Raw genomic sequence first — 57,671 nt, 5'->3', positions numbered from 1 at the left:
GCATGTTCCGCAACCTTGGAATTGCCGCCGTCGGCGCCGACCAGATATTTCGAGCGGACGGTAAGTTCCTTGCCGGTCAATCGGTCGAGACAGGTGGTCGTGACCCCGTCTTCATCCTGTACATGGCTCAGATATTCCGTCGACATGCGCGACTGGCTGCCGCGCGAACAGGCCGTCTTGAAGAGCAGCGGCTCCATGAAGGTCTGCGGCAGGTCGTTCATATGGGTCGGCGACGACAGTTGATGCTCGGCGCGTGACAGCGGATGTTTGCCCCAGCTCTTCAACCGGCCGATCTCTTCGCCGGTGAGCGAGGTGCAGAAGACGTTCTCACCCATCAGGTCCTGCTCGGCCGCGAACATATAGGCCTCATCCTCCACGTCGCGGCCGAGATCGCGCAGCACTTCCATTGTGCGTTGGTTGGTGATGTGGGCGCGCGGCGTGCTGGCGAGCCAGCGGTAACGGTTGATCACCAGGTTCTCGACCCCGTAGGACGAAAGCAGCGCCGCGGTGGCGGAGCCGGCCGGGCCGGTGCCGATGATGAGTACGTCGGTGGTAATGTCAGCCATGAGGCCCTCCCTTATGCGTGAGACTGAGCGGCCCGCCCTTCAAGACGCGGCGGACCGGGAAAAGCTGGATGCCGGTGCGGTCGGAGAACAGCCCCCAGAGGCCGCGCGGCGCGAAAAGCATGATGGCGATGCCAAGAAGACCCAGCATCAGCAGGTACCAGGAGCCGTAATCGGCGAGGAGGTTCTGCAGCAGAAAGAAGATGATGACGCCGAGGATCGGTCCCTCGATCGTGCCGATGCCGCCGATCACCACGATAAAGATGACATAGGCCGTCCAGTCAGTGACCGAGAAGGCGGCATCCGGCGAGATCCGCGCTTTCTGCACATAGATCAGCGCCCCGGCGATGCCGGTGATGAAGGCGGTGGCGAGATAGACCAGCGTCTTCATCAGCCGCGCATCGACGCCGACGGCGCCGGCCGCTTGCTCGTTGTCACGGACGGCAGCAAGCCCAAGGCCCTGCTTGCTGCGCAGCAGCCCATAGATGAAGCCGATGGTCGCGACGACGAGGATCAGCGCCAGCCAGTAGGTCAGCGCGTCACCTGCCTCGGAGGCCTTCATGCCGAAGAGATCGCGCATTGCGCCGACGCCCATCATGTCGCGGGTCGCATCCCGGGGCAGCGAGGTGCCGGTGCCGCCGCCGAGCGCCTTCCACTGGGCGAGCAGCAGCCGCACAACCTCGGCCACGACCCAGGTGCCGATGGCGAAATAGGGGCCGTAGAGCCGGAAGGTGAAGAAGGCTGTCGGAATAGCGAGAGCGACAGAAAGCAGCCCGGCAATCAGGATGGCAACGACCGGGTCGATGCCGAACAGGATGACGCAGCCGAACATGGTATAGGCGCCAAAGCCGACGAAGACCTGCTGGCCGACCGAGATCAGCCCGGCATAACCGGCAAGCAGGTTCCAGTTCTGCGCCAGCACCAGCATGGTGAGGATGAAGAACAGGTCCTGGATGACGCCGCGCGAGACAATGAAGGGTGCGGCGAAGGCAAGCAGCAAGAGAGCAATCACTGCTGCGGCGGATAATGTCGATGCCCGGGTGCGTGTCTCGACGATGAAGGATGGAATGGCCATGGTCATCGATGCACCTCAATCGACCGCGCGCGGGAAAAGACCGCGCGGCTTGAACAGGAGAACGGCAAGGAATGCCAGATGGCCGGCAAGGATCTGCCATTCCGGATTGATTGCTGCACCCACCGTCTGGGCAACGCCTAAGATGATGCCGCCGGCAAGCGTGCCCCAGAGCGAGCCGAGCCCGCCGATGATCACCGCCTCGAAGGCGTAGATCAGCCGCGATGGCCCTGACGTCGGATCGAAATTGGCGCGCGTCCCGAGATAGAGGGCGGCGATCGTCACCACGACCATGGCAAGCCCCGTCGCCAGCGCGAAGATGCGGTGTGGCCGGATGCCCATCAACCCCGCGGTCACCGGATCGTCCGAGGTCGCCCGGAAGGCGCGGCCGACGGATGTACGATAGATCAGCTGGTTGAGACAGACGATGACGGCGACGGCCGAAAAGAAGGTCATCAGCGGCATGATGCCGGCAGTGGCCGGGCCGAGATTGACGGAGGCGCTCTCGAGACTGCCGGCAAAGACGCGGCGGCTATCGGCGGAGAAGCCTTCGAGCAGGCCATTCTGGATGACGATCGACAGGCCGAAGGTGACGAGCAGCGGCGGCAGAATGTCCTTGCCGAGCGTGCGGTTGAGCAGGAAATATTGCAGGCCCCAACCGATGGCGAACATCAAGGGCATCGCGATCACCGCGGCAACGAACGGGTCGAGCCCGAGTGTCGTCACCAGCACCAGGATCAGGAAGGCGGCAAGCACGATCAGGTCGCCATGGGCGAGGTTGACCAGCCGCATGATGCCGAAGACGAGGCTGAGCCCCGCCGCAAACAGCGCATAGAGCCCGCCGAGCAGCACGCCCTGGAGAATGGTATCAAGCCAGTTCATGGTGATCCGTCCCGAAATAGGCCTTGTGGATGTCGTCGCGGCTAACATCGGCGGCGCGGCCGGAGAGCGTCACCCGCCCTTCCATCATGCAGTAGACGCGGTCGGCCACCTTCAGCGCCTGGGCGATGTCCTGCTCGACGATGACGATCGAAGCGCCGGTCTCGCGGATTCGCGGAAAAGCGGCGTAGATATCGCGAACCACGACAGGCGCGAGTCCAAGGCTGATCTCGTCGAAGAGCAGCACCGCTGGATTGGACATCAGCCCGCGGCCGATCGCCACCATCTGCTGCTGCCCACCGGAAAGTGCTGTGGCCGCATTGTTGCGCCGCTCCTTGAGGATCGGGAACAGCGAAAAAACGCTTTCGAGCGTCCACGGCCCGTCGACCTTGCGGCCATAGTTGCCGATCAGTAGGTTCTCCTCGACGCTCAGCGACGGAAAGAGTTTTCGCCCCTCCGGCACCATAGAGATGCCGCGCGCCAGGATGTCGGGCGCCGGCAGCGCGCCGATCGGTTCGTCGCGATAAAGGATCGATGCCGGCGCATTGGTGAGCACGCCTGAAATCGAGCGCATCAGCGTCGTCTTGCCGGCACCGTTGGCGCCGATGATGGCGATGGTCTCGCCGGCGCCGACCGCAATATCGACACCGAACAGCGCCTGGAAATCACCGTAGGAGGCAGTCAAGCCTCTGGTTTCAAGCAGCGCCATCAGATCTCGATCCCCAGATAGATTTCACGCACATCGCGCGAGGCCATAATGTCCTCCGGCTTGCCGATCCCGATGACCGTGCCGAAATGCAGCACCAGCAGCCGCTCGACGACGGAATTCAGCGCATGCAGCACATGCTCGATCCAGATGACGGCAACGCCGCGCGCGTGAATGGCGCGGATGGTGGCAACCAGCGATCGGCATTCGCCCTCGGTCAATCCGCCGGCGATTTCATCGAGCAGCAGCAGCTTCGGTTCCGTCGCCAGCGCTCGCGCCAGTTCCAGCCGCTTGCGCTGCAGCAGCGACAGGCTTCCGGCCAGCACATTCGCCTTGTCGATCAGCCCTGTATCCACCAGGATTTCGGCGCAGCGGTCCGACACCTCGGCCTCGCGGCGCCGCGAGCCGAAAGCGCCGGCGACGAGGAGATTTTCGAAGACCGTCAGCTTCTCGAACGGCTGCGGGATCTGGAAGGTGCGGCCCATGCCCGACAGGCAGCGCGCCATCGGCGGTGTGCGCGTCACATCGCTACCGAGAAAGCGGATGCTGCCGCTATCGGCGGCGATATTGCCGGTGATCAGATTGAAGAGGGTCGACTTGCCGGCCCCATTCGGCCCGATAATGCCCAGCGCCTCGCCTTCGCCAACGGCAAAGGAAATCTGCTCGGCGACGGTCAGGGCGCCGAATTTCTTCGAAACACCATCGAGTTCGAGAATTGCCAAACCCATTCCTCCCAGAACAGGCGGGGCCTCAGGCCCCGCGCCAAAAATCAGGCGCCAAAAATCAGGCGATCGCTTCCATCTTGCCGCCGGCCGGAATGCTCGGCGCCGTCTTATTGTCGGTGATGACGAGATCGTAGCCGCCGCCGTCCTTCAACCGCCACTGGCCGCCGACGAGCGGCGTCTTGGCAATGTTCTTGGCGGCAAATGGCGGCAGGCCTTTGCCGTCCCAGGCGATCGGACCGACCAGCGTATCGAGCTTGGTGGCGGCAATCGCCTCTGCGACGGCATCACCATCCTTGGGGTCCCCGGCCCGCTTCATCGCATCCACCGCCAGCTCGAACAGCGCATGGGCAAAACCGATCGGCTGTGTCCAGGGCCTGTTGGTCGCCTTGGTGAAGGCCGCTGCCACCTCAGCCGCACTTTCCCCAGTCAAGGACGACTTGAACGGATGGCTTGGCGTCCACCAGACTTCCGACGACAGATTATGCCCGGCATTGCCGAGCGCCTCCACGGTCTGCGGGAAGAGCAGCGCCTTGCCGATCGAGGCGATCTTCGGGGCGAAACCCTGCTGCTTGGCCTGGTTCCAGAAGGTGGTGAAGTCAGGCGGGATCACCACGCCGGTGATGATTTCGCACTGGCCGGATTTGAAGGCGTTGATCTGCGCTGAGAAATCATCCGTCATGTTCTGGTAGCGGCCGGGGTCAATCAGGCCGTAGCCCATTCTCTCCAACACCGGCGGGAAGCCGACGACCTTGTCGCCCCAGGCATTGCCGTCGCCGTCATTGGGGAACAGGCCGCCAACCTTTTTATTGGTCTCGATCTGCGCCCACATATTGGTGAAGACGGAGATGACGTCCTCCAGACCCCAGAAGAAATGATAGGCATAGTTGAACGGTTTCCAGGACGTGGGGTCACCGGGATTGCCCTGCTGGCCGATGAACCAGGGCTGCCAGGGCGCGACCGTCGAAATGCAGGGCATTTCCTCGGCCTCGCAGGTGGTCGCCACCGGATTGGTGGTCTCCGGCGTCGAGGCGACGAGGATCAGGTTCACCTCGTCGGTGACGATCAGTTCCTTGGCGACTTCGGCTGCCCGGTTCGGATTGGACTGGCTGTCCTTGACGACGATCTCATAGTTGAGACCCATCGACTTGGTGGTTGCCAAGAAGCTGTCGATGACAAATTTGTCGGCCTCGCCGAAGGCGGCAAGCGGCCCGGTCTGCGGGCTGACATAGCCGAGCTTGATCGCAGCATCCTGTGCGATTGCGGGGGCGGTAAGCCCGGATGTAGCCGCCAGTGCCCCGGTGGCGGCCGTGGTCTTCAGAAAATCTCGCCTCGTAAACATGTTTCCTCCTCCCATTTTTCTCTCCTCCCAGAGAGCGTGGTGTCTGTCGTCAGCTCATGCCGGCCGCTTGCCCTCCCAAGCATCCTGCAGCAGGGCGCGAATGGATTCGCGGTCGATCGGTCTTGGATTCCAATAGGGATTTTCGGTGGCAATATCAGCGGCGCGGTCCAGATCGGCTTCGCTCAGACCCAGATCCTTCAGCGCCAGCGGCGAGCCGATTTGCCTGGCGAAATCCCAAAGCCCGCCGCCGACCGAACCGCCGAAGATATCAGCGACCGGCGCCAGAAGCTCCGGCACGGCGGCGGCATTGTAGGCGGCGGTGTGCGGCAGCATGATCGCATGCGTATCGGCATGCGGCGTATCGAAGGTGCCGCCCAACGTGTGGCAGATCTTGTGGTGCAGCGCCATGCCGACCGTGCCGAGCACCGTGCCGCAGAGCCAGGCACCGTAGAGCGCATCGGCGCGGGCCTCGGGAGCCCAAGGCCTGGCGATGATGTCAGCCAGGCTGGTCTTGAAGGCCCGCAGCCCCTCAGCCGCCATCAGCGTCGAAATCGGGTTGCGATCCCGAGCATAGAGCGCCTCGACCGCGTGAGCCATGGCATTCAGCCCAGAGGTGACGCTCATGCCGATCGGCAGGCCAAACGTCAGTGCCGGATCGTAGATCACCACCTCAGGCAGGATGCTCGCATGGCGCACGGTTGTCTTTCGCCCACCCTCCGTCTGGCCGAGGATCGGCGTCACCTCAGATCCGGCATAGGTCGTGGGAATGACGATCTGCGGCAGATCGGTGCGATAGGCGATGGCCTTGCCAAGCCCGGTGGTCGAGCCGCCGCCGAGCGAGACGATGCAATCGGCCTTCGTCTCGCGAACCACCTCCATAGCTTTTTCGGTGACATCAACAGGCGTGTGCATGACAGCGCCCGTAAAGACGCCGACGGCGCGCGAGCCCAGCCGCTCCGCCAGGGCCTCCGCATCCGACTTCTGATGCGGCGTCGAGAGGACGAGCGCCCCGGTGCATCCGAGCTTTTCCACCCATTCACAGGCGGCAGCGCTCTTGCCTTGGCCGAAGACGATATGGGCGGGGCTGCCGCTATAGATGAAGTCGCGGCTCATGTGTCGGCTCCCTGTCTGGCGCGGACCATGACGAAGGCGAGGTCGAGCCGCCACGTCGTTGCGCACTTGCCTTGCCGCTCGCCCTGGCGCTCAAAGCTTCGCACCAGATCCGGCTTGACGCTGAAGATCGCGTCTTCGGCCAGATGCGGATCGCTGCTGTCATAGATATGCGTGGTGATCGTCTCGAAGCCCGGCGCTTTGATGATGAAATGAAGATGCGCGGGGCGGCGCAGCGGATAGCCCGCCTGTCGCAGGAGCTTTCCCACCGGACCATCGTCCGGCACGCCATAGCCGCAGGGCTTGATGGTGCGATAATGGAAATGTCCATCCGTATCCGTGCGGAAGCTGCCGCGCAGATTGAACTCCGGCTGCAGGTCCGGCTGCTGGTTTTCGTAAAAGCCTTGAGCATTGGCCTGCCAGGTGATGATCTCGGCATTTGCGATGGGATCGCCATCGAGATCCTGCACGCGGCCAGACACATCGACCGTCTCGCCGATGCCATCGAGAGAGATATTGCTGCCGAGCGCCAGTTGCGGAACGTCCGCGCGGAAGAACGGTCCGCGCACGGTGTTGGGGGTGGCCGCCTTCGGACGGCGCGAATTGATTTCCTCGACCAGTGCCGAAACACCGAGCAGATCCGACAGCAGCACCCACTCCTGGCGCCGCTCGTCGCTGGCATGGCCGACATCGGTCAGAAATTCGATCGCCTTGCGCCAGTCCGCCTGGGTCGGCCGCAATTCCCGGATGAGGGCATGAAGATGCGTCACCGCAGCCGCCAGAATCTGCGGCAGACTGTCGTCCTTCGAATGCGGAAGTCGTTGCGCGAACATGTCATGCGAGGTGGCCTCGCTGAAATGCAGCGCCGTCGGTCCCGGCGTCATGCGTCTCCTCCAGGGCATTGGCTGGTAGAGATAAATTAGCGCGAGATCAGGTTGCCCATGATGATTTTATTCCAGTTTAATATATCATATCGTTATGAAAATAGATGAACGACATCTTGTCCAACTGGCTGCGGTCGTCAAAACCGGCGGCGTCACCGAGGGCGCGGCCCTGCTCGGCCTTTCCCAGCCGGCGGTGTCGCGCACGCTTTCCATGCTGGAAGCGCGGATCGGCGAACCGCTTTTCATCAAGGGCCGCCGTCCGCTGCAGCCGACGCCGCTCGGCCGAGCCTTAGCCGACCACGGTCAGACCATGCTCTCGGCATCGCGCAAGGCGTCCGATGTCGTCGAGAGTTTTCGGGTCGGCAAGAGCGGCGTCGTGCGCGTCGGGGGCACGCCCTTCTTCATGGATGCGCTAATCGCCGGCATGATCGCCGAGTTCCAGAACCAGCATTCCGATGTACGTATCGACCAGACCTACGGCTATTTCCCGGACCTGCGCGCAGCACTTCACGCCGACCAGATCGATCTGGCCATCTGTCCGATCGATATTCTCGACGAAGGGTCCGGCCTGGAATTCCAGCACATCCTGCCTGGCCGCAACGTCGTTGCCTGTCGGGTCACCCATCCGCTGCTCATGAAGCGACGTCCACAGCCTGCGCATCTGCTCGACTTTCCCTGGGTCGCGCCGCCGCCGGGTAGCCCGCTTCTCGCCGACTTGCGCAGCATGCTCCTGTCGTTCGGCGCAACCGAAGTCAAGATCCGCTATTCGGGCGGCTCCCTCATGAGCGTCATCCACTATATGAAGGCGGCTGATGCGCTTACCATTATGCCGCACAGTGTCGTCTTCGCATTGCGCAACGACAAATCCATCACCGCCCTGCCCGTCCCCATCCCCCATCCGGAACGCGCGCTCGGTTTGCTGAAGCGCTCGGACGCACCCCGCACGCCCGCCGTCGATCACTTCGCTCGTCACATCCGCACGGGCTTCGATAACCTCAAGCACCTGATAAAGCGGCATGAGCAGTCAGTGGTCTGGGGCTCATGAACAATATGCAAGCACCGGCAGCAGGCAGGGCACTTCGGCAAGCTGAGACGACAAAATTCTCCAGCCGCTTATATGGAGCTAACGTTGCCGTTCGCGGTGAGAGCCCCAATGGTAGCTATCCCGTCAGGGATGCCTGACTTGATTGGAGCCGTGAACTGATAACCGCCATTTCGGATCGTCCGGAAAAGCGGGCCACTTTGGGTTTGACCAAGCTTGCGACGCAGCCTGCTCATCAGGACGTCTATTGATCTGTCCACAGGCTCGCTCCTGCGTCCGTGTGACAGATCAAGCAGCCGGTCACGTGTTAACGGTCGGCCCGGCCTCTCAAGAAAGGCCACCAGAAGGTCAAATCCGGCCCCGGTCAACTCGATTTCCGGGCCAAGGAACTTGCAAACCCGCCGGGTACTTGTGTCAGCGATAAGTTCTGCGAAGTTGAAGACCTTGTGGGTGTCGGCGTCCTCGGCGTTAGCGGCTCGTCGCAGGACTGCCCTGATCCTTGCTACAAGTTCTCGCGAATTGAACAGCTTGCCGAGGTAATCGTCTGATCCGAATTCCAGAGCACAGATCGTATCTCTGCTAGTGCGGTCCCGGACGTCGGGTGCGAGAGAGATCAAATTGGAAGGAGTTGGCTTGGAAGGATGGTGAGCGTCCCGCTTGTCCAGCAATATCAGTCGTCAGCTCGCCGCGCCAGCTGTTTACTGGTATCAGCGACATTGGCCCATTGCATCGGCCTTCCAAATTGAGGTTACAGGGATAACGAGCAATGCGCTTCGGCCGGTCGATGCCGCCGACCAAAATAGCAATGGCAAGCACTGTTGCCAAAATCGGGACGTAGGGCCGGTACATTTTATCGGTCACTTTGGTTTGGCCTGACGTTGGGTCAGAAACGGATACCGCTTGCAATCTGAACAATAGAATAGCCGCGCGAATGCTAAGTGACGCAAAGCTCGAGTAAAGTTCGGTAAATTTGGATCTCGAATGTGACTGAAGTCGCGCGGCTTAAACTAATCTGGAGGCCAGCGTCGACGTATTGACGTGTGATAACGGCATTTTGGCGCTGGGAGCGATGGATGTCATCCGTAGCGAGTTCGGCCTAGGAATTCCGCATGAGCTGGCGATCATCGGCTTCGCCAATATCGGGCTCGAGAGACCGAGTGCCAACAAGGCGTGACTGTAATTTGGCATCTCGTATGGCCGCAGCAATGGAAGTGACGGAATGTTTCGCGCTTCCCTTCTTGCTGTTCTTGCCCCGCAAGCGGGGCAAGAACATTGTCGCTAGATAGCTGGTTCTTCTCCGCCGATCAGGCAACTTCCTCTGATAGCCGTTCAAAGATCGGTTTCAGCCGGCGATGGCGTCCGACCGGCGGATGCTCTATTTCGACGAGGCGCCCTGATTTCTTCTCGCGCTTCAACCAGTCGCGCAGGGTCTCGGCGCTGGTATGATCAAGATAATGCAAGCGGGCACCCGCGATCCTGATCTTACGACCCTCGGGAAGCGCTTCCAGCGTGTTGAGCAGTACAGGAACGTCCTTGCAAGTCGCCGCGCCGACGAGGTCGAGGTGGATGGTTTCCTCATCCTCCAACCTGTCGATGGCAAGTTTGCGACGGAGGTGCGGTAGGATTTCCAGTATGGACAGCGCAAGGCCGAGCGCCACGCCGACGAGCAGGTCCTGAAGCACCACCATCGCCACCGTCGCGGTCCAGATTCCCACGGGAACCCAGCCGTGATGATCGAAGAGGTGCCGGACGTGATGGAGACTGATCAGCCGCCATCCTGTCACAAGCAGCACCGCGGCAAGTGCGGTCAGCGGCACCATCGCGAGCAGTTGCGGCAGAAATGCCACCAGCCCAAGGATCCAAACGCCGTGCAGAACGGCCGACGCCCGTGTCCGTGCGCCGGCCTGAATGTTGGCGGACGATCTGACGATGACACCGGTAATCGGCAAGGCACCAAGCAGACCACAAAGTCCGTTGCCGATGCCCTGGGCAAACAACTCCTTGTTGAAGCGGGTCCGCACGCCATCATGCATTCGATCAACGGCGGCGGATGACAGCAGCGTTTCCGCACTGGCGATCACCGCAATGACCAGCGTCGCCACTATGATACCGGGCTCGACCATCCTGGCGAAGCCATCGAGCGTCGGCAATGCAATGCTTTCGACGAGAGAGGACGGCACCTCCACTCTTGCGATCGGCAGTTGCATCCCGACGGTCAATATCGTACCGGCCGCGACCCCCACCAGGGCACCAGGTACCAGCATCAGGGACTTCGGCCTGAACTTCTCCCAGGCGATCATGGCAAGCAAGGAAATCAACCCCACGAGGAGGGCGACCGCTTCACGCGTCAGCCCCGCGCCCCATACGCGAGCGAAGGTCTGCTCCATGGCAGTGACGTTCTCAATGCCTCCGGCAGCGGGTCTTGCCCCCATCAGCACATGGATCTGGCCAAGAATGATGAGAATGCCGATCCCGGCGAGCATGCCGTGGACGACCGCAGGCGAAATCGCCCGAAACCATGAGCCGATCCGTAGGAAACCCGCGAGGACCTGCAGCAATCCGGCCACGATGAGAACCGGCCCGAGCATGGCAGCGCCATATTGCTCGACGAAGCCGAAGACGATCACGGCTAAACCCGCCGCCGGCCCCGACACCTGAAGTGGGGATCCGGCCAAGAGGCCGACAACGAGGCCGCCGACAATGCCGGATATGAGGCCCATGGCCACAGGAACTCCTGAGGCCACCGCAATCCCGAGGCAAAGCGGTATGGCGACCAGGAACACGACTAGGGACGACGCGAGGTCGCGCGAAAGAACAGAGCTGGAAATCATCGGCCTACTCCGCGGCTTGCGGAATCACATGCGGACGACCACGACCCTTAACCGCGACGGGCAAGGGCCTGTTCTCAAGGATTTCCGTGAAGCGAGCGGCCGCACCGTCATAGACGAGCACCTCCCCCGTCTCGATATCGAAGAACCACCCGTGCAGGGTAATGTCGTTGGTCGCCAGCTTGGCGGCGACGGAAGGATGCGTGCGCAAGTGGTCGAGCTGGACGACGACGTTTTCCATCGCGATGGCGCGAATTCTTTGACGCTCGGACAGGTCGACGGGGTAGGCTTCGCAAACAATCGAATGGGCAGCATGACTATGCTTCAGCCAGGCAGCGACATTCGGCATCGGCTTCAGAAGATCGGGATGGCAAAGCCCTTTCATCGCACCGCAATCGGAATGCCCGCACACGATGATATCACGAACGCCGAGTGCTACGACCGCGTATTCTATCGCCGATGATACACCGCCATTTGCCGTGGAAAAGGGAGGAACGATATTTCCGGCATTGCGGCAGACGAAGAGTTCGCCGGGGCCGGACTGCGTGATTGTTTCGGGCATCACCCTGCTGTCGGCGCAGGAAATCATCAGCGCCTGCGGCTGCTGTCCCTCCTCCGCTAGCTTGCGATAAAGTGCCTGATGGTCTGGAAAGACGGCACCGCGAAAGCTGGAGATCCCTTTAAGCAAATCACCCATTGTCGAGTCCTTGTGTTGGGCCGGACGGCAGGCAGGGGGCGTACCCAGCCCGGCGGGTTGGCATGCGCGATATTTCGCAAGTGCGAGATAGGGGAAGTTGCCGGCGAGAAAATAGCCGACACGGAATGATTGCAATCTCATCTATAAAAATCTTGTGAGTGGATTGTGAAATGATTTTAGTCGACGCCTGCCTATCGTGACGGACGTTGAAATCTCAAATTCGTTTCGGTGAAAGCGTCTCAGGGTGAGATCCAGAGAAGCGGCAATCGTCTGCTCTCGAAAGCACCCGAACATCGACCCGCAGATCGTAAAACGCCTGATTTAATGGGATAGGCTGCACAAACCCATCAGCGCGCTGTAGTTCTGGATGGAAGTAGGCGGCCATCCGCGGACCCGGGCCATTCGCGCGCCTGACGACCGCGTGCTCGAGCCCGCCGCAATTGTACGACTTCTTTGCCGTCGGGGCTGATCCCGCGTTCGACGTCGTCATCGGAAATCCTCCCTATATCCGATACCAGGACTTTACCGGGGAAGCCCACGCCCGTGCCCGGGAGGCGGTCATCAGGGGCAGCATTTCTCCGACGGGCCTCGCCTCGAGTTGGGCAGCATTTACGGTGCACTCTGCATTGTTCCTGAGGAAAGGCGGTCGCCTAGTCTTCGTCTTGCCCGCCGAATGGGATCGAACCGGCGTTGGCTAATCGTGAAGCACCTGATAGACCATAGACTGCCGAGTATGAGGTGGCACCATCTTCAGAGAGAACCGCGGACCGACCGGAGAGCTTTAATGGGCTGGAAAACACCGAAGATCGAATACGTGAATGGCTACAAGATCGTTGAAGTTGAAGGGCCTTCATTCAAAGTCTACGATGGCGACCGTCAGCTCGGGGACGATTTCCCCTATCCTGGCGAGGCTGCTGCCTACGCAACCTCTTTGCCAAAGCGGGATCATCCACGCAGCTAAGCGAGAAGCCGCGGAAGATCATTGAAAAACTCTCTATGGCAGGCCTTACCGAATGCGGACCAAGATTTGACCAGCTCCCAACTTTCTTCACCGCTGGAACTACTTGGGTGGTCCGAATTCTTCGCGGACCAAGTCCAGGCCAGCGAAGCGGACTTGATCCCCAGACGCATCGCTTCAGTTCACCGAGCCCGCATCCAGGCGATCGATGTCACCGGGCCGGTTGGACTGGAGTTTCCATCCAATACCAATACCGGTGACTACGCGGTGGGCGACTGGGTTCTTGCCGATTCACTCACTGACATGCTTATCAGACGTCTCGACCGAAAAAGCGTCCTTCAACGACCTCCGGAAGGCGGACGTGGCCTGCAACTTGTTGCCGCCAACGTCGACACCCTGTTGATCGTGACCTCGTGCAACGCCGATTTCAATCTTGCTCGGCTGGAACGTTACCTGATCATGGCCACTCAGGCCGGGATCAATCCGGTGATTGTCCTGACGAAGGCTGACACCGCGGACGATGCCGACATTTTCCAGGCGCAAGCCGAGGCTTTGCAGCGCGACCTGCCTGTCATTGCCTTGAATGGGCGCTCGGCGGATGCCGTTTCCCTGTTGAGGCCTTGGTGCGGCATTGGCCAGACGGTCGCGCTGGTGGGATCCTCTGGTGTTGGAAAATCAACGCTGGTTAACACCATGACTGGGCCTGAATCTGACACAAAGCAAAAAACAGGCACCATCCGGGAATACGACGCGCAGGGCCGACACACGACCACGGCGCGATCCCTACATGCAGTTCCAGGCGGCGGGTGGGTTGTCGATACGCCGGGAATAAGAACGCTTTACGTGAGTGATGTTGCCGACGGTATCGACACCCTCTTTGCTGAGATAACCGAACTGGCGCCGCTTTGCCGCTTTCGCGATTGCACCCATGCCCATGAGCCGGGGTGCGCGGTGCAGGCAGCTGTCGCAAGCGGTGCCCTAGTCGCCGATCGCCTGGAACGCTGGCGGAACCTGCTTGCAGAAAACCGCGACCGAACACCGGTCGTCAGTGGACCCCGCGGCAACAAGATCGTTCGCAAGAAGAAATATTGAAAGTGCTGACGTTTGCGACGGTGCTCACCGTCGTCAACCACGATCCGCCATCAGAATTGCTAGGCTTTGGGATAGCGTCAGCGCTCAATGAATGGGATTGCGGTCAAGAAGAACACCCTGCAAGCGGCCGCTCCCGCTCGTGAGGGATAAGTCTTTGAACAACCAAGATATAAGGCGCGGTCGCAATCCTTGCCTCTCATCGATGAGGAGGAATGAGATCCTCTTTATCTCGATCGTGATCACACCCGCAGTGTCGTGGCGACGATAACTCCCCGAATCGATTGCATGGAATCCATTTTCCACCGCCCAGGCGGCTATCATGTCCGCGTTCATTAAAGTCCTGCTTTAGAAGATGCGGACTTGCTTTCCTTAACAGTCCGCTCGCGCAAATCGGTTTGCAGTCCCACGGATACAGCAACTGAAATGCGCTAGACCAGACAAATCCGTCCAAGATTCCAGTTGCCGCTTAGGTGTTGCGAGAAAGACTCAGAGCAATTCATTGCGAATCAGTACGACAGAGCCGGGCCCCGCCCGCGTAGCAAGCGCTCCTGAACGGACTCGAAGTGAACACCCACTCGTTCGAGAGCGCCTGCCCATCTGATTAACCGTATATGGCTTCAGACCGGAGACCACCTGCGTTTGCTCCGTTCTGGAAAGTTCAGGGGCTGGCCAAGGTGCCAGGACTGCGAATATTGCCACTTCCGGCGGTGAGATCACTGAGCCGGGGAGATCAACACGACAGTTGGAAGTATCACCGGCAATACTGCGTGAAGGCCTTTCCGGCAAGAAAGAGCGGCGCCCGCGGAAACGGCGCGCCCCGCCTCGTCGATGGCGCAGCGAGTTCTTCGATGCGGTCATAGCGCACCGCAAGTTCGGCATAAACGACATCGTTGATCAGCGGCGGGGCGGCGAGAGTGGCCGCTTCGAGTTGCTCAATCGACCAGTCAGCCCAGGTTCCATCATTGGTCACGAGATCGAGCAGGACATTCGTGTCGATGAGCGTCAGACGTCACCACGTGTGAGCGCCATGATCGCGTCGGTAGTGAGCCCCTCTCCGGCGTATCAGCTTTTGAAAGCGGCTGAGGGCTGCTTCCTGTCGGCTCTTGTCAGTACCACACTACCATCTGCGGTCCGATGAAAATCGACCTCGCTTCCGGGCACAATCCCGAGCAATTCTCGAACGGCTTTGGGGATAATGACCTGCCCCTTTGCTGTGACTGTCGTCGTCACGCCGAAACCTCGTAATCCCGATTTGGCGTTAGGTATTACCTTCCGGTTTCGATTTCAATATCCCTAAGTGAGCCTCTGGCATCGGATGCTCCGTGAGCGCCGTGGTGTTCGACGATGTCAGAGGCATCAGATGATGTGCTCAACACAACGTGATTTCGTCGAGGGCGCCGGCTTGCATTGTCACCGCCGCTCGTCGAGTTTCCTGACGGGCTGGGAATGAAGCGTCGCAACGGCCATCATTCCGGTTACCTTTTCACCAGGTCTTCCATCACCTCGGGGCCGAGGACCTTCTCCAGGGCTTTCACCCCGTTTTTCGGCAGTCTCGATAGGCCGCTGACGATGCCCTCTTTCCACGCATCCCCACGATTCCATGCTTCCTCCCAAGCATCCGCCAGCTCGCTGTCGTGGCGCGTCTCGACGAGGGCTTGGAAGAGCAGGGATGCCTGGGTCAGGTCTTTGTCCGACTTAATGCGTCCTAGAGTGTCTGTGCGCCTTCTTGAGGACACGATGAGCTTGTGAACTGCATACCTTTCGGGAGCGGGGACGAGGACGTTCACGCCTTCGCGGAAGAGAAGCACCGTGCGGACAGGTTCATAGATCAGGAAATCCAAGAACCGCAGATTTTCCGCCGACGCGCCACCGAGGGCGGGCATAGGAGACGGCTTGCCCGTGTATTCGTCCGATCCCCGATTTCCCGTGAGAAACTCCACCCGGTAGCCCTTGGCGTTTTGGAATGCCGCCACCTTCGCTTTGTCAGCATGGTGCGGAACCGGCCGAAACTCGGGATCAACCGACTGGAGGACTTCCAGCACGGGAGGCAAACTGTCTTCGACCCCGGCTGAGATCGCAAAGTCCTGCGCGAAATCGGCATCGCCGGTCTGCATTGCCGACGAGGGCAATCGGACCCCTAGCATCCCCGCATATGTGCTGAAAGCCACCGACCCGATCAGGACTGCACGAAGACGGAACAATCCGGCGTCAGCAAGCGCCTTCGTGACGTCGCCCGCGAAGGTGTCGGGACCCGGAAGGCCAGCGCGGCGCAGAGTGCTAACCATGCGCCTCCGCTCACGCATGTCGTCTCTGATTTCCTTGTGAGCCTTCACCCTCGCCGTGATTGCCTCGTCGCTGTGTGGACCGACATAGCGTCGCTTGTCCTTTCCCTCGGTAGTAGGGAGATCGAAATACCAGTAATCGCGGCCCTTCACGGTGACCGTTACAAACCACCCCTCCAGAGGGAAGTCTGCCGCAAATTGCGCATCAAGCGTCCGCTGCGTTAGCTCCGCGAACATCGTCCGGTAGCTGATGTCGATCTCTTTCATCATTGGCGTTTCCCCTCCAGGCGTGCGGGGGCCCTCTCGGCCCACAAACTAAGGCCCGCGCCTTGCCCATGCGCTCTTGCCCTCTTTTAAAAAGTCGCCCTGTCTTGCGCCGTTATAAGTCTCTGCCAAGACCTTATAACTCCCCGTTCTATAGTCAAGTTATAAGTCTCTGCCAAAACCTTATAACCAAAGCCGCGCTAATGCCTGTGGCACAAACAAAATCCGGCTCCCCGGGGTTAAAGCCGCATGTGATGTCAGTTCGGCAGCACCGGCACTTGGCGCCAAGATTCTTCGAGAGATCTGATCTCTTATCATCGCGCCCAACTCGCCAAAAGTTCGAAACCCATATGCAAGTCGGCGAACCGCCGTTTCAGAAATCTTGCAATTGCGCGCAACCTCAGCAGCACTTTCGAATGCAATAATTTCGCACTGACCTATAGTTTGCCTCGCGACCAGTTGGAGACTGTCGGGAAAGACACTCGGCCGCTTGGCGATTAGGCACCTCAGTTTCCTGGAGTGTTGCGGGGGGACGATGTCGCCGAAACAACTGCTGCGAGTAAAGGCGCCAGGGAGCCGTAGAGCAGCGAGACGCAGCCGAGGCAATCGGCATCTGCACATGCTGGGCTCAGTACGCCATCCCCGAGATCAAATGGATGCAGCAGCGTTTCTTGGACTCAGGACGCGCGCTTCGATGCGAAGCGGAGGGCTGTGGCATCAAGGAAGGCAGCAACTCAGTGAACGACGGTGATCACCGGAATTCCAGCTTCATCGGCGGCACGGATCAGCGCTTCTCGCGCGTCCTCGGCCAATATGTCCCCATGGATAGCATCCCGGCATGCCCTGACCGCGATAAGATATTCCTCTCCATCGTCGATGGGCCAGCAAGCCGTCAACATATTTGCCGCCTCCCAAAGGCTCGCGACAAGCTTGTATTTTTCCGGCCCATTTACAACGAGCATCAGCGGGGTAAACTCTCCGGTTGTGTGCCACTTCATGACGTTACGCCTTCCCACGGTAAACATATTGGTAACCGTGCAAGAACCGTTCCGGGTGGGGGGCGGCATGATCCAGATTCTCACTTCAAACGAAGCGACCTTAACTTTGACGAAGGATGCCGGCCTCCTTCGCCGCAGCCTCAAACGCAGATCGCGCTTCCGCGTCGGGAACAACGCCACTCGCCGCGTCCAGGCATACCTTCCACGCTGTCGCATAGCTGGCGCTTCTGTTCTCGGGCCAGTATTTCTTCAAGAATGCGACCGCCTCTCTAGCGTTCCTGATGACGTGAACCCGATCATCTATCTTCAATTCGACGTTCGCGTCCCAGATGCTGATCATGGCGTCCTCCGTGGGGCAGGCTTCCCACAAACGTATATTAGGAAGATCTGTTCCAAGCGGACGATCCTGCCGAAATTTTGGAGGGCGGCAGCCCAAGAGCGAATTGGAAGGGCTTCGTGCATCGCTCCTGGCGTGAACCGAAACCGGACTGACTTCGGGCGTGCACATGCCAGCATTCGGTTGAAAATCGCGCAGCCGATGGCAACTTCGGTCTGTTACGCGCGGAATGAGCGTGCTCGCTGCCGGTGTCGGATGATCGAGTTGTAGCGGCCGATCGCGGCCTCGACCAAGGACCGCTTCCCTATCATCGAGGCATAATTCTCTATAATGGAAGCGTGGCCGTGGGTGAGAACATATGCGAAATGGATTCGCGTCAGCTGTCCGCAGGAATGCCCCCGGCCGCGATGATGGCCTCATGCGTGTCGACGTCGATCAGCGCCGCGTCGCCAATCTCAACCTCAATCACCGGCAGCCCGGAGGCTTTGATCAGGTCGCGGGCGCCGATGTCGCCCTTCAGCCGCAGAACGGCATCGTTCAGCGACCGCGGCAGGATAACGGGATTTCCGTGCTTGCCCTGCGAGACGGCACGAACGATCGATGCGCCCTTGCCATGTTGAAAGGCCGTAATCAGCCGGTTGAGATCGCTGCTGGTCACATCCGGCATGTCCGCGAGCATGACCAGGACACCGTCAACACCATTCGCCCCGGCAGCAACAAAGCCTGTCACCAGGGAGCTTGCCATCCCGGACGCGTAATCCGGATTTGCGACGATGTTCAATTGCATATCGGAGAGTGCCTTGCGGATGTCGTCTTGGCGATGGCCAACGACCACAGTGACGGATTCAGCATGGCTATTAATCGCAATCAACGCCGAACGGCGGACGAGCGGCATCCCGTCAAAATCGGCCAGCAGCTTGTGGCCGCCGTTCGGGCCCATGCGCGTCGCCATACCGGCACCCAGAAGTACGATCGCCACCACTATTGGCTTCACCGCGACTTCTCCTCCAAGGGCATGGCATCGGCCGCGTCTGGATCTCCGGGCGCCCGCCACCCATTTGAATATATCATCTTCATCGGGACTCTCACCCGCCAGAATGCGCAGGCTCATCGATCTTCGAAGGATGAACCGCTTGCGGAATGAATCTGAACGTCGCGATCATCGTACCGATGCCAACCCCTGCATGGTCGGCTAGGCAGGCGAAGGCAATCGCCGGCTCGATGGCATTGAGCCCGTCGGCCGCTGCTTTGTCGATCGCGAATATACCCTTGACGCTCGAGTGGACGTTGACCCGGTCCGTCGTCACCTTGGACAACCTAATATCTTCAATCGCGATTGATTGTCCCAGCATCCAGGCGCCCTGGTCTTCTCCCACATCATCCATGTTCATGCGCGCATCCGTTACGTGGCGAAGCTCAACCTGCTTCGGCCGTGCGAGGTCGCAGTCTTTCAGAACATGGCCTTTCGAGAAAGTGCCTTCGGGCAACCTCAGCGAACGAGCAAGCACATGCCAGTTAGCGTCGTCGATGGATAACTGACCGAATTTCACCGTGCTCCATCCCCAGATAACGAAAGAGGGCGCGACCGCAGTGCTTGAATGACTTCGCCCAGTATCGCCACGGCGATCTCCGCCGGATTGGAAGCCCCGATATCGAGCCCGATCGGAGCATGAATGGCTGAAAGCGCATCGGGGGTGAAACCTTCCAACGCAAGCCTGTCGGTCCTCGCAGCATGCGTCTTTCTGCTGCCGAGCGCGCCGATGTAGAAGCAGCCCGTCCGCAACGCCTCCGCCAGCGCAAGATCATCGATCGTCGGATCATGGGTGAGTGCAACCAACGCGGTGTAACGGTCGAGCGGATCGAGCAGAAAAGCATCGGCGGGCCAGTCGGTGGAGAGCGGCACACCAGGGAAGCGCTCGCTAGTCGCAAAGGCCGTCCGGGGATCAATGATGCGCACATCGAAACCGGCAAGCCCTGCTAACTGCGTCAGATACTGGCCAATGTGCACGGCGCCGATAATGGCGATACGCGGCGCAGGGAGATAGACGTTCAAGAATCCTCTGCCCTCGGCTGCATCGAAGGCCATCGAGCGGCCGGAGCGAAAAGCATCTTCGATCAAATCTGCGATCGGCCCGTCAAGCGGATCACCCTCTAGAACGATGCGTTCGGTATGACTGTCAAGATCAGCCAGCAGAATCGCAGCGATCCGTTTGCGTCGCGCAGCGTTTAGACGTTGCAGGCTGGCACGCTGCATCAGTCGAGCCTTTCGACATAAACGCGGATACGCCCGCCACAGGAAAGTCCAACGCGCCAGGCGGTCTCGTCAGTGACGCCGAACTCTAGCATCTGCGCCGTGCCACCGGCAATCACATCGAGCGCGGCCGTGACGACCGCACCTTCGACGCAGCCGCCGGAAACCGAGCCTTCGAAATTGCCATCTGCGTCGACGACCAGATGGCTGCCGACCGGACGTGGAGCCGAGCCCCAGGTTTCGATGACCGTTGCGATGGCAACGGCGCGACTTTCATCTATCCATATCTCGGCCGTCAATAGCGGATCGTTTGGATGTGATGCAGTTGTCATTCCAGCGAATCTTCCACGCAAGTGTCGTTCAAGCTCGCGAAGACCAGGGCGATATCCGCCTCCCTGACGCTATCGCCGACGTACCAGCTCAGAGTGTCATAAAAGCCGAGGAAAGAGCCCTTTGTCTTCGCGAGAAGCGCCGTGGCTTCCGCACTGGAGATCGAAAGCGTGGCGACAATGAAGTCAATCAGAGCGGCCTCGGCCTTCGGATGGGCAAATATCAGCGCCGGTGGAGAGTTGGGCAAAATTACGGGCAGTCCTGGACGTTCCGGCCGGCATGGTAGAAAGGCCTCCAGAAGGATCTCACGTGATGATGCACCCACTTCTATGACGAAAGCCTCCGCATCCAGCACCCATCCGGAGCGGACGGCGTCGAAGTACTGGAAGTCCCGCTCAACGAGGGTAAGGGGCACCGTCTTCGCCTCGCCGGGCTCCAGATACAGTTTGCAGAAGGCTTTGAGTTCACGGATCGGCCGTTTTAAGCCGGGTTTCACCGGGCGAACGTAGAGCTGAACGGTCTCCTTGCCCGCGACAGATCCAGTGTTGCGGATAGTAACGCTCGCAGTACAGGCCACGCCCGGAGCGACTTCCTGTATGTCGATCCTGAGATTCTCATAGCTGAAGGTCGTGTAGCTGAGACCGTGCCCGAAGGGAAACGCCGGGGCGATTGCCTTGAGATCGTAGAAGCGATAGCCGACGAAAACACCCTCGCTATAGAGATGGCGCCCATGCTCACCGGGATAGGTGTGCCAGCCGGGAATGTCCTGCATCCGCACGGGCATGCTGGCAGAGAGTTTGCCGCAGGGGTTCTGCTCGCCAAACAGAACGCGGGCAATCGCTTCGCCGCCGCCCTGCCCGGCGTAGAACGCAGCGAGCACGGAATCGACATCATTGAGCCACGGCATTTCGACGGCATCCGGCATCGAGAGCACCACGATTACCTTGCAACCGGATGCAGCCAGCGCATGAAGGAGGGCGTCGTGGGTGGCGGCCAGCTTCAATGTGTCGCGGTCGTTGCCCTCGCCGTGCCGGCTCTTCTCGTTTTCCGCAAACACCACTGTGAAATCGGCAGAAGACGCCGCCACGACGGTCGCCTCGATCAACGCCTGCATATTGACCTCTGCGGCAGAGGGGAATGGCAGATGCTGCACCTCGAAGTCGGCGCCTGCCCGCGCGGCAATCTGAACGAAGGGGCTGTCGACGCGATAGGGATTGGTCGTGGCCGAACCAGAACCTTGGATCACGGGAATGGTAGCGCCGTCACCAACGACGAGGAGCCGGCCGGTGCTATTCGGATCAAGCGGCAATGTCCTGCCTTCGTTGCGCAGCAAGACGATCGATTCCGCTGCAATCTCCCGCGACAGAGCGTGGTGCCGGTCGAGATCGATGACCGTGTCGCGCCGCTCATGCATCTTGCATTTGCGCACGAACGCCAGAACCTTAGCGCAGGCGGCATCGACCACCTCGGGCGCCAGATCACCAGCCTCGATCGCCGCCCGCAGGCGGGCCTTGCGTGGCTGGCTTTCCGGCATGTCGAGATCGGTCCCGGCAGCGAGCGCCGCACCACGGTCCCTAATTGCGTGCCAATCGGAGACGACCAGCCCGTCATAGCCCCATTCCTCGCGCAACACGGTGCTGAGCAACCATTGATTTTCTGCTGCTTGAATGCCGTTCAGCCGGTTGTAAGCGCTCATCACTGTCCAGGGGGCGCTCTTTCCGATCACTCGTTCGAAGCCCGCCAGATAGATTTCGCGAAGAGCCCGTTCGTCCACATCTGAGCTGGTCGTTGTCCGGTCGATCTCGGAATTGTTGCAGGCAAAATGCTTCAACGAGGCGCCGACGCCATTGTCTTGTAGGCCCGAGATGACGGCTGCGGCAATGTCCCCGCTGATGAGGGGGTCCTCGGAGTAGTATTCATAGGCGCGGCCGGCAAGCGGCGTGCGGCGGATATTGATGCCGGGCCCAAGTAGGAGATGAACGCCAAATTCCTGGCATTCCGCCGCCAGCGCCTCCCCCATGCGGTAGGCCAGATCGACATCCCAGGAACAGCCAAGCAGATTGCCGTTTGGAAAGCAGGTCGCAGGACGTGTCGCGCCGAACATGCCGCCTGATGCATCGGCCTGTTGGCCGACAACCGCCAGAAACGCCCGTAGGCTGTCTTCGTCATTGTCGCCGGCGTCGATCTGGGTTGTGGAGTAGCGAACGCCATGGGCACCATCGGTCATGACAATCGATGGAATGCCGAGCCGTGGGATCGATGCGGTTTTCCACAGCCCGCGTCCGCTCAGAAGATCAACCTTTTCGGCAACCGTCATCTGGCCGACAAGCGACTTGATTTCGTCTTCGCTGGGCTGAAACATGCTACTCTCTCGATTTCTAGAGACAATCGTGGTCTCTTATCAACAGATCTTCTGCAGGAGCTCCATCAGCATCATCCGCTCAGCAAGCGTCAGCGTGCTCAGCGTTTCCTGCGAGATTTGCAGTGCGACCGACAGGTTGCGGGCCACTGTCGCCTCGCCTTCCGGCGTCAGCGTCAGCACCAGCCGGCGTGCGTCGGTGGCGTCGGGTGCGGTGTGCACCAGCCCACGTTTTACAAGACGGTCGACGACGCCCTTGATGGTCGCCATATCCATGGCGGTCTCGCGGCCCAGGTTGCCCTGCGAGCAGGGCTGCAGGTCCTTCAGCCTGACGAGCGCCGCCCACTGGGTGGTGGTCAGTTTTTCAGCCATCAGGCTCGCAAAGATCGCCACGTGCCGCTGGTTGGCCTGGCGCAGGTAGAAGCCGATCTGCTCACCAAGCGTATACTGTACCTGCTGGCCCTGCGCCTCCGTCGCTACGGTCTTTTGTCGGCCGGCTTTTTCTTTGAACGGAACGTCCATCGGATCTCTCAAATCTGCCTGTTCCTCGTGATGCCCGGCAATGGCGCTGTCGAATTCACTCTCGCCGTAAATTTAGAATGACTTCTGTCGTCAGGATTTCAATCTGCTCAGAAAGCCTTGGCGCCAGGATCTCGATGACCATGGCATGAGCCTCCATGTCGCCGCTTGCCACCGCATCCTTGGCCAGAATGACCCGGTAGCCGGCGTCGACCGCATCGAGAAGGCTGGCGTAGACGCAGACGTCGGTCTCGACGCCCGAGAAAATCAGTGTGTCTGTTGCCGATCCTTGCAACCGGTTCAAAAAACCAGGCGCCCCAAAGACCGAGTAGGTCCTCTTGTCCACGATAGACCCTGGACCGGCGATCGCCGAAAGCGGCGCCACCAGATCCAGCATGGCGGCATCGAGCTCATCCAGCGTTACCGATGACCAGCGACGATAGTAGGTCTTCCAGCGACCCGTGGCATTTTCGGCACTTTGGGGCACCATGAAGCGCGCGAAGACAGTCTCAGCGGGCTGCGCTTTGCTGAGTGCCACCACATTGGGAAGAATGCCGGCAATGGCTGGCGTATACCACGCCGTCTCCTCGGCGAAGAGGCGCTGCATGTCGATGACGACATGCAGCGTATTCTTGGAGAGTGGCGCGGGTGTCATCATCAGTCGGCCACCGGGACGGTGTGTTCCGCGGCCCAAGTTAGGGAGATGGTGTCGCCATCGCTCAGGACCTTGCCATCGCGGTTCTGTGCAAACAGCTTCAGCGGCAGACCGTCTGCCGTCTCCAGCAGATAGGACAGCACGGGACCTGCGTAGATGACGGTGGTGATGCGCGCCGTCAGGCTGTTGCCATCCGTCGGACCCGATGCGATCGACATCTTCTCCGGGCGCACCGCGAGCGTAACGTTCGAGCCGCCTGATGGCAACGTGCCTGTTGTCCTGACCATCGTTCCATCGGCGAGACGAACGGCGCCGTTCTCCACCGTCCCGGTGAGGAAGTTGGAATCGCCGAGGAATTCGGCGGCAAAGCGCGTCAGCGGCCGTTCGTAGACGGTTTCCGGCTCGCCGATCTGAACAATACGGCCCTTGTCGAGGATCGCAACCTTGTCAGACAGCGTCAACGCCTCCTCCTGGTCGTGGGTGACGAAGATCGTCGTCAGCCCGCTTTCGCGCTGGATGCGCAACAGTTCGACCTGCATTTCCTGGCGAAGGCGGCGATCGAGCGCCGACAGCGGCTCGTCGAGGAGCAGCACGCTCGGCTTGATGACCATGGCGCGGGCCAGCGCGACGCGCTGCTGCTGGCCACCCGACAGCTGCTTGGGCATGCGATCGGCAAAGCCAGGCAAATGCACCATCTCAAGAGCGCGATCGACTTCCTTGCGGGCGGCGGCGCCCTTGATGCCCCGGCGTTCGAGACCGAAGGCGACGTTCTGGGCAATCGTCATATGCGGGAACAGTGCATAGGACTGGAACATCATGCCGATATTACGACCCCAGACCGGGATGCCGGTGACATCGTTGTTGCCGATCGTGATGACGCCCTGGTCGGGCTTGATGAAGCCCGCGATGATGCGCAGCAGCGTGGTCTTGCCGGAACCGGATGGGCCGAGAAGGCTGGTGAAGGAGCCTTCGGGGAACTCGGTGGTGATATCGGACAGGACCGGCGTCGTGCCGTAGGTCTTTGCGACGGAATTGACTTTAACGTTTGTCACTTGTGTCTCCGGGCTTGGCGAAGCGCGCAAAAATCAGGATGATCGTCATCGAGCCGAGCAGAAGCACCGTCGAGATCGCATTGATTTCAGGTGTAAAGCCCTTGCGGATTGAGGAGTAGATCTGCACCGGCAGCGTGGTGTAGCCGGGCGTTGCGAGGAAATAGGAAATCACGAACTGGTCGAGTGACACGGCGAAGGCGAAGAGCGCGGCGCCAAGGATACTCGGATAAAGCAAAGGCAGCGTCACCGAGAAGAAGGCGTGAACCGGTGTCGAACCAAGGCTCATGGCGGCTTCTTCGAGGTCGGCGCGGATCGTCTTGAAGCCCGTGCCGACGACCAGAACAACGTAGGGGATGGCAAGCGCGACGTGGCCGATCAACAGGGCATGCATACCGCGCCCGATACCGGTCCAATAGAAGAAGATCAGCATGGCTGTGCCGGTGATTAGCCAGGGAATGGCGATCGGCGGCAGCAGCATGAGTTGCAGGAGACTTCTGCCGCGAAAGGTCCGGCGCGACAGCGCGACGGACGCCATGGTCCCCAAAGCCGTCGCCAGAACCGCGGTGATACCGGCGATCACCAGGCTGTTAAGACCCGCCGTCAGAAGGATGCTGTTGTCCCAGAGCGCGTCGTACCATTGCAGCGAGAAATGGAATGGCAGCTCGTAAAGTGGCGAAGCGTTGAACCCCATCGCCATCATCACGAGAATGGGCGTGTAGAGGAAGATGAGGATGGCGATGAGATAGATTGGGCCGAGCGTTTTCATGATCCCTTCCTCAAGCGACCGTCCCACGGCGCAGGACACCAGAGAAGGTTGCGAAAATTGCGAGCACGACAGCCAGCAGCGTAAAGGACAACGACGCGCCCAAAGGCCAGTTGAAGGCCTGGGTGAACTGATCCTCGATCACCGTTCCCATGGTCACGCCGACACGACCGCCCAGAATGCGCGGTTCCATGAACGAACCGATGACTGGAATGAAGATCAAAACGGCGCCGGAGATCAGCCCGGGAGCCGCAAGCGGCACCAAAATCTTGACCAGGATGGTCCACCAGCGCGCGCCGAGGCTTGAAGCTGCCTCGATGATCGCGTCGTCGATGGCCACCAGCGCGATGTAGCAGGTCAGGATCATGTACGGCAGGTAGCCGTGAACAAGACCAACCACCACGGCATAGCGCGTGTAGAGAAAGCCAATAGAACCTGCGTCCGGAGCAATCATATGCAGCAGACTGTCGAGAAAGCCGTTTTCGCGAAGGACCATGGTCCACGAAAAGACACGCACGAGGCCATTGGTCCAGAACGGTAAGAGAATGAGGATCAACAACATCTCGCGGGTCTTGCCGAAGGTCGAGCGAACCAAAGCCACGGCCGCCAGAAAACCCAGAACCGCACAGAACAGCGTGGTCCAGAAGCCGATCAGCAGCGACGTGATGCCAATCCCGACCAGATAGGGCTGATCGATGAACGCGCGGTACTGCTTGAGCGTAAAAATGATCGGGGCTTTGCCCATCGGCGTCGCGGACATGAAGCTGAACACGAACATGGTCAGCAACGGCAGGAAAACGGCGAGCGTCAGCCACCCATAGGTCGGCAGCAGTAGCGCCGTGGTCGATATCCATGACGGGAGCGGGCGCCGGCTGCGCGGACCCGAAGGTCCGCGCTCTGACGCTGATATCAGGCGATCATTCTGCATAGAAGGCTTTCACTTCCTGCCAGACATTGTTGAAGGCTTCGCGGCGGTCGTCGGGAATGCCCGATACAAAGGACGTCGTCTTCAAGTATTCGGTCTTGTGCACCAGGCGGGTGAGATCGTCGGCGGGGAGTGCTGAAAGGGCTGCCGAATTCGACGAGGCGGGCGCCCCGATCTTGGTTGCCCATTCGACATAAAATGTCGGATCGATCATCCAGTTCACGAAAGCAAGAGCACCTTCTGGATTCGGAGCCGATGCCGGAACACCGAGACCATCGACCCAACCGACGCCGCCTTCCTTAGGCACTACGAACTGAACCGGAAGTTTGGAAACCCGCTTGGAGCGAACCGAACCGCCCGACCAGAACAGCGACAGGTCGAACTCCTTGGCGGCAAACGACTTGTTCCACTGGTCTTCCGTGGACCACAGCAACTTGACGTTCGGCTTGATCGACTTCAGCGCGGCCGTAACAGCAGCCAGATCCTTGGGATCGTTGATGTCTTGCCCGCTCATTAATGCGCCGACCCCGACGTTGATGATGGCGTCGTCGTCCATGGCAACGCGGCCCTTATAAGCCGGATCGGCGAGGGCGGCGTAGCTGTCGGGAACCGTCATGCCCTCGCGGATGGCAAGTGAGGTCATGCCCCAGACCCACGGGACGGCATAGCCTTTGCCGTCCTTGCTGAAGTTCGGGTTGGCGCGAAGGGTCTCGTCGACTGTTGAAGCGTTTGGAACCTTGCTGAAATCGATCGGCTGCAGGAGGTCTTCGGCAACTGCCTGGGCGCAACGCGCGGCGTTGAGGATAACAAGATCATAAGCACCCGGATTGGTCCGCAACTTGGTCAACATTTCCGATTCCGAGCTGTAGTAGTCGTGAACGACTGTGATGCCCGTCTTTTCGGTGAAAGCCTTCAGCGACCAGGCTTCGTCGGTGCCGTAACCCTGCCAGTTGAGGACCGTGATGGATCCGGCCGAAAAGGCTTTGCGCGGCAAGGTGGAGATGCTGACGCCAGCAATCAGTGCTGCGGACATCAACTTCATTGTATTGCGTCTGGTGAGTTCAGTCATTGTGGCACCCCTCTTGAAGATACACGGTTATGGACCATCGTGACCCGCGGTCGTCGACCTCAACGGATCGGCTAGCTTGACAACAAACAACGTGCCTAAGCGCGTTTATCGTTTGTATGCATACTAAAAACAGATGAGCACTGTCCGTGGGTGCTGACCTCTGAGCAAGGGTGAAGTGCGCGCTGCGACGCAGCGCATATCCCTTCCTTAAGCAGATCGCATCACTTCAAGGAGCGGCCGGCATGAATCCGCGGATCTCCTGCAGACTGTTCGTTCAACCCTCTGACTTTAGCATCAGTCTTTTGCTTTTATTTGTACACAAACTATTAGTGAGGAATCGAGGCCTGTCAAGCACTGGCTTGCTTAGTGAGCACGTGGCGATGAAAAATAGACGTCCAGCCAGAGGTCCTGAGCGTGTCCAGCAATCATGACGCGTATTCCGTCTTCGCCCGACAAATAGTTGATGTCCTGGCCATTGATACGGACGGCAAGAACATCGCCCAATGCCAAGCCTGGCAACTCGATGTAACCAGCCTCAGAGACGGGTGCAATCGTGCAGGCCACGCGCCCGTTGGCGAAGACGATGCGCGACAGCGTTGTCTGCAGATCTGTCTTCAAGGCTGCGTGACCGTTCAATGTCATCACTAGGGTTCCGGACTTGACCGTCAGCCCGAGCGCTCCAGACGGCGAGACCACTGGCCCGAGCACCAAATCCTGGCCAGCGTTGCGCACCGTCCAGCCCGTCCAGGGATCAAAGTCGACAATCTCGCCGGTAGCCATCAACGGCAGCATCGCAGCCCAGATGTAGAATGGGTCCGTGTCGCCCTGATCCATCGCCTCACCGGTCACTGCATTGTAGTTTTCAGACGCGACGCGATCATCGCGCCAGTTCTTCATGAACAGATCGTAGCTCTGGCTGGCGAGCTTGCTGGCTTCGGCAACAAAGCCGTAGCGGCGCAGGCCGAGCCAGACCATGTAGTTCACGTTCGGCCAGATGCGTCCGCGCCAGTAGACATTATCGGCGAAGGCAGGATCGTCGCGTGTTGCATTCGGAAGCACATAGTCGCCGCCGAAGGTGCTCTCGTCGCTAAGATGATGGAGCAGCCGAGCCGCCTGCGCGGGCGTCGCCGCACCGCAAAGAAGCGGATAGAAGCTGGTCGGAGATAGCGACTGCACGAAGCCACCGCGGCGCTGGCGATTGGCGAAGATGCCGCGGCTTTCGTCCCATAACGTTTGCGAGATGAGCGTACGGCTACGCTCGGCAAGGGCGGCGAATTCGCCCGCATCGTCACGCTTGCCGAGCACGGTGGCCATTTTCGACAGCATTTCGGCGTCGAGAGCCGCAGCGCAGTTGAGCCCCAGATCGAAGGTCGAGAGCGTACGGGTGATCGGATCGTAGAGCGCCTCGTCATGGGTCGCGGAGTTGTCCATGCCGGTTTCGTTGCGCGCGCCAAAGGCTGTGCCCTTGTAGAGGCCCTCGCCCACATCCGACGTTCCGCACGAGAGCAGACCGAAACGGTCCGGATCGCGATTCTCCTGCCACCAACGCCGATTGCGCACCAGCGCATCGTAGCTTGCCTGGATCATCGAACGTTCGCCGGTGCGCTGGTAGAGCTGCCAGACAACGAGCGCGCCAAACGGCAGTTGGCTGCGATCGACCCATGCATCGTTGGAAGTGACGATACAAGCGATATTGCCCTGCGGCGTCGCACCCGCCATTGCCGTTGCCATGTTTTCGCGCGCCAGGTCGGCGTCGAAACCGCCGGCGAGAAGCGCCGCAAAAATCTGGTCGTTGAACCAGACGGCAAATTTCCCGAGGTTCCAAATCCGCGTTACCGCCGTGTACGGACGCGCGTTGGTTTCGTCCCAAATGGTGTTCCATGCGACCACATCGCGCACGGCGTCGAGTGCACCATCGAATACGCCGGTATGCGCATTGGCAAAATCGGCGGATGCTCCAGCGGCCAGACACGCCTGCGCCTTGGCAATCGCAAGCTCCGCGCTGTCTGCGACGCCCGCAGCATAGGCCCCCTTGCGCATCATCTCGAGATTGAAGCGCAAGGCGATCACCGGCGCCTCGTTCTTGCGGCTGGCAGTGTAGAAGTAGCCGTTTTCCTCGAAGTCCGCCCGCAGCGCGTCGATCGTGTCGTGACCGGTCACGTGCACCGGCGACTCCGCTGTCGCGACCGCCACGTATCGCGTGCCGACCTTTAGCAGCGTGATGTTACGGCCCGCATCATGGACCGCCACTTCGCCGCCCTCGGACGAGATCGCCAGCGTCAGCCAGAAGCGCAGCCCCCACTCGCCCGACACCTTGCCGTTCCAGCTGCCGCGTATGGCGAAGGGATCAGTCTTCGTCGTCGAAAAGGCGACCGTCGAACCGCTGTGATCGGTCTCCAGCTCGATCAGCGAGCCGTCGATTGCGTGACGGCCAAGGCGAACTGTGTCACGCCGCGGCTCGATCGCGGAAGTCGTCTTGCTGCGGGTCGAGTACAGCACCGGCGTGATCCGCACGCCGAGCGGCAGGAAGACCATCTCGGCCGGCCGATTGGACCAGCTGTTCCAGGCTCGCATCAAGGGAATTGTCGAATGTTGTGGCATGATTCTGGGCTTCCGGTCAGGTTTTAAGCGGGATGAGTGTCGGAGCTGCGGTCAGCCCGCTCTTGTCGAGGGTCTCGCCAAGATAGGGGGTATTGTTGTAGTAACGATTTGCCGCCGTGTTCGCGACGTGAAGTTCCAGCGAATGGACCCCGGGGATCAGCCGCCCCAAAGCAAAACGGTAAAGCCGCCAGCCCCTCCGGTCGATCTGCCGGCCATCGAGGTGGGCGACGACCACGGTCGCGACCTCCGGCAATTCGAGAAACCACTCGCCCTCGTCGCCGATCTCGAGCGCCAGCCGGTAGATACCGGTGCCTGAGAAACCGGCAAATCCCTGCGTCTCCCATCCGCTCTCGACCGAGATCGGCACAAATGCCGCATCGACGCCTGGCGCGAAACTCCAGCCGACGACAAGCGGTACGGCGCGCGCGGCATCGAGCGACGGCTGGGCCGTGAGAAGGCCCTCTCTTGCTGTCCCATGCGCCGTCTCGCGCAGCCGCATGCAGCGCACTTCCTGCGGGTCGAGCCTGACCGTCAGGTGGCTGAAGGTACCGGCCTCCTCCACCTTGCCTGTCGTGGCGGACCAGATCTCGGCGTCGAAGCTGTCACCGAAGGAAATTACACTCACCAGCGGCGTTGCGCCTTCGTTGAAGAGAACAATCCGCCACCAGCCATCGGCCTCGTTTCCGACCCATTGCCAAGGACGATCCAGCGAATGGCAAACCACCGCCGGACCTGATAACGGCAGCAACGACAGGAGCGCAGTGATATCTTGACTTCCAGGCATGTGATCGATGTGCGTGGAAGCTATCGGGCTCGGCGGAGCGCCGCCATCGCAAACGGTAGACAAGCGATCTCCTGACGCCCAGACAACTCCGCCGGCAGCCTTGAAGGCGTCGAGCGCGCGCAACGTTTTTGCCGTCTCGAACACCGTGACCGATGGTAGGACCACGGCATCGAAGGAGAGCCCGCATGCCAGTAGGCGGCCGTTCACGATCCTTGCCGTCACGAGATCGGCTTCGCTGACGAACATGAAGTCGCAGCCTTCGGCCAGAAGGCCTCTGCACCATGCACCGGTGTGGGTGGCATGATTGTGGTGTGGGCCTTCTGCAAAGGCAGTATGAAGCGGATACAGGATCGCAACCGGCGTGCGTGGGCTGGCCGGTTCGATGAAGGCAGAAATGCGCGCGGTCTCCTGCGCGAACAGATCATGGTAGCTCCACCACGGCTCGAAATTGATGCCCGGCCCAAAATCGAAACGTGGATTGGCAAAGGGCGTCGGATCGTCGTCATGACCGTCAGTTTGGTATACGCCGTGCCACAGAAACTGCCGGGTGCCGAGGCAATAGAGCCGGATTGCCTGCGCCCGCATTGTCTCCAGCGTCAATTCCCATTGCCCCGCAGCGCGCACCGGCGTTCGCTCGGCACTGGCATATGTTTCGACGACGCAGCGGCTGCGGCCATTCGATCGGGCGACGGAATCGCCTAGTTTCGGCGCAAGCTGAGCGACGAAGTTGTTGGAATCCACTGCCGTTTCATGCCTCAATGCGTCGATGCCGAAGAAATCCACCGCAAGCGCCACCCTGGGGTCGATGCTGGTGAAGCCGCCGTTGAGCGACCACGAACTGATATGCGGCAGGATCTCGTGCCCGGTGAGCACAATTCCCCTGCCCTCGGCCCATCTGCGCAAAGTGCCGGAAAAGGCCTCGTTCATCAGCGCCGAATAGACGGCATAGAACCGCGCCCGTAACCGCAAGGTCCCGGGCCCGACGTCACGCAGTAATGCCAGCAGCGTTTTGGCGAAAGGTTCCAAAGTGCCGCCCGAAACGGCATCCGGCAGGCTTGGCGCGAATAGCAGGCTGTTGCCGAGGCAACCGGAGATCTGATCCCATTTGTAAAAACCCGCCGCCGGTTGGTCGTAGAACACGAAGCCGACGGGATCGGGCACGAGGTCGCCAAGCGTCTCGACTAGCGGATCAAGCCCGACCTCGATGAACCGCTCGGCGGCCTCCGGCAGCAGGTAATTGATCAGCCGCGAAGTGGTCGACCGGGCGCTGACGAACACCGTCAGCATCTGGCCGTCCCCGGCCGCGCCGTCGAAAGCGTAGGTGCAGGACACGCCGTCGCTGTCGACGATCGATGTCCGCGCCGTAACATCGACGATCTGATCGAGGCCGTCGATGCCGGCCGACGAATGCAGCAACGCCGCTTCAACCGTCCACTCACACCATTCGACCACGCTTTCTTCATACTGCCACTCGACGATATCGGCGCCCATTGTCCGGGTGAACGGCGGTTGGATGCCGCTGATCTGGCCTCGCCCATGCCCTGATGACCAGAACAGGTGACGCTCGCGCAAGTCGTCGCGGCCCGCGACAGTACGGCCGCCGGCATGGCCGCTGATCCAGTTGTAATCGTCGTAGATCCCAATCTTCAGCCCCAGCTTGCCGGCGATCCCGGCCGCGACGCGATAGGCTTCGAGATAGGCCGGCGACAGGTAGTCGTCGCGCGACATCGCAAGCCGGGCCTGGATCAGGATCGTGCCGATCCCCTTCAGCTTGAAATCGCTGAGCTGGCTGTGACAAACCTCCTGCGTCGGGATCGAATGCCAGAACCAGTAAGCCGACGGGCGAAACGCGGCTGTCGGGTTCTCGAACAAGTCGCAGGGGTCGATATCCTGTCCGGTTCGGATCTGGTCCAATCGTCTGCTCCCTAGTGGCTTGCCGCCGTCACCCGTTGCATGGCTTTCGTCGTTTCCGTCCAGGCCGGCTTGTCGGGCGCGAAACGCGCTCTCAGATAATCGGCGAGGTCTTTGATCTGGTTCTCGTTCAGTGTCTGGCGGAACGCGGGCATCGACATCACCTCGGGGGCGTTTCGGCCGGTGGTCTGCGCAAGGATCGCCGGCGCCTCGACACCGTTCAGGATCGCCTGGATGAGATTATCAGGCGTCGCGGCATGCAGGTTGCTGTTGAGCGCCAGCGACGACAAAATCGAATTGCCGGTATGACAAGTCGCGCATGCACCATTGAAAATACGCTCGCCCTTCGGCGAAATCAGCGCGGCAGAAGCCTTGGCCGCTTCACTCGCGACAACGGCCGCCTCGCTCTGTGCCTTGGTCCCGGCGGGCGCCTCGTTGAGGCTTGCGAGATAGGTCGCCATGGCGCGGATATCGCTATCCGGCAGCGGCTGCATGACCTCGACGACATGCGCCATCGGACCGGCGGCACTGCCATGATCGCGCGAGTGTCCGGTGCGCAGATAGTCGTAGAAGGCATCGGCCGTCCAGGCGACCGGACCCCTGGCGAACGCATTCAGGGCCGGCGCCTCCCAGCCGTCGGCAAAGCCGCCGGAAAGCCGGGCGCTGCCGCTCTTTTCCGCGCCGAGCACATTGCGGTCCGTGTGGCAGGCCGAACAGTGACCGAGGGTCTCGACGAGATAGGCGCCCCTGTTCCACCGCGCATCGCGGGTCTCCACATATTTGAACGGCTGCACTTTTAGGAACAGCGCGTTCCAGCCCGCCATCATCGCGCGGATGCTGTAGGGAAAATTGAGCTTCGTCTCCGGCGCCTTTTCCGCGGCCGGCGCCTGCGTCATCATGTAGGCGTAAAGCGCCTGAAGATCGGCGTCCTCAGCGCCCGCGAACGAGGTGTAGGGATGGGCGGGATAGAGGTGATGGCCATCGCGGCTCACGCCCTCGCGCATGGCGCGCTCGAAGGCCGGGTAGGACCAGGCACCGATGCCACTTTGCGCGTCCGGGGTGATGTTGGTGGCATAGATGGCGCCGAACGGCGTGTCGAAGCGCCGTCCACCGGCAAAGGGTGTGCCATCATTGCCAACATGACAGACATTGCAGGCGCCCGCCGCCGCCGCCAGCCGGCCGCGCTCGATGGTGGCGGCACTGTAGACGTTCGCGTCCGGGCGCTGGATGGTGCCGATCGACGGGCGCCATGGCGAGGCCATGGTGACGATACCGGACAAAGCCGCGACGGCACCGACGGCCGAAAGACCTATGCTCCGCCAGTTCCGCTTCTTCGCGACCGGGGCAGCCGGCGTCTCGTCCGTCTTGCCGTTCAGCGCGGTGAGCACCAGTTCCGGCGTCAGCGGCAGTTCGCGGAAGCGAATACCGGTAGCGTCATAGACGGCGTTGGCAATGGCAGATGCGCTGGGAACGGAGGCGGACTCTCCGACGCCGAGCGGCGGTTCGTCCTGCCGCGGCACCATCAGCACGTCGATGGCGGGGACCTCGGGGAAGGTGATCAGCGGATAGCCACCCCACTCCTTCGACTGCACGGCGGTCGACGAGAATTCGACCTTTTCCTTCAGCACCCGGCTGGTGGATTGAATGATATTGCCGTGGATCTGGTGGCGCACGCCATCGGGATTGATCATCATCCCGGAATCCTGCGCGCACGTCACCTTGGTGACCGCGATCTCGCCGGACTTCTTATTGACTGCGACATCGGCGACCCAGGCGGCCCAGGCGGCGGCTTTGCCAGGAAACGGGCCATGGATGTAGACGGCATAGGCGAACCCTCGCCCATAGAGCAGGTCGCCCTCGCCGCCGAGCGTGCCCCATGTCGTATGCGGTACCCAGTTTGCCCGTTCGGCCAGTGCACGCACCAGATCGACGGCGCGCGGATCGTGGAGGTAGCGAAGCCTGTACTCGACCGGATCGACGGCGGCGGCGGCTGCCAGTTCATCGACATAGCATTCGTGCGCAAACGTGTTGGGCATCGCCGAGACGCCGCGGAACCAGGAGGCGCGAGCGATCGGCGGCATGTCGTGCACGGTGACGCGGAGGTTCCCGTAGGCATAGGGCGGGATGGCGGTGCGATCTCCCATCTGCACGACGTCGGAGACCGGTGGCACCTTGCCGGTGAGGATCAAGGGAAGGGTCGGCGCCAGATTGGAGGGATAGCGGGTTTCGAAATCATAGGCGGACGGACCGCCCTCCAGATCGAGACCGCCGCGCACGTCCATGATCTGGGCGGCGCCCTTCGGCTCCCAGGCATGCTCCTGTTCGCGCGTCAGTTGGACACGGACGGGCGCCTTGACGGCGCGCGACAGCAGGGCGGCATCCGCAGTGACGTCATCGGCGCAATTGCGGCCGTAGCAGCCGGCGGCTTCCAGCCGCTCGACCCGAATCAGCTCTTCCGGCATGTCGAGAAGCAGCGCCAGATCGCGCCGTATCGGGAACGGGTTCTGCGTTCCCGACCACACCGTCAACCCACCTTCGTTGTAATCGGCCACCGCGCAGGATGGACCGATCGAGCCGTGCATCTGGTAGGGCCAGACATAGGTCCGGTTCATCGGCCGGGCGCTGCCGGCCAGAGCCATATCGACATTGCCGAGATCGGCAAGCTTGCGCGCGGTCGACGGATTGGCGCGTAGCGCCTTTTCTGGTGCGTTGAGATCCGGCCACTCGGGCGGCGCCCGCCACACGACCTTCAGGCTCTTCGCCGCCTCGATGGCGATTTCCTCGCGGGTCGCGACCACGCCGACGAAATCGCCGATGGCGACGACGCCGACAAGCCCGCGAATATGCGCGACCGATGCCTCGTCGATCGAAATCAAGCTTTTTCCGACATGGTCGCCGTGATCGAAACCGGCATAGGGCGGCCGTACGACGCGGCCATGCAGCATGCCCGGCACGCGGACATCATGCACGTAGGTCCAGCGCCCCGTCGCCTTATCGGGAATATCGACGCGCGGATGCGACGAACCGACCAGCTTGTAGTCCGAGGCCGGTTTCAGGGCCGCGTACTCGTCGATCGACAGCCTGGCATGCCCGCCGGCGACGATGTCGCCGAAGCTCAACTGCCAGTTCTCGCCGCCGTCGGCACGGATGATACCGTCTTCCAGCCTCAGCCGATCAAGCGGCACGCCGACCTTCTCGGCTGCCTTGGCAAGCAGATGATGCCGGGCGGTGGCGGCGGCCTGCCGCAGCGGCACCGCGGTGATCTGGATCGTTTCGCTGGCGATGGTCGCGCCCTGGTTGGGTGCGGCGGAGGTGGTGCCGAGCACCATGTCCACTTGCTCGAAGGGCACGCTGAGTTCCTCGGCGACGATTTGCGCCAGGGAAGTGCGGATGCCCGTCCCGAGATCGACGTGGCCGTTGAACGCGGTCACGCGGCTATCGACGCCCACCGCGATATAGAGTTCCGCGGCATCGCCGAGCACTGCATCGTTGACGATCAGCAACGTGTCGGCGGCCGACATATAGGCCGATTTCGGCATTTCGCGGTGGTCGGTCATGGGGAGACCTCCTTTGCGCCTTTTGGCGAGACATCGTCCGGCGTGGATCGGCGCGTCCGCTCGGCCTTGGCATAGGCGACGGCCCGCCTGGCCGCGGCGAGTATTTCCATATGCGTTCCGCAACGGCAGAGGTGATGGCGCAGCGCCTCGCGAATCGTGTCCTCGTCGGGATCGGTATTGGAATTGAGCAAGGCTGCGGTGGCGATGATCATGCCGTTCAGGCAATATCCGCATTGAGCCGCGGCCTCGTCGATAAAGGCCGCCTGGACCGGATGCAGATGCTCGGGTGTCCCAAGGCCTTCAAGCGTAGTTACGCGACGCGCGCCAACCGCACCGAGGGGAACCGTGCAGGATCGGACGGCACGACCGTCCATGAGAACGGCGCACGCACCGCATTCCCCGAGCCCACAGCCGTATTTCGGGCTATTGAGAGACAGATCGTTTCTGAGGATGTAGAGGAGTGGGGTTTCCGGGCTTGCTTCGACGCTCTCGACGGCGTCGTTCACATTCAAACTGAAGCAAACTGGCAGTGTCAAAGCAGGCCCTCCGCCCCGGAGAACCAAACACAGACCACGCCTTTTCCCATCGGCCGAACCGCTACGCAGCAGACATCGCGCCGACGCCCACAAACCATAACGATGCGACAGCCACGGACACTTCGCATCTATTGCCCCTTTTATTTTATTAAGAAGCGTATACGCTTTATAGTGACGAATGACAAGTCGGATTTCGCCGTTGCGATTTTGCTAGCATATTCAATTGCGGGCAAATTTCTGCGCATTTTTGATGAAAATCAAAGCCTCGCTATTGCTATTTAGAGCGTATGCGCTAGACTTTTAGCAAGCCTCCAATCGTGGGAACAATGCGTCGAAAGACAGCTAAGAAGGGTCGCTATGTCTAACGGAAAAGAAAAGATCGCGATTATCGGCGCCGGCCTTGGTGGCACCGTCGCGGGTGCGCTGCTCCAGCACGCGGGTTTTGACGTCAACGTCTATGAACAAGCGCCGAGCTTCTCGCGCCTGGGCGCCGGCATCCATATGGGGCCGAACGTCCTGAAGATTTTCGAGCGCATCGGCATCGACAAGAAGGTCATCAGCATCAGCAGCACGCCGAGCCATTGGTTCAGCCGCGACGGCATTACCGGCGAATACACCGCGCGGGTTCCGCTCGTGGGTTACGGCCAGACCTATTGCACCGTTCACCGTGGCGACTTGCAGGCAATTCAGTGCGATGCGCTGCAGCCGGGCACCTTGCATTTCGGCAAGAAGCTGGCTCGCCTCGACGACAGCGGCACCGATGTACTGATCGCGTTCGAAGATGGAACCTCGGTGCGCGCCGATATCGTGATCGGCGCCGACGGGATCAATTCGCGCGTTCGCGAAACGCTGCTCGGCGAGGAGCGGCCGAATTACAGCGGCTGGGTCGGCCATCGTGCCTTGATTTCGTCGGACAAGTTGAAGAAATACGACCTGACCTTCGAGGACTGCGTCAAGTGGTGGGGGCCGGACCGTCACATGATGGTCTATTACACGACCGCGCGCCGCGACGAATATTACTATGTCACCGGCGTTCCGCATCCTGCGTGGGAATTCGATTCCGCCTTCGTCGACAGCAGCCGTGACGAGATGGCAGCCTCGTTCAAGGGCTACCATCCGATCATCCAGGCGCTGATCGACAGCACCGATGAAGTGACCAAGTGGCCGTTGTTCAACCGTAACCCGCTGCCGCTCTGGAGCAAGGGCCGCCTCGTGCTGCTGGGTGATGCCTGCCATCCGATGAAGCCGCATATGGCCCAGGGCGCCGCCATGGCGATCGAAGACGCCGCCATGCTGACCCGCTGCCTGACGGAAACCGGCATAACCGATTTCCGCAGCGCCTTCGGACTGTATGAGGCCAATCGCCGCGACCGCGCGACGCGTGTTCAGAACGTATCGAACGCCAACACCTTCCTGCTCGAACAGGAAGATCCGGCGTGGGTCTACGGCTACGACATTTACGCCGAGCCCCTGAAGAGCGAGACCGCGGCATGAGCGGCGGCGCGCTGTACGGAGCGAATGTCTTCGCCAACGGCATCCGCCAACATTACCTGCGCTACGGCGGCAAAGGCCCGTCCGTCATCCTGATCCCGGGCATCACCAGCCCGGCGATCACCTGGGGTTTCGTCGCCGAGCGGCTGGCAGAACGCTACGACGTCTACGTAATCGACGTGCGCGGCCGGGGGCTGTCTTCGACGGGGCCCGACCTTGATTACGGCCTCAACGCGATGGCCGCCGACGTGGTCGGCTTCGCCGCTGCGCTCGGGCTTCCTGCCCCCGCCCTACTCGGCCATTCGATGGGCGCGCGTATCGCCATCCGCGCCGCCGTTGCGGCGCCCGAGGCGTTTTCGAGGCTCGCCCTGATCGATCCGCCGGTTTCGGGCCCCGGACGCCGCCCCTACCCAAGCAAGCTGCCTTGGTATGTCGACAGCATCCGCCTGGCGCTGACGGGCATCGATGCGGAAGGCATGAAGGCGTTTTGCCCGACATGGACCGACGAACAGCTGAAGCTGCGCGCCGAATGGCTGCACACCTGCTACGAGCCCGCCATCGTCACCGCCTTCGAGGACTTCCACAAGGACGACATCTTCCCGGATCTGCCGAAGCTCAAGCGGCCGGCGATGCTGATGGTGGCCGGCCGTGGAGGCGTGATCGAAACCGTGGACGAGGACGAGGCCCGCACGCTGTATCCGGCGCTGGAAATCACCCGGGTGCTGAATGCCGGGCACATGATCCCTTGGGATGATTTCGACGGCTTCTTTGCCGCGCTTGGAGATTTTCTCTCCCGTTGATTGGGACGGCGGCGGATCGACGATCCACCGGCGTTTGTTTGACACTCGCTTTGCAACGCAAAGGATTCCATCCGTGCAGAAATATTACCGTATCGGCCAAATCGTTCCGAGCTCCAACACAACGATGGAGACCGAAATTCCCGCCATGCTGACGGCGCGCCAGTCCATCCGCCCCGAGCGCTTCACCTTCCACTCCAGCCGCATGCGGATGAAGAAAGTGGTCAAGGAAGAACTGGCAGCGATGGACGCCGAATCCGATCGATGCGCCGTCGAGCTTTCCGACGCCCGCGTCGATGTTGTCGGATACGCCTGCCTGGTTGCGATCATGGCGATGGGCCTTGGCTATCACCGCCAGTCGGAACAGCGCCTCACCGGCCGCACTCAGGAAAACGACACGAACATTCCGGTTGTTACCAGCGCCGGCGCGCTGATCGAGGGGCTGAAAGTGATGAAGGCAAAGAAGATTGCCGTCGTCGCACCCTATATGAAGCCCCTCACCGAACTCGTCGTGAACTATATTCGCGAAGAGGGCTTCGAGGTGACGGATTGGCGGGCGCTGGAAATTCCCGATAATCTCGATGTCGCCCGCCACGACCCGGAAAACCTGCCGGCGATCGTCCAGACACTCGATCTCTCGGATGTCGATGTGATTGTGCTTTCGGCCTGCGTACAGATGCCGTCGCTGCCTGTGATCGCCAAGGTCGAGGCCATGACGGGCAAGCCGGTCCTCACCGCCGCCGTCGCCACCACGTATTGCATGCTGAAATCACTGGGAATGGAAGCCGTCGCACCGGGTGCCGGCGCGCTGCTGTCCGGCGCGTATTGAGGAGAGCCCGATGATCAGTGCCGAAACCAACTATCAGGGCGTCTGGGGCAACCGCATCGGCTTCGGCCAGCGCCCCGCCTTGCTCGTCATCGACTTTCTGAAGGCCTATACGGTGGAAGGCGCGCCGCTCTTTGCGCCGGGTGTCGTCGATGCAGTGGCGCAAACACCGGCGCTTCTGGCTGCCGCGCGGGCCGCAGGCATTCCCGTCATCCACACCCGCATCCTTTATCTCGCGGAAAACTGTGCCGATGGCGGCATGTGGGTGAAGAAAGCCCCGGTCATGAAGGCCATGGTCGAGGGCAACGTGCTGGCCGAATTCTGCGACGGCGTCGCGCCGGAAAAAGGCGAACTTGTCATAATCAAGCAATATGCCAGTGCCTTCTTCGGCACCAGCCTCGGCTCGCTGCTGCACACGCAGGGGATCGACACGGTTATCATGGCCGGCTGCTCGACCAGCGGCTGCATCCGTGCGAGCGCCGTCGATGCCGTGCAGCACGGCTTCCGGACTATTGTCGTGCGCGATTGCGTCGGCGACCGGCATCCCGATCCGCACAATGCCAACCTCTTCGACATCGACAGCAAGTATGGCGATGTCGTTTCGAGGGAGGAAGCGATCGCCGAAATCGCCAAGGTCAAGTCCGACTGTCCGTAACTTTACAAAACAGCCAAGCCTTCAAACAAGATAGGGGAATGAGCATGGATCAATTCAGCTTCACGGAAATCTGCCTGCATCAGTTGAAGATGTCGGGCGTCCACGAGGGAGAAAAACTCATTGTCCTGACCCAGGGCAACGAGCGCCTCGACTACGCCGACGCCTTCATGGCGGCGGGCATGCGTCTTGGCGCCAAGATGTATCACATGCGTTTGCCGCCGGTGCCGCCGGCAGGTGCATGGGCGGTCGGCCAGACAGGCCTTGCCGCCATGCCGGAAGCGGTAGAGGCCCTGAAGGCCGCCGACATGCTCATCGATTGCATCTTTCTACTCTTCAGCCCGGAACAGATGGCGATCCAGGCGGCCGGCACGCGCATCCTGACCGCCGTGGAACCGCCGGAGATTCTGGCGCGCATGCTGCCGACAAAGGAACTGCGCGAGCGCGTGGAATTTGCTGGAGACCTGCTGTCCAAGGCGAAAGTGATGCGGATCACTTCTCCGCATGGCACGGATGTCACTTACAAGCTCAACACCTATCCCGCCATTACGGAATATGCGTGCACGGACGAGCCGGGCCGCTGGGATCATTGGCCGTCCGGCTTTGTCTTTACGGGTGGTGACGACGATGGCGTCGACGGTACAATCGTCGTTGCTCCGGGTGATATCCTGCTGCCTCAGAACATCTACGTGCGCGACCCGATCATCTATACGATCGAAAACGGTTGGATCACCGACATTCGCGGCGGTCTCGATGCCGAACTGGTCAAATCCTACATGGCAGGTTTCAACGACCCGCGTGGCATGGGCATGAGCCATGTCGGCTGGGGCCTTAATCAGAACGCTAAGTGGCATCGAATGGTGCCTGGCGAATTCCCCGGAGGCATGGGCATGGAGGCACGCTCCTTCTACGGCAACGTGATGTTCTCCACTGGCCCCAACAACGAGCTCGGCGGCCCGAATGACACCGCCTGCCATCTGGACATCCCGATGCGCGGTTGCTCGCTGTTCCTCGACGATGAACCGATGGTTCTGGATGGCGACATCGCCGTCAAGGAAATGAAGTACAACTTCAAATAACCGAGATAGCCAATCCGCTCCGCGCGAGATCGCGCGGAGCGGGTGCGGCTCGAGACGCCTTGACCAGCGTAACCTGCTGTGATGTTTCCTGCAGTCCGCGCTGCATTCGCGCCAAAGAGCCGCAAACCGATGGACCACACCGACGATGACCGCAAAAGACACCGAAGACCTGCCCGAAGCGCCGGCGCCTCACAATGGCTACCACGTCACGGAGCAAGTCGGGCATCTGCTGCGCAAGGCCTATCAGCGTCATCTCTCGATTTTCCAGACCAATGCGAGTGATCCAGACCTGACATCGGTGCAGTTCGTGACGCTGTGCGCGCTGCATGACCTCGGTCCCAGTTCACAGGTCGAACTCGTCAAGGCCACCTCCGTCGACCAGGCGACCATCCGTGGCATCGTCGAGCGGCTGAAGGCCCGTGGACTGATCGATCTCTCCAAGGACGAGGCCGACGGCCGCAAGGTGGTTATCTCCCTGCTACCCAAGGGCGAAGCCCTGCTGCAGGACATGTATCCGCAAGCCTATCTCATCAGCGAAAAGACCGTCGCGCGTCTCAACCCCGCGGAACGCATAGCGTTGCTGTATCTCCTGCGCAAGATCGCCGACGATGAGAACGGAGAACAGTAGGTGCTGATTGGGGTACCCGCGGTCTTGACCGGGATCGAACCACCGCACACTCCATCGAAGAAAACGATCGCGCTGGATTCCTTAGTGGGCCTTGCCTCCGCCTCGTTTCCAAAGGTGAATTCCGTGAGGTTCAATCCATAAGGGGAGCTGAATTTCTCGGCGCCCGCTCCAGGGAGCCGAGGTTTTCCACGCCGGTTGATTTTCCGGTCTGCGAGGGTCCAAGCACGGCAAAGCAGCGCATCGGCAATCCTCCAACTGCCGTGATTGATCGCCACTCCATTTTCAGTATGGGCATTGGTTACACAGATGCCCACTTGATGGCCTCAGTTCTGCTCGATCAGCGGGCGGCCTTATGGACCAGAGATAAGCGTCTGCGGGCAGCGGCCGAAAAGGCGGGGGCTTCACTGCACACCCCTGGCAATGCGCGAAACTAGATGCTCTATCGAAGCACTCAGTCCCTTAAATGACCGCGAAATCTCCTTCGTTTTTCAGCGGCGCACCAGTTCTGCGTCCCCGCCGGTATAATCGCACGCGCCTGGAAACGTCAGATTTTGAGGGCATTCTCCTAGACTCGACTCGAATCCCCGGGAATGCTTCATTGGCGCTCGAAGGACTGAAGATGACATACGAGTGGATGAAAGCCGACACGACGAATGCGACCTATTAAGCCACCCGCGTGCGCATTGATATTGTCAGCGTTCAGTGTTCCCGTCGCCTTGTTTTTGCACGCATCGCCTGTTTAGTCGACCATCGAACTGAAATTACCGAGCCTTCCCAGGTAGAACGTCCATATGCAAGTCAGGATGTCTCGCGCGATTTGACCTGCTGGAGGCGTTGAACGGCGTTTGTCCCGGTGGTCGAAGACAAGGAAGTAATTCGAACGGGCTCTCGCGCGGCCTGCGTGCGAACCCGCTGGATGAGCGTTCGAACCTGTCGGATCGATGCACTGACCCGTTACCCCGCTGACTCCCAGAGAACCCGGTAAGATTCATGGCACAAATTCGTATCCACCATCGCACGATCTATCGCTACCGTTACGCGGTGCATCTGAGGCCTCATCGGCTGATGTTGAGGCCGCGCGAGGGCCGCGATCTCCGGCTGCTGTCGTATGAGGTCTCGATAGCACCACAGGCCCAGCTCAGTTGGGCGACGGATGTCTTCGGCAATGTCGTTGCCACTGCGGTTTTCAACGAGATGGCCGATGTCCTGACCGTTGATAGCGTCGCCCTGGTAGACCTTACCGCCGCAGCATGGCCGGTCTTTGCTATTGCAGGCTCCGCCGTCACTTTTCCCTTCCGCTATTCGGATGAGGAATGGACAGATCTCGGGGCGCTGACGGCTCGGCAGTATGCCGACCCATCCGAGCAGCTTCAGCGATGGGCACGAGGGTTTGTCGCGAGCAATTCGACAGACACGCTCTCGCTTCTGAAGGACATAAGCGCTGGGGTGTCGTCATCGATCTCCTATCAAAGCCGTGAGGCGGAAGGCACACAGCCGCCAACCCAGACTTTGGATCGTAGTTGGGGATCGTGCCGCGACTTTGCAGTGCTGTTTGCAGAAGCCGTTCGTTGTCTGGGCTTTGGAGCGCGCATTGTGTCTGGATACCTGTTCAATCCCGATCAAATATTGCTCGGTTCGCAGGATCAGGGCTCGACCCATGCCTGGGTCGAGGTCTTCCTACCGGGCGCAGGATGGATCACATTTGATCCGACCAATCGCAGCATGGGCGGGGCCAATCTCATCCCTGTCGCTGTCACTCGTGATATCGCGCAATCCGTTCCCGTTGCAGGCAGCTTCGTCGGTGCGGCAGATGCATTCGGATCAATGGACGTGGAGGTGCAGGTCGAAATGTCTGCATGAACTTCGCAGCAGGCCCACGGAACGATCGCAACGATCGGGCGTAGCTTCGCTTTTTTGTCGCCGCATTGGTCGATCCATCATACATATAGGCGTAATATCCATTATGCATCGACCAAAGGAAACTTCTGCGACGGCGCCATTCTGCGAACGAGCATGAAGTGCGCGAACGGTTCAGTGTGCGACGCCTGGTTCCCCATGTGCCCTCACGATAGCGTCCGCTTCCTTGCCGTATAGCTCCTCGAAGTGATCGAAGGTCTTGGAAAAATAACCAATGCCCTGCGTCGCCGAGCGCAGCGCCCGCGCCAGATCGTCGAGTGCGCCGCCCGGAATAAGTGCCCGGAAGATGTCCCATCCCTTGGCGGTTTCATCCCGGTCGAAGCCGAGAACTTGGCCCTTGAGAGCGGAGACGATCTGGACGAGGCTGCCGGAATAGATCGACGGAATGTGAATTTCGCTGCGGAAGACCGGTTGCATTAAAACTGCCGCCCCTTCGGAAAGCGCCTGTCGCACTCCCATTTTCGACGCAGTCCGGAAGGCGTGTTCCGAACTGTCGACGGCATGGTGCTGACCATCGTACAGCGTTACGCCGACATCGATGACCTTGAAGCCTAGCGGCCCTTTCTCCATAGCTTCGCGCGCGCCTGCTTCGACAGCTGGGATATAGTTGCGCGGGACGACGCCACCCTTGACGGTCTCGCTAAAGCTGAAGCCCCGGCCGCGCTCATTGGGGCGAATGCTCAGCTTCACATCCGCGAACTGTCCGGCACCGCCTGTCTGTTTGCGGTGACGGTAATGAACCTCGGATGGTTTCGCAGTTGTCTCGCGGTAGATCGGGCTGGGCGTTCGATCGGTTACGTCGATATGAAACACGTCGGACAGGGTTCGGCAGAGATCGCGCAGATGCACCGGCCCCTGGACGCAGACGAGATGGGCCCCGGTGCTTTCCTCCTGCGAGACCGTTAGGCCGCGATCCGTCTCGGATAGTTTTGCCAGCGTTTCGGAGAGCTTGTTTTCATCGCGCTCGCTGCCCGGGACTAGGATCCTTTCAAGCATCGGGGTGGGCGGCTGCGTCCACTCAGGCGGGGCGACCACCGCGCCTGATGTCAACAGCGAAGGGACGGGCAAGTGGTCGGACTTGACCGTCGCAAACACATCCCCCGACGCAGGCACAACGGCCGAATTGGACTTCCCGTTTGCGAGATGCTGTACGGCTCCGAGGCCGGAGCCGCCCAGCGATGCGCCCTGCCGCAGTCCATCGCCAAGCGCGCGCACGAGCACTGTCTTACCGACATTCTGGCGATGATAGGCATGGAAGCTCACGGCGGTCAGCTTGTTTTCATCGACATTGCTCGCACGAGCTAGGCGCTGTCGAAGAACCCCGACCGGCGGCGCCTCGTGGCGCAGCGCCTTCATCAGCCTCATCATGCCGTTGCCGTGACTTGCGGCACCGATCAGGACTGGAATAATCCTGTTTTCCCTGAGAACCCGCGATGAAATGGCATAGAGCGCGTCGCTGGGCGGCTCGCGATCTTCGATCAGCTCCTCGAGAAGCCAGTCGTCGAATTCGGACAGGTGTTCCAGGAGTTCGCTGCGCGCTTCGTGCTCGCGCTCGGCGGCGCTTTCGGGGATTGCGATCAGCGCCGAAGTCTGGCCTTCCCGGTAGCGCCACGCCCGTTCCGAAATCAGATCGCAACTGCCTATGATCCTGTCCCCCTCGCGGATCGGGATCTGGCGAAGCAAAAGCGTGTGGTTGGCGTAGTCTTGAAGCGCGGCGATCACGTCCCTCAGCCGCCCTCTCGGTTCGTCCATCCGGTTGACGAAGAGGATGCACGGCGTCTCCGAGGCCTCGATTACCCGCAGATAGGGCGCGGCGAGCACAGCCTCCTCGGGTGCCGATGAAACGCACAGGATGCAGGCGTCGCTGGCAAGAAGCGCGTGTTGTGCATGCGCCAACGCTTCGTTGGGTCCTGGCGCATCCAGCGCACACCACGCCTCGTTTCCAAAGGTGAATTCTGTGAGGTTCAATCCATAAGGGGAGCTGGATTTTCTCGGCGCCCCCTCCAGGGAGCCGAGCTTTTCCACGACTGTTGATTTTCCGGTCTGCGAGGGTCCAAGCACGGTAAAGCAGCGCATCGGCATTCCTCCAACTGCCATAAACACAATTTTCACATAGGATGCCCTGAACCGCTGCAAGGCGCCAGAGGTGTTCATGGGCGCGTGCTTTATCTCGACGAGCATGGTCGAAGCATACCTGGCCCGCCGGCCCAGGCGTTCTGCTTCGTGAGTACGAAAGTGAAAACGGCAAGGTCGGAGGCCTGCAATTTTTTCGCATAGGCATGAAGAACGATCGTGCCTTCCTGCAGCTTTTGGCAAAAGGCTTCGAGACGAACGATGACGGCCAGGTCTCGCCGCCGCACGATTGGCTTTGAAAGTCCTTTTGGCACGGACATTTCGCCATTTTTCAAAGTATTCTTGCCGAGAAACTTCAAAGGGTGCCAATTTTGCTCGATGGCTTCAATGAAGGCTGGATCACTTCGAGCGGCAGGGAACAGAGCAACGGAGCGGGACCGTCGCGTTCGAGACGGTGCTCAGCGAGATGATCGCCCAGGGCTAAGAGTCCAAGAAACATCTTGATTACCGGATCATTTGGGAAGTTTGGCCAGGTGGCCGGACAACTTCTGCAATTGTGCCCATGCGATCCCGAAAGTGCCGTCGAGTGAACGGCGCTGACTTATCGCCGGGTCTTGGAGGGGTCGCCGCGATCATTTGCGGGAGATCGGTCATCGGCCGACGCCGGCCCCGGAGAGAAATACGTGTTCGACGAGCTTGAGCGTCCGCAGCATAGGATGCGTAATCAAAAGAATCTGGTTCTTGCCGGCGCACCGGGACTCGTCCTTGAATTTCTCGAGCCACGGATCCAGCCGACCTAGACATGCGTTTGACGCAAAAACGCCCGCGTCATGAGCGGGCGTCGAGCGGTCGGAGAGACTAAATGATGTGCGGTTAGCGCGCGATCGATGCACGGGCGAGGCTGCGGATGTCAGCACGGTCGATCCCAAGGTCCTGCAGCTCACGGCTAGACATGCGGCCGAGTTCGGTGACGGTCTGACGGAACTTGCGCCAGTTGTTGAAAGAGCGTGCTACGTTCATGATAATCCACTTCCTGAGGGCTATGTGACGTCAGCAACCTTGCTTGGTTCCGGCGTCGTTTCGATGATCGGAATATAGGCGTTTCAATCGGTTTAAAACAGCGACAATCCCTCACCCCACCTATGCGCAGGACGCATAAGGTTTTCTTTTGCAACGGGAAATGCTCTTTTTTCAGCCTCGAACTTTACACTAAGTAGGCGGGTTACCATCCCGGTTTTCTTTCAGTTGCACGGTTTCCTTCGGCCCACGTCCCAATCAACATTGTCATGAAGCGCTCGGCCGCGGGCGAAAGCGTCCCACCGCGACGACGCACAATGCCGATCGTTCGTGAGATTTGAGGATTGCCAATAGGTCTCGTGACGAGGAACGGGTGCTCTTCCTGTGGGGTGGCGAGTTTAGGCAGAACCGAAATTCCAAGCCCCGCTTCCACCAAACCAAGCGATGTCGAAAGATGTGTGACTTCATAGGACCAGCGCAGTTTCAGGTTCGACTTCGCCAGAGCGGCGTCAAGAAGCGTACGGTTGCCGCTGGACCGGTGAACTGTGATCAGTTGATAGGGCGCCAGATCGTCCCATTCGAGTTCGCTCTTCGCTGCCAGCGGATGATCCTTGCGTGCCGCCAGCACGAATGGATCTTCGATGAGCCTCTCGAAGATGAGGTCGGGATCTGAAAAGCCCATGATATTAATGCCGAACTCGACTTCCCCACGGGCGACTGCCTGCAGTCCGTCGGTGGCCGGGAGATCGAGAATGCGAAAACGAATGTTCGGATACTCGGCGCTGAATTGCTTGATGACGGTCGGCAAAAAATAGAAAGCAGCCGTCGGCAGACATGCGATTGTCACGAGGCCGCTGCGCTGAGATCCGACATCGCGCACCGCAAACAGCGACGTGTCGAACTCCTCAAGCATTCGTCGCACCAAAGGTATCAGTTCCGCGCCAAGGGCGGTTGTCGAGACATGACGCGTGGTGCGCTCGAGCAAAGGCGCCCCGATTGCCAGCTCGAGCTTCTGAATTCGACGACTGAGCGCCGGCTGGGACAGATTGAGCGCTTCGGCAGAGCGGTGGAAGTTTTCCAGTTCGACGACCGACAGAAACGCGCGCAGATCCAGTATCTCGCAATTGATGCTCATGACGCATCATTCCCTCTGATATTCGCATTTCACATATCAATCATTTTGCCGCTTACTGCAACAAAGAAGCTGATTGATATATAAATCACATCAGTATGCGGGTTCAACCATGAACGACCTGATTTCCATTCCCTGCGTTCTGATGCGAGGCGGCACCTCCAAAGGACCGTTCTTTCTCGCATCCGATCTTCCATCGGATTCGCGGCAACGCGATCAGATCCTGCTTTCAGTCATGGGTTCGGGTCACCCTCTGCAGATTGACGGTATTGGCGGCGGCAACCCCGTCACCAGCAAGGTTGCCATCGTCGGCCCGTCAACTGTGTCCGATGCTGATGTCGATTATCTGTTCGCCCAAGTCCGCATCGATCAGCAGTTCGTGGATATCTCGCCCAACTGTGGAAACATGCTTGCGGCCGTCGGGCCGTTCGCGATCGAGGCCGGACTGGTCAAGGCGGCGACGGGCGTAACCCGCGTGCGCATTCACAACGTCAATACCGGCAAACTCATCGAAGCGGAGGTTCCGACCCCCGATGCCCGCGTTGCCTACATGGGAGATGCCTCGATCGACGGCGTGCCGGGCAATGCGGCACCGATCGCGCTGACCTTCATGGATGCGGCCGGGGCACGCACAGGCAAACTTTTCCCGACCGGCAACCCGTGCGACACGATTGATGGCATCGATGTGACCTGCATCGATTGCGCGATGCCGATGATGCTGCTCGAAGCCGCCGCCCTCCGTGTGACGGGAAACGAACCTGCAGCCGAGCTTAACGCCAACGGCGCAATGCTGCACCGACTCGAAACGCTACGGCTTGAGGCTGGCCGTCGTATGGGCATGGGCGATGTCAGCAACCAGGTCACGCCCAAACCGGTGTTGATCTCCACTCCCAACAAGGGCGGAGATCTCGGCGTGCGCTATTTCATGCCGCACCAATGCCACCCGTCTCTTGCAACAACCGGCGCGGTTGGGATTGCCACGGCCTGCATCAGCGACGGAACCGTCGCTGCGCAACTGATCGGCAATCGCAAGCCGCCGGTCATCCTCGTTCTCGAACATCCAAGCGGTCGTTTGGAAGTAAAACTGGATACCCGCGACGGCAAGACAGTTGCCGGAATCCTGCGGACGGCCCGACGCCTCTTCGAGGGCCGGGTCTTTGCAAAACCTATCGCGCAAGTGGTTTGCGCTGCATAATCGGAAGTGGTTGCCGGGAGGGCGCCACGCATCAGGGAGGAATACACATGCGCAAACTTATACTCGCCCTTGCGGCAACGGTCGCTTTTGCCGGTTCGGCTTTTGCGGAACCTGTGCGCATCAGCGTCGGGTCCTACAACCTCAACAACCTGCCCTTCCCGGTCGCAGCTGGCCTAGGTCTTTACGAGAAGGAAGGTCTTGAGGTGACCGTCGAAAACTTCGCATCTGGCGGCTCCAAGACCCTGCAGGCGCTTGTTGCCGGCTCCACGGATATCGCTGTCGGCTTCTACGACCATACGATCCAGATGCAGTCGCAGAACAAGGCGGTGGTCGGCTTTGTCCAGCTTGCGCGCAATTCTGGCCTGGTTCTGGCCGGCGGGAAAAACTCATCCTTCGATCCGACCAAGCCGGAAACGATCAAGGGCGCGAAGATCGGCATCACCGCACCGGGATCATCTTCCGACTTCTTCGTGCGCTACTACCTGCAGCGCAACAATCTTTCGGCCGACGACATCTCGCTGATCGGCGTCGGTTCCGGCGCGGCCGCAGTCGCGGCCCTCGAGCAAGGTAAAGTGGATCTTCTGGTCAACTACGATCCCGCGGCGACCTTTATCGAGGCAAAGGGTGTCGGCAAGATTTTGATCGACGCCCGCAGCGACGAGGGAGCAAAGGAGATCTATGGCGGAATTTATCCGACCGCCGTCCTCTATGCGACACAGGCCTATATCGATGAGAACCCGGAAACCATCCAGAAGGTCACGAACGCGACCGTCAAGGCACTGGCATGGATGAACACACATAGCGCTGAAGAGATTGTCGAAAAACTGCCGGAAGAATTCATCTCCGGCGACCGGGACACCTATGTGAAGGCCGTCCAGAATGCCAAGCCGATTTTCTCGGTGGACGGCAAGTTCAGCGAGACCGACACGCAGACGCCGTTGGCCGTCCTCAAGAGCTTCAACGAAAAGGTTGCTGCCGCAACAATCGATCTTTCCAAAACCTACACGAACGCTTTCGTGGACAAGGTAACGGATAAGACCACCAATTGATCCTAGGAGGAGGCCATGTCTTTGGCTGTCGTAAACCCCATGCCTATCCCGACGGGACAGCAAAATGCAAAGTCGATGGTATCGATCGACGCCGTGACAATGTCATTTGGTTCCTATGTCGCGGTGCAGGACGTCAACCTCACGGTTGCCGATGGCGAGTTTCTCGCCATCGTCGGCCCGACCGGTTGCGGCAAGAGCACTATTTTGAACGCGATCGCAGGTCTTCTGAAACCCGCGAGCGGTACGGTGACGATCGACGGCACGCCGGTAAAGGGCGTGCAGAATGACATTGGCTATCTCTTCCAGCAGGACGCGCTGCTTCCGTGGAAGACATCCATCGAGAATGTCGAGCTCGGCCTGATGTTCAGGGGTGTTGGAGCCACTGAGCGCCGTGAGCGTTCGATGAGCTGGCTTGCCAAGGTCGGGCTGAAGGGGTTCGAACACCGCTATCCGCACCAACTCTCCGGCGGCCAGCGTAAACGTGTCCAGATGGCGCAGGCCCTCATTGCCGGTCCGAAGGTGATCCTGATGGACGAGCCCTTCTCCGCGCTCGACATCCACACGCGGCACCTTATGCAGAATGAACTGCTGCGCCTTTGGCAGGAAGAACGCCGCGCCGTGGTCATGATTACGCACGACCTTGAAGAGGCCATCGCGCTGGGAGACCGCGTCGCCATTCTGGCCGCCGGCCCTCGATCGCGGGTCATCGAAAGTTTCCCGGTCGATCTCGAGCGGCCACGGGATGTGGCAGAGATCAAACTCGATCCACGCTTTATGGATCTGTATCGCAATATCTGGGCTTCCCTGCGTGGCGAAGTGGAGAAAAGCTATGAACGTCGGGACTGAACGCACTATCCAGCTCGGTATGCTGGTTTTTATCCTCGGTGGCTGGCAGCTCGGCGTGACCGCCGGCTTCATTGATGTCTTCTTTTTCCCGGCGCCACTCGATATCTTCAATCAGATTGTCAGCTGGATCGTTGACCCGGGCTTTTACAAGCACGTCTCGATAACCCTGACGGAAACAGTGCTCGGTTACATCATTGGCACGGGCCTTGGTGTCGCCGCTGGTGTATGGCTCGGTCTCAGCCGGAGCGCCGCCCGGATCCTCGACCCGTTCATCAAGGGGCTCAACGCCGTTCCGCGCGTGGTGCTTGCCCCGATTTTCGTTCTTTGGCTCGGGCTCGGCCTTTGGTCGAAGGTGGCGCTTGCCGTAACACTTGTTTTCTTCATTACCTTCTTCAACGCCATGCAGGGCGTCCGCGAAGTCAACCCGGTGGTCCTCGCGAATGCAAGGATCCTCGGAGCCAAACCTTCCGATCTATTGCGGCATGTCTATTTCCCCGCAGCAGCAAGCTGGATCCTGTCGTCGCTTCGTACCTCCGTCGGTTTCGCGGTCGTCGGCGCCATCATTGGCGCGTATCTTGGCTCCTCTGCAGGACTGGGCTACCTGATCGCGCAGGCGGAAGGCAACTTCGACGCGGTGGGGGTGTTTGCCGGCATCATCATCCTGGCCATGTTCGTGCTCATCATCGATCGAATTCTCGATGTTCTGGAAGGCCGGCTCATCAAGTGGAGACCGAACGCCGCAGAAGAGAGAGCGGCGTAACAAATCGAATTAGCTTCCATGTGAGTTCTGATTGGGGGTGCCGCCATCGGCACTCCGTTCTTTTTGGCCTTGTGTTAGAGTACCGCCAGCTCCCGATTGATATGCTGGCTCAAAGTTGGAATCGTGGGCGTATTAAGCAGCCATTGGTTAACACCTCAATTGGATTGGCTTCCAAAAACGCGTTGACCACGTGGCATGCCTTATGATGCCCACTTGTCCTGTGGTGACCTTGTCCGTCGGGATAAGCTTGAGTTCGGCGACAAGCGCATCGCGATACGGGACGATCTGCGTGATTGCCATGCGTTGACGGCGAGTAGTGTACGATACCAGCTTGCGAAGTGCTGAAAGCTGAGTGTTCTACCATTATGTCAGGCTCATAACTGGACGAAGCGGCGGCGTATGTACAGCGGAACGGAAACATACCTCGGCACATTTGCGGAGAAGTATTTTGCGGCATTGCAATAGCTGATAACGCACTGCAATATAACTGTTACAAATCTGTGCAGTTGGGGTGCCGTGTGATGAGGATTTGCATCTATAAGTCGGAAAGAGCCCCTGAGCTTACCCTCTTGCTGCGAGAGGGCCTGCCTCTACCGCTCGATACCAAGATAGACAAATGGACCAAAATCAAGGTCGTCACCGACAGGGAAATGAGAGCAGACCTTTTGAATCAAGTTGGCGGCGCGGGGTACGCGTTAGTTCGGCTTGCCGCGATTAGGCAACATTAGGCAATAGCACTGCTGGTTGCCGCGTTATCACGACACTGCCATCGCATCGCGAGGCTTTGTCTGCTGGAAACACGCACCCAGGCGCTCGTGCGCGGACCGGCCGCCACATTGCCCACCTCGGACTGAAAGTTGCCTGGTGAATTGCCGCTCCAGAACCAATATGAACCGTTGCTCGGCTCAACTATTAAAAATCTACTCTTTAGTAGCCACAATATGGTCGTTGCTCGATATCAACACCGACCCGGTCGTGTTGTTTGACGTAAATGACTTGGCTATCGTCATTTTGCCATGCGGAAAGGAATTCTATGCGACGGATTGGCCTGATCCTTGAAGACGGGTTTCAGCTTATGGGGCTGGCGGCCCTTGCTGCCTTCGAACTCGCTAATGCCGAACTCGGCGAAGAAGGTTATCAGTTGACCGTCTTATCGGAACACGGCGGCACTGTCAGGTCTTCGATGAACACGGGCATCGAGACCGTGGCGCTGGGCGTCATGCCCGACACGCTGATGGTGGCGGGCGAACTCGTTCCCTCTCCCATCTCCTCAGGGCTGCGTGGCTATCTGGCGCGCGCCGGCAAGGAGGCACGCAGGGTTGCCGGCGTCTGCACCGGTGCTTTCGTGCTGGCTGAGGCCGGTCTGCTGGACGGCCGCACCGCCACCACCCACTGGGCGCATGCACCCAACCTCAGATTCCGATTTCCTAAAGTTACCGTAGACGAGGACCGAATTTTCATCCGCGACGGCAATATCTGGACCTCAGCCGGAATGTCCTCGGCCATCGACCTGACGCTGGCGCTGATCGAGGACGATCATGGATCGACCCTTTCGCGAGCGATTGCCCGCAAACTCGTCGTCTATCATCGGCGCCCCGGCGGCCAATCTCAATTCTCGGCGCTTCTGGAACTGGAGCCACGATCCGACCGGGTGCAGCGTGCCCTGACCTATGCCCGGGAGAACTTGCGCAATCCTCTCTCGGTCGAGGAACTTGCAGAAGCAGCCAGCCTGTCGCCCCGTCAGTTCAGCCGGATTTTCCGTGAGGAAACCGGTCAGTCACCGGCCAAGGCCGTCGAGATGCTGCGCCTGGAAGCTGCGCGCGTTATGCTTGAAGAGGGCCGGCATCCGATGGACATCGTGGCCCGTGATACCGGCTTTGCCGACCGCGACCGCATGCGCCGTGCCTTCCTGCGCAGCTACGGGCAGCCGCCCGCCAGCCTGAAGCGCAGCCTCAAACTGATGGAAGACAGCGCGGCGGCATGACCGGATTTGCCGTTCTCCGCCGATCGACGAGTCATCCACTTTGATAGCGCAGGCGTGGGCCGATCCGAAGGGCGCGCCCCCGAAACGATTGCCGGAATAGCAGCTGTCGCGACTGAGGTAATCGTCCGGCTTGTCGCTTCAGCATCAGGTCATGACACGCGGGGTCAACGACGCGACGAATTTTTATCCGGCTGGGGTGTTCTGTGGCAAGGCGTCGATTGCAAGGATTGCGGCGCATGCCCGTCCAGGACGACCGTGGTTAACCACAGAAGCTCTCCTCACCCAGAGCAATCTGCACTTGGCAGCGCGTTCTTTCCCAAGGCGAAGGATCCGCGCATGCCGATCCTGGTCGCCAGGCGCCCATGACGTGATGCCTCTCCTTCGTTCACTCACAGCAGGCGCCGGACGCCAGGCTGATCCTCTATCCTGATGCGGGTCACGCATTCCTGTTTCAGGAGATCGAGGATTTTGCCGTAAAGATCTATCTCTCCTCGCCTGAGGCCGCAACGTCACAGCCGTTCTAGGCAATACCCGGCCCCGTGCCGGGCTTTTATGTCGTCAAAAGGCCCATGTCCTGATTTGCCGTTTTTATGTCATTTGAGCCGCGACAGTCAGCACGCATAGTGAACCCATCGACGGCGCCATGGCGGCACGAGATTTGAAAGAGAAGGACGATTCCATGCAGATGACCGGCAACACAATCTTCATCACCGGCGGAACCTCCGGTATTGGCCGGGCGCTCGCCGAGGCATTCCATGTGCTTGGCAACAAGGTCATCATCGCCGGCCGGCGCAAGGCTCTGCTTGATCAAGTGGCTTCTGCCAACCCCGGCATCGATGGTGTGGAGCTCGACATCTCGGACGCGGCCGACATCGACCGTGTCGCAGCACAGCTGGTCCACGACTATCCCACACTGAATGTCTTGATCAACAATGCTGGCATCATGCCGTTCGACGATCCTTCCGCGACCATCGATGACAGCGTGTCGCGCCGGATTCTCGACACCAACCTGCTTGGCCCGATACGCTTGACGTCCGCGCTGATCGAGCATCTGAAGGCCCAGCCCCGCGCGACGATCATCCACAACACCTCCGTCCTTGCCTATGTGCCAATCGCGACCAACGCCGTCTATTCGGCCGCGAAGGCCGCGCTGCATTCCTACTCTCTGTCGCAGCGCTTCATGCTGAGAGATACGAGTGTCACCGTGCAGGAAATCGCGCCGCCGTGGGTCGATACCGATCTCATCAAGAAGAGCGGCGATCCTCGCGCCATGCCGCTGAATGCCTTCATCGTGGAAACCATGAAGGGTCTTGCGACCGATGCGCCGGAGGTTTTCGTCGAGGGAATCCGCGCGCTGCGTGACAATCCCGGTCTGAACGAACACGCGCTGGTCAATGGCTTTAACGCCGAGATCGCCGCAAACCCGATCCCCTTCTGAGATCTCCATCCCGTCAGTGCCAGAGCCCGCAGACGGCGGGCTCTGACGTCAAGGAGCTTGAAAGCCATGTCTGCGTCGCTCGCCCACACCTCCCACGATAGATTTGTTCGCGCGGGATTCCTTGCGCTCGGGAGCTTCGCCATCGGCACCGAGGGTTTCATGATCGCGCCGCTCTTGCCGGTCATGGCCGAGGACTTCCGCATGGCCGTACCGGCGGTAGCCCATTGGCGTTCAACACGTCAACTATGTATTTTGGTTCTCCGTGGGAATCGGGCTTGGCGCAGCCGTCCTAGGCATGGGCGTCATCTGGGATATCGGCCTACTGGCGGCCTCGGCGGAACTCGTCGCCTTCGCAGTGAATGCCGTCTTCGTCAGCAAGCGATGACTGCGATCGACAGATCGGACGCTTTCCTCCTGTCACAGCAATCGCCACATCCTCATCCCCTCGCCCACCGGCGATCATTTCGCCACGGAAACAGCTCGAAAGGAGCAATCCTATGACCTCTCGTATCGACACTCCGGCCGCCACCGCTGCGACCGGCGAAACAGCCGATGTCTTTGCCGCGACCCGCAAGTCCATCGGCATGGTTCCCAACCCCTATGCCGCCGTCGGCAGCCTCAACACCTCGGCCCTGCAGGCGATGCACAAGTGACGACTTTCGTGCTTCTCGATGTGCTGGCGGCCGTATCGCCAGGCACGTCCTGAATTGCAGTCTTTACGTCATTCTGAACAGGCCTGCCAAAACCTATCCTCTACGAACACACATCCAGCAACGGATGACGCAAAGGAACTGATCATGAGCACGACCCTCGAGACGGCCCCGACACTCCGCGTTCAAGCTGGCGGCATCCGCTTCGCCTACCGCAAGCTTGGAGCAGAAAGTGGCGTTCCGCTTGTCTTCTTGCAGCATTTTACCGGAACCATGGATGCCTGGGATCCGCGCGTGGTCAATGCGCTTGCCGCCGACCGGCCTGTCATCGTGTTCAACAATGCAGGCGTGGGGACATCCACCGGCAACGTTCCCGACACCGTCGAGCAGATGTCTGCCGATGCCGAAAGCTTCATGGCGGCGCTTGGCCTGACCGAAGTCGACCTTCTTGGGTTCTCGCTCGGCGGCTTCCTCGCCCAGGTGATCGCTGCCGGTTCGGCGGTCAAGGTTCGGAAGCTCGTTGTCGCAGGTTCCGCCCCCGGAGGCGGCGAGGAACATCTCCTGCAGGTGGTTCAAGAAGCATTTTCGAAAAACGCCCGGGACGTGCGCCTTCCCCTCTTCTTTACGCCGAGCAAGGCGAGCCAAGCCGCAGGTTCCGCCTTTGTCGACCGCGCGGCCGCCCGCAGCCAAGGCCGCGACCCCGAAAGCGGTGATGCCGTGAGCAACCCGCAGGCGGCCGCGATCATCGCGTGGTGTGCAAACAAAGATGCCGACCACGCAGCCTTGAAGGCCATCCGCCAGCCCACCCTTATCGTGCATGGCAGCGACGACACGATGTTTCCGGCAGTCAACGCCTACGAGATGTTCAAGCACATGAGCAGCGGAACATTGATCATCTATCCAGACTCCGGCCACGGCGCTCTCTTCCAATACGCCGACACCTTCGTCGCGCACGTCCAGACCTTCCTTAACGCCTGAACGCTCATCCGCATCCATTCGAAGGGCCTTCTCATGAACACGCTTGCGCAGAAGATCATCGATGCCCATGG

General features: G+C 60.2%; 53 protein-coding genes and 5 pseudogenes (2 of these 58 only partly in view). 21 read left to right on the top strand and 37 right to left on the bottom strand.

Annotated elements, in window-relative coordinates; genetic code table 11:
• From NE851_RS01975 to NE851_RS01940, 8 genes are all read right to left on the bottom strand, one after another.
• Positions 1-566, bottom strand: the start of a protein-coding gene (locus tag NE851_RS01975) for an FAD-dependent oxidoreductase (protein ID WP_183905510.1). 1,189 nt of this gene lie to the left of the window's left edge; 566 of the gene's 1,755 nt are visible here — the first part of the coding sequence; the start codon lies at positions 564-566; the stop codon falls past the left edge of the window.
• Positions 559-1,644 (bottom strand): branched-chain amino acid ABC transporter permease, encoded by a 1,086-nt coding sequence (locus NE851_RS01970; RefSeq protein ID WP_097623362.1) that lies wholly within the window; start codon positions 1,642-1,644, stop codon positions 559-561. Before NE851_RS01970 ends, NE851_RS01975 begins: the two co-directional genes overlap by 8 nt.
• Positions 1,645-1,653: 9 nt before the next feature.
• Positions 1,654-2,517: a branched-chain amino acid ABC transporter permease gene (locus NE851_RS01965; protein ID WP_097623361.1), complete on the bottom strand. Its 864-nt coding sequence runs from the start codon at positions 2,515-2,517 to the stop codon at positions 1,654-1,656.
• Complete coding sequence (locus NE851_RS01960; RefSeq protein ID WP_097623360.1) at positions 2,504-3,223, bottom strand: ABC transporter ATP-binding protein; 720 nt, start codon at positions 3,221-3,223, stop codon at positions 2,504-2,506. Before NE851_RS01960 ends, NE851_RS01965 begins: the two co-directional genes overlap by 14 nt.
• Positions 3,223-3,942, bottom strand: coding sequence for an ABC transporter ATP-binding protein (locus NE851_RS01955; protein ID WP_097623395.1), 720 nt, complete (start codon positions 3,940-3,942; stop codon positions 3,223-3,225). The genes NE851_RS01960 and NE851_RS01955 overlap by 1 nt, the downstream gene beginning before the upstream one ends.
• A gap of 61 nt (positions 3,943-4,003) precedes the next feature.
• A complete protein-coding gene (locus tag NE851_RS01950) occupies positions 4,004-5,284 on the bottom strand; it encodes an ABC transporter substrate-binding protein (protein WP_028757987.1) in 1,281 nt (426 codons plus the stop codon).
• Between the two features lie 54 nt (positions 5,285-5,338).
• Positions 5,339-6,397: a maleylacetate reductase gene (locus NE851_RS01945; RefSeq protein ID WP_097623359.1), complete on the bottom strand. Its 1,059-nt coding sequence runs from the start codon at positions 6,395-6,397 to the stop codon at positions 5,339-5,341.
• Positions 6,394-7,278, bottom strand: coding sequence for a dioxygenase family protein (locus NE851_RS01940; protein ID WP_097623358.1), 885 nt, complete (start codon positions 7,276-7,278; stop codon positions 6,394-6,396). Before NE851_RS01940 ends, NE851_RS01945 begins: the two co-directional genes overlap by 4 nt.
• 94 nt (positions 7,279-7,372) lie before the next feature.
• On the opposite strand from NE851_RS01940, the gene NE851_RS01935 reads away from it, so the two are divergent.
• Complete coding sequence (locus NE851_RS01935; protein ID WP_028757990.1) at positions 7,373-8,323, top strand: LysR family transcriptional regulator; 951 nt, start codon at positions 7,373-7,375, stop codon at positions 8,321-8,323.
• A gap of 68 nt (positions 8,324-8,391) precedes the next feature.
• Here the strand turns inward: NE851_RS01935 and NE851_RS01930 are convergent.
• From NE851_RS01930 to NE851_RS01915, 3 genes and pseudogenes are all read right to left on the bottom strand, one after another.
• Positions 8,392-8,895: pseudogene (locus NE851_RS01930) on the bottom strand (winged helix-turn-helix domain-containing protein); the annotation flags it as partial.
• Positions 8,896-9,624: 729 nt separating this feature from the next.
• Positions 9,625-11,151 (bottom strand): SulP family inorganic anion transporter, encoded by a 1,527-nt coding sequence (locus NE851_RS01920; protein ID WP_254955929.1) that lies wholly within the window; start codon positions 11,149-11,151, stop codon positions 9,625-9,627.
• A gap of 4 nt (positions 11,152-11,155) precedes the next feature.
• On the bottom strand, positions 11,156-11,845 hold the full coding sequence (locus NE851_RS01915) for a carbonic anhydrase (protein WP_097544191.1): 690 nt from the start codon (positions 11,843-11,845) through the stop codon (positions 11,156-11,158).
• 437 nt (positions 11,846-12,282) lie between these two features.
• On the opposite strand from NE851_RS01915, the pseudogene NE851_RS01910 reads away from it, so the two are divergent.
• The 3 genes and pseudogenes from NE851_RS01910 to rsgA form a co-directional block, all read left to right on the top strand.
• Positions 12,283-12,519, top strand: a pseudogene (locus tag NE851_RS01910) (Eco57I restriction-modification methylase domain-containing protein); the annotation flags it as partial.
• A gap of 110 nt (positions 12,520-12,629) precedes the next feature.
• Positions 12,630-12,806, top strand: coding sequence for a hypothetical protein (locus NE851_RS01905; RefSeq protein ID WP_018071841.1), 177 nt, complete (start codon positions 12,630-12,632; stop codon positions 12,804-12,806).
• A gap of 21 nt (positions 12,807-12,827) precedes the next feature.
• A complete protein-coding gene (rsgA, locus tag NE851_RS01900; RefSeq protein WP_254955907.1) occupies positions 12,828-13,895 on the top strand; it encodes a ribosome small subunit-dependent GTPase A in 1,068 nt (355 codons plus the stop codon).
• 84 nt (positions 13,896-13,979) lie between these two features.
• Here rsgA and NE851_RS01895 read toward each other — a convergent pair whose 3' ends face one another.
• The 22 genes and pseudogenes from NE851_RS01895 to NE851_RS01790 all read right to left on the bottom strand — a co-directional run bounded on the left by NE851_RS01895 (position 13,980) and on the right by NE851_RS01790 (position 37,064).
• The gene (locus NE851_RS01895) at positions 13,980-14,228 is read right to left on the bottom strand and encodes a hypothetical protein (protein ID WP_097623355.1); all 249 of its coding nucleotides are present in this window, start codon (positions 14,226-14,228) and stop codon (positions 13,980-13,982) included.
• Between the two features lie 421 nt (positions 14,229-14,649).
• Positions 14,650-14,901: pseudogene (locus NE851_RS01890) on the bottom strand (DNA-binding protein); the annotation flags it as partial.
• Positions 14,902-14,957: 56 nt separating this feature from the next.
• Entirely contained in the window at positions 14,958-15,125 is a 168-nt protein-coding gene (locus NE851_RS01885; RefSeq protein WP_097623354.1) for an AbrB/MazE/SpoVT family DNA-binding domain-containing protein, read from the bottom strand.
• Between the two features lie 245 nt (positions 15,126-15,370).
• The gene (locus NE851_RS01880) at positions 15,371-16,447 is read right to left on the bottom strand and encodes a nucleotidyltransferase family protein (protein ID WP_097544187.1); all 1,077 of its coding nucleotides are present in this window, start codon (positions 16,445-16,447) and stop codon (positions 15,371-15,373) included.
• 728 nt (positions 16,448-17,175) lie between these two features.
• Positions 17,176-17,439, bottom strand: a complete 264-nt coding sequence (locus NE851_RS01875; protein ID WP_097544186.1) for a DUF982 domain-containing protein — start codon at positions 17,437-17,439, stop codon at positions 17,176-17,178.
• A 100-nt stretch (positions 17,440-17,539) separates the two neighbouring features.
• Positions 17,540-17,779, bottom strand: a complete 240-nt coding sequence (locus NE851_RS01870; RefSeq protein ID WP_097544185.1) for a DUF982 domain-containing protein — start codon at positions 17,777-17,779, stop codon at positions 17,540-17,542.
• 143 nt (positions 17,780-17,922) lie between these two features.
• Positions 17,923-18,081 (bottom strand): annotated as a pseudogene (locus NE851_RS01865) (IS5/IS1182 family transposase); the annotation flags it as partial.
• Between the two features lie 71 nt (positions 18,082-18,152).
• On the bottom strand, positions 18,153-18,770 hold the full coding sequence (locus NE851_RS01860; RefSeq protein ID WP_245433441.1) for a nucleotidyltransferase family protein: 618 nt from the start codon (positions 18,768-18,770) through the stop codon (positions 18,153-18,155).
• Positions 18,771-18,861: 91 nt separating this feature from the next.
• Positions 18,862-19,326 (bottom strand): molybdopterin-binding domain-containing protein, encoded by a 465-nt coding sequence (locus NE851_RS01855; protein WP_097544183.1) that lies wholly within the window; start codon positions 19,324-19,326, stop codon positions 18,862-18,864.
• A complete protein-coding gene (locus NE851_RS01850; RefSeq protein ID WP_097544182.1) occupies positions 19,323-20,030 on the bottom strand; it encodes an XdhC family protein in 708 nt (235 codons plus the stop codon). The genes NE851_RS01855 and NE851_RS01850 overlap by 4 nt, the downstream gene beginning before the upstream one ends.
• Complete coding sequence (locus NE851_RS01845; protein ID WP_097544181.1) at positions 20,030-20,359, bottom strand: XdhC family protein; 330 nt, start codon at positions 20,357-20,359, stop codon at positions 20,030-20,032. Before NE851_RS01845 ends, NE851_RS01850 begins: the two co-directional genes overlap by 1 nt.
• Positions 20,356-22,719: a beta-glucosidase family protein gene (locus NE851_RS01840; RefSeq protein WP_097544180.1), complete on the bottom strand. Its 2,364-nt coding sequence runs from the start codon at positions 22,717-22,719 to the stop codon at positions 20,356-20,358. The genes NE851_RS01845 and NE851_RS01840 overlap by 4 nt, the downstream gene beginning before the upstream one ends.
• Before the next feature lie 39 nt (positions 22,720-22,758).
• The gene (locus NE851_RS01835) at positions 22,759-23,238 is read right to left on the bottom strand and encodes a MarR family winged helix-turn-helix transcriptional regulator (protein ID WP_097544179.1); all 480 of its coding nucleotides are present in this window, start codon (positions 23,236-23,238) and stop codon (positions 22,759-22,761) included.
• Between the two features lie 55 nt (positions 23,239-23,293).
• A complete protein-coding gene (locus tag NE851_RS01830; RefSeq protein ID WP_097544178.1) occupies positions 23,294-23,893 on the bottom strand; it encodes a cysteine hydrolase family protein in 600 nt (199 codons plus the stop codon).
• Positions 23,893-24,942: an ABC transporter ATP-binding protein gene (locus NE851_RS01825; RefSeq protein ID WP_097544177.1), complete on the bottom strand. Its 1,050-nt coding sequence runs from the start codon at positions 24,940-24,942 to the stop codon at positions 23,893-23,895. The genes NE851_RS01830 and NE851_RS01825 overlap by 1 nt, the downstream gene beginning before the upstream one ends.
• Positions 24,929-25,708, bottom strand: a complete 780-nt coding sequence (locus NE851_RS01820) for an ABC transporter permease (protein WP_097544176.1) — start codon at positions 25,706-25,708, stop codon at positions 24,929-24,931. Before NE851_RS01820 ends, NE851_RS01825 begins: the two co-directional genes overlap by 14 nt.
• Before the next feature lie 10 nt (positions 25,709-25,718).
• Entirely contained in the window at positions 25,719-26,633 is a 915-nt protein-coding gene (locus NE851_RS01815) for an ABC transporter permease (RefSeq protein ID WP_097544175.1), read from the bottom strand.
• On the bottom strand, positions 26,623-27,699 hold the full coding sequence (locus NE851_RS01810) for an ABC transporter substrate-binding protein (protein ID WP_097544174.1): 1,077 nt from the start codon (positions 27,697-27,699) through the stop codon (positions 26,623-26,625). The genes NE851_RS01815 and NE851_RS01810 overlap by 11 nt, the downstream gene beginning before the upstream one ends.
• 363 nt (positions 27,700-28,062) lie before the next feature.
• On the bottom strand, positions 28,063-30,300 hold the full coding sequence (locus NE851_RS01805) for an MGH1-like glycoside hydrolase domain-containing protein (RefSeq protein WP_097544173.1): 2,238 nt from the start codon (positions 30,298-30,300) through the stop codon (positions 28,063-28,065).
• A gap of 16 nt (positions 30,301-30,316) precedes the next feature.
• On the bottom strand, positions 30,317-32,998 hold the full coding sequence (locus NE851_RS01800; protein ID WP_097623353.1) for a carbohydrate-binding protein: 2,682 nt from the start codon (positions 32,996-32,998) through the stop codon (positions 30,317-30,319).
• Between the two features lie 11 nt (positions 32,999-33,009).
• The gene (locus tag NE851_RS01795; RefSeq protein WP_097623352.1) at positions 33,010-36,552 is read right to left on the bottom strand and encodes a molybdopterin cofactor-binding domain-containing protein; all 3,543 of its coding nucleotides are present in this window, start codon (positions 36,550-36,552) and stop codon (positions 33,010-33,012) included.
• Entirely contained in the window at positions 36,549-37,064 is a 516-nt protein-coding gene (locus NE851_RS01790) for a (2Fe-2S)-binding protein (RefSeq protein WP_097544170.1), read from the bottom strand. Before NE851_RS01790 ends, NE851_RS01795 begins: the two co-directional genes overlap by 4 nt.
• A gap of 381 nt (positions 37,065-37,445) precedes the next feature.
• On the opposite strand from NE851_RS01790, the gene NE851_RS01785 reads away from it, so the two are divergent.
• The 8 genes and pseudogenes from NE851_RS01785 (at position 37,446) to NE851_RS01750 (ending at position 44,421) form a co-directional block, all read left to right on the top strand.
• The gene (locus NE851_RS01785; protein ID WP_097544169.1) at positions 37,446-38,582 is read left to right on the top strand and encodes an FAD-dependent monooxygenase; all 1,137 of its coding nucleotides are present in this window, start codon (positions 37,446-37,448) and stop codon (positions 38,580-38,582) included.
• Positions 38,579-39,379, top strand: a complete 801-nt coding sequence (locus tag NE851_RS01780; RefSeq protein ID WP_097623351.1) for an alpha/beta fold hydrolase — start codon at positions 38,579-38,581, stop codon at positions 39,377-39,379. Before NE851_RS01785 ends, NE851_RS01780 begins: the two co-directional genes overlap by 4 nt.
• Before the next feature lie 73 nt (positions 39,380-39,452).
• On the top strand, positions 39,453-40,205 hold the full coding sequence (locus NE851_RS01775) for a maleate cis-trans isomerase family protein (RefSeq protein ID WP_097544167.1): 753 nt from the start codon (positions 39,453-39,455) through the stop codon (positions 40,203-40,205).
• Positions 40,206-40,215: 10 nt separating this feature from the next.
• Complete coding sequence (locus NE851_RS01770) at positions 40,216-40,857, top strand: N-carbamoylsarcosine amidohydrolase (protein WP_097544166.1); 642 nt, start codon at positions 40,216-40,218, stop codon at positions 40,855-40,857.
• Positions 40,858-40,901: 44 nt separating this feature from the next.
• Positions 40,902-41,933 (top strand): 2,5-dihydroxypyridine 5,6-dioxygenase NicX family protein, encoded by a 1,032-nt coding sequence (locus NE851_RS01765; protein WP_007800776.1) that lies wholly within the window; start codon positions 40,902-40,904, stop codon positions 41,931-41,933.
• Positions 41,934-42,078: 145 nt separating this feature from the next.
• A complete protein-coding gene (locus NE851_RS01760) occupies positions 42,079-42,561 on the top strand; it encodes a MarR family winged helix-turn-helix transcriptional regulator (protein ID WP_097544164.1) in 483 nt (160 codons plus the stop codon).
• A gap of 260 nt (positions 42,562-42,821) precedes the next feature.
• Positions 42,822-42,995 (top strand): annotated as a pseudogene (locus tag NE851_RS01755) (type II toxin-antitoxin system VapC family toxin); the annotation flags it as partial.
• A 556-nt stretch (positions 42,996-43,551) separates the two neighbouring features.
• Positions 43,552-44,421: a transglutaminase family protein gene (locus tag NE851_RS01750; RefSeq protein ID WP_097623350.1), complete on the top strand. Its 870-nt coding sequence runs from the start codon at positions 43,552-43,554 to the stop codon at positions 44,419-44,421.
• Between the two features lie 171 nt (positions 44,422-44,592).
• Here the strand turns inward: NE851_RS01750 and NE851_RS01745 are convergent, their stop codons facing one another.
• The 4 genes from NE851_RS01745 to NE851_RS01730 all read right to left on the bottom strand — a co-directional run bounded on the left by NE851_RS01745 (position 44,593) and on the right by NE851_RS01730 (position 48,703).
• Positions 44,593-46,554, bottom strand: a complete 1,962-nt coding sequence (locus tag NE851_RS01745) for an elongation factor G (protein WP_097623394.1) — start codon at positions 46,552-46,554, stop codon at positions 44,593-44,595.
• Between the two features lie 89 nt (positions 46,555-46,643).
• Positions 46,644-46,910 (bottom strand): hypothetical protein, encoded by a 267-nt coding sequence (locus NE851_RS01740; protein ID WP_097623349.1) that lies wholly within the window; start codon positions 46,908-46,910, stop codon positions 46,644-46,646.
• 514 nt (positions 46,911-47,424) lie between these two features.
• Positions 47,425-47,571, bottom strand: coding sequence for a DUF1127 domain-containing protein (locus NE851_RS01735; protein WP_097544157.1), 147 nt, complete (start codon positions 47,569-47,571; stop codon positions 47,425-47,427).
• A 202-nt stretch (positions 47,572-47,773) separates the two neighbouring features.
• Entirely contained in the window at positions 47,774-48,703 is a 930-nt protein-coding gene (locus NE851_RS01730; protein WP_097544156.1) for a LysR family transcriptional regulator, read from the bottom strand.
• Between the two features lie 109 nt (positions 48,704-48,812).
• On the opposite strand from NE851_RS01730, the gene NE851_RS01725 reads away from it, so the two are divergent.
• The 9 genes from NE851_RS01725 to NE851_RS01685 all read left to right on the top strand — a co-directional run.
• The gene (locus tag NE851_RS01725; RefSeq protein ID WP_097623348.1) at positions 48,813-49,895 is read left to right on the top strand and encodes a 4-oxalomesaconate tautomerase; all 1,083 of its coding nucleotides are present in this window, start codon (positions 48,813-48,815) and stop codon (positions 49,893-49,895) included.
• A gap of 47 nt (positions 49,896-49,942) precedes the next feature.
• A complete protein-coding gene (locus NE851_RS01720; protein WP_097623347.1) occupies positions 49,943-50,944 on the top strand; it encodes an ABC transporter substrate-binding protein in 1,002 nt (333 codons plus the stop codon).
• Positions 50,945-50,959: 15 nt separating this feature from the next.
• A complete protein-coding gene (locus tag NE851_RS01715) occupies positions 50,960-51,790 on the top strand; it encodes an ABC transporter ATP-binding protein (RefSeq protein WP_097544139.1) in 831 nt (276 codons plus the stop codon).
• Positions 51,774-52,550, top strand: coding sequence for an ABC transporter permease (locus NE851_RS01710; RefSeq protein ID WP_254955894.1), 777 nt, complete (start codon positions 51,774-51,776; stop codon positions 52,548-52,550). The genes NE851_RS01715 and NE851_RS01710 overlap by 17 nt, the downstream gene beginning before the upstream one ends.
• 1,033 nt (positions 52,551-53,583) lie before the next feature.
• A complete protein-coding gene (locus NE851_RS01705; protein WP_097623345.1) occupies positions 53,584-54,534 on the top strand; it encodes a GlxA family transcriptional regulator in 951 nt (316 codons plus the stop codon).
• Positions 54,535-55,213: 679 nt separating this feature from the next.
• Complete coding sequence (locus tag NE851_RS01700; RefSeq protein WP_183905530.1) at positions 55,214-55,972, top strand: SDR family oxidoreductase; 759 nt, start codon at positions 55,214-55,216, stop codon at positions 55,970-55,972.
• A gap of 497 nt (positions 55,973-56,469) precedes the next feature.
• Positions 56,470-56,625, top strand: a complete 156-nt coding sequence (locus NE851_RS01695) for a hypothetical protein (RefSeq protein ID WP_210203326.1) — start codon at positions 56,470-56,472, stop codon at positions 56,623-56,625.
• A gap of 144 nt (positions 56,626-56,769) precedes the next feature.
• Positions 56,770-57,600 carry an alpha/beta fold hydrolase gene (locus NE851_RS01690; protein WP_254955889.1) on the top strand — a complete coding sequence of 277 codons (831 nt, stop codon included), beginning with the start codon at positions 56,770-56,772 and terminating at the stop codon, positions 57,598-57,600.
• Between the two features lie 33 nt (positions 57,601-57,633).
• Positions 57,634-57,671, top strand: partial view of a hypothetical protein gene (locus NE851_RS01685; RefSeq protein ID WP_254955887.1) — the 5' end (the start) only. 682 nt of this gene lie beyond the right edge of the window; only the first 38 of its 720 coding nucleotides appear in the window; it begins with the start codon at positions 57,634-57,636; its stop codon lies beyond the right edge, outside the window.

This window comes from Rhizobium anhuiense bv. trifolii, assembly GCF_024346605.1.
GTDB classification, from domain to species: domain Bacteria; phylum Pseudomonadota; class Alphaproteobacteria; order Rhizobiales; family Rhizobiaceae; genus Rhizobium; species Rhizobium anhuiense.
This window is presented reverse-complemented; position numbering and strand designations above follow the sequence as displayed.

Coding starts and splice junctions, on each gene's coding strand:
- NE851_RS01700 (WP_183905530.1), top strand. CDS start 55,214: ATGCAGATGACCGGCAACACAATCTTCATCACCGGCGGAACCTCCGGT.
- NE851_RS01880 (WP_097544187.1), bottom strand. CDS start 16,447: ATGATGAAAGAGATCGACATCAGCTACCGGACGATGTTCGCGGAGCTA.
- NE851_RS01840 (WP_097544180.1), bottom strand. CDS start 22,719: ATGTTTCAGCCCAGCGAAGACGAAATCAAGTCGCTTGTCGGCCAGATG.
- NE851_RS01765 (WP_007800776.1), top strand. CDS start 40,902: ATGGATCAATTCAGCTTCACGGAAATCTGCCTGCATCAGTTGAAGATG.
- NE851_RS01970 (WP_097623362.1), bottom strand. CDS start 1,644: ATGACCATGGCCATTCCATCCTTCATCGTCGAGACACGCACCCGGGCA.
- NE851_RS01720 (WP_097623347.1), top strand. CDS start 49,943: ATGCGCAAACTTATACTCGCCCTTGCGGCAACGGTCGCTTTTGCCGGT.
- NE851_RS01770 (WP_097544166.1), top strand. CDS start 40,216: ATGATCAGTGCCGAAACCAACTATCAGGGCGTCTGGGGCAACCGCATC.
- NE851_RS01935 (WP_028757990.1), top strand. CDS start 7,373: ATGAAAATAGATGAACGACATCTTGTCCAACTGGCTGCGGTCGTCAAA.
- NE851_RS01695 (WP_210203326.1), top strand. CDS start 56,470: ATGACCTCTCGTATCGACACTCCGGCCGCCACCGCTGCGACCGGCGAA.
- NE851_RS01835 (WP_097544179.1), bottom strand. CDS start 23,238: ATGGACGTTCCGTTCAAAGAAAAAGCCGGCCGACAAAAGACCGTAGCG.
- NE851_RS01945 (WP_097623359.1), bottom strand. CDS start 6,397: ATGAGCCGCGACTTCATCTATAGCGGCAGCCCCGCCCATATCGTCTTC.
- NE851_RS01850 (WP_097544182.1), bottom strand. CDS start 20,030: ATGCAGCGTGCCAGCCTGCAACGTCTAAACGCTGCGCGACGCAAACGG.
- NE851_RS01715 (WP_097544139.1), top strand. CDS start 50,960: ATGTCTTTGGCTGTCGTAAACCCCATGCCTATCCCGACGGGACAGCAA.
- NE851_RS01795 (WP_097623352.1), bottom strand. CDS start 36,552: ATGACCGACCACCGCGAAATGCCGAAATCGGCCTATATGTCGGCCGCC.
- NE851_RS01805 (WP_097544173.1), bottom strand. CDS start 30,300: ATGCCACAACATTCGACAATTCCCTTGATGCGAGCCTGGAACAGCTGG.
- NE851_RS01940 (WP_097623358.1), bottom strand. CDS start 7,278: ATGACGCCGGGACCGACGGCGCTGCATTTCAGCGAGGCCACCTCGCAT.
- NE851_RS01810 (WP_097544174.1), bottom strand. CDS start 27,699: ATGACTGAACTCACCAGACGCAATACAATGAAGTTGATGTCCGCAGCA.
- NE851_RS01730 (WP_097544156.1), bottom strand. CDS start 48,703: ATGAGCATCAATTGCGAGATACTGGATCTGCGCGCGTTTCTGTCGGTC.
- NE851_RS01920 (WP_254955929.1), bottom strand. CDS start 11,151: ATGATTTCCAGCTCTGTTCTTTCGCGCGACCTCGCGTCGTCCCTAGTC.
- NE851_RS01785 (WP_097544169.1), top strand. CDS start 37,446: ATGTCTAACGGAAAAGAAAAGATCGCGATTATCGGCGCCGGCCTTGGT.
- NE851_RS01815 (WP_097544175.1), bottom strand. CDS start 26,633: ATGCAGAATGATCGCCTGATATCAGCGTCAGAGCGCGGACCTTCGGGT.
- NE851_RS01820 (WP_097544176.1), bottom strand. CDS start 25,708: ATGAAAACGCTCGGCCCAATCTATCTCATCGCCATCCTCATCTTCCTC.
- NE851_RS01705 (WP_097623345.1), top strand. CDS start 53,584: ATGCGACGGATTGGCCTGATCCTTGAAGACGGGTTTCAGCTTATGGGG.
- NE851_RS01895 (WP_097623355.1), bottom strand. CDS start 14,228: ATGAACGCGGACATGATAGCCGCCTGGGCGGTGGAAAATGGATTCCAT.
- NE851_RS01915 (WP_097544191.1), bottom strand. CDS start 11,845: ATGGGTGATTTGCTTAAAGGGATCTCCAGCTTTCGCGGTGCCGTCTTT.
- NE851_RS01960 (WP_097623360.1), bottom strand. CDS start 3,223: ATGGCGCTGCTTGAAACCAGAGGCTTGACTGCCTCCTACGGTGATTTC.
- NE851_RS01870 (WP_097544185.1), bottom strand. CDS start 17,779: ATGATCAGCATCTGGGACGCGAACGTCGAATTGAAGATAGATGATCGG.
- NE851_RS01725 (WP_097623348.1), top strand. CDS start 48,813: ATGAACGACCTGATTTCCATTCCCTGCGTTCTGATGCGAGGCGGCACC.
- NE851_RS01780 (WP_097623351.1), top strand. CDS start 38,579: ATGAGCGGCGGCGCGCTGTACGGAGCGAATGTCTTCGCCAACGGCATC.
- NE851_RS01735 (WP_097544157.1), bottom strand. CDS start 47,571: ATGAACGTAGCACGCTCTTTCAACAACTGGCGCAAGTTCCGTCAGACC.
- NE851_RS01745 (WP_097623394.1), bottom strand. CDS start 46,554: ATGCGCTGCTTTACCGTGCTTGGACCCTCGCAGACCGGAAAATCAACA.
- NE851_RS01690 (WP_254955889.1), top strand. CDS start 56,770: ATGAGCACGACCCTCGAGACGGCCCCGACACTCCGCGTTCAAGCTGGC.
- NE851_RS01905 (WP_018071841.1), top strand. CDS start 12,630: ATGGGCTGGAAAACACCGAAGATCGAATACGTGAATGGCTACAAGATC.
- NE851_RS01710 (WP_254955894.1), top strand. CDS start 51,774: ATGAACGTCGGGACTGAACGCACTATCCAGCTCGGTATGCTGGTTTTT.
- NE851_RS01965 (WP_097623361.1), bottom strand. CDS start 2,517: ATGAACTGGCTTGATACCATTCTCCAGGGCGTGCTGCTCGGCGGGCTC.
- NE851_RS01875 (WP_097544186.1), bottom strand. CDS start 17,439: ATGAAGTGGCACACAACCGGAGAGTTTACCCCGCTGATGCTCGTTGTA.
- NE851_RS01750 (WP_097623350.1), top strand. CDS start 43,552: ATGGCACAAATTCGTATCCACCATCGCACGATCTATCGCTACCGTTAC.
- NE851_RS01845 (WP_097544181.1), bottom strand. CDS start 20,359: ATGACAACTGCATCACATCCAAACGATCCGCTATTGACGGCCGAGATA.
- NE851_RS01950 (WP_028757987.1), bottom strand. CDS start 5,284: ATGTTTACGAGGCGAGATTTTCTGAAGACCACGGCCGCCACCGGGGCA.
- NE851_RS01830 (WP_097544178.1), bottom strand. CDS start 23,893: ATGATGACACCCGCGCCACTCTCCAAGAATACGCTGCATGTCGTCATC.
- NE851_RS01760 (WP_097544164.1), top strand. CDS start 42,079: ATGACCGCAAAAGACACCGAAGACCTGCCCGAAGCGCCGGCGCCTCAC.